Raw genomic sequence first — 52,759 nt, 5'->3', positions numbered from 1 at the left:
GGCGCCGCGGGCCAGGCGAGACTTTACGGACACGACCTGGGGTGTGGGGCCCAGGTCGTGTCCACGGCGTCCTCCCGGCCACCGGGTGACGCCCGGCCGGGGGCGCACACCGCGCACACCTCCGCCGGTCACCGGCGGCCGGGCGTGCCGGAGCCGGGAGCCCGGGGAGCTCGGGAGCGTACGCCTCCGGTGGCCCCCGCACCGCCGCACGGGCACCGCCTGCCGCCCATCCCTTCGCATGCTGGAGGTACGGTCCATGGCACGCCGACTGCGCCCGGTGCGGCTCGACTTCCTCGACTCCGCGCCCCTGCGTCTCGTCTTCGACACGGAAGTGGCCGCGCCGCCCTCGGCGGTGTACCGGGCGCTCGCCGAGGACGTCGCCGACAGCCCTTCCTGGTTCACCGCCATCGCGGCCGCCCGCTCCACCGCCGGGGGCGCCGGCCGGGAGATACGGCTGCGCGGTGGTGTGGTCTTCCAGGAGCGGGTCATGGCGACGGACCCCGGGGAACGCTACGCGTACCGGGTGGAGGAGACCAACGCCCCCGGCGTGCGGGCGCTGGTCGAGGAGTGGCTGCTCGCCCCGGCACGGGACCGGCACCCGGGTCCGGTGGACGCTGGCGGCCGAGGGTCCCGCCCCGTTCCGGCTGGTGATGCGGCTGGCGAGGTCCGGGGTGGGGCACTCCTTCCGGGCCGCGATGCGCAACCTCGACGGCAGAGTGGCGTCGCCCCCGGCGCAGTGACGTTCCGCCCGGCGCCCACCCCGGTGCAGTGACGTTCCGCCCGGCGCCCACCCCGGCGCAGTGACGCTCCACCCGGCGCGCTTCCCAGTGCAGTGACGTTCCGTCAGGCGGCGGCGGTGCCGGGCCGGGCGAGCCGGTCCGGCCACACGCCGCTGCCGAGGAACTCGTCGATGGCGGCGCTGTAGGGCGCGATGTCGAGGCCCTGTTCGGCGAGCCAGGCGTCGGAGTAGTACTTGTCGAGGTAGCGGTCGCCCGGGTCGCAGATCAGGGTGACCACGCTGCCGGTCCGGCCCTCCGCCACCATCTCGGCGACGATCTTCAGCGCGCTCCACAGACCGGTGCCGGTCGAACCGCCGGCCTTGCGCCCGATGGCGTTCTCCAGGGCGCGTACGGCGGCGATGCTCGCGGCGTCGGGCACCTTCATCATCCGGTCGATGGCGCCGGGCACGAAGCTCGGCTCCATCCGGGGCCGTCCGATGCCCTCGATGCGCGAGCCGCAGTCGCTGGCGGCGTCCGCGTTGCCGGTGGTCCAGCCCTCGAAGAAGCAGGAGTTCTCCGGGTCCGGGACGCACACCCGGGTGTCGTACATCATGTAGTGGACGTAGCGGGCGATGGTCGCGGAGGTGCCGCCCGTGCCGGCCGTGGCGACGATCCAGGCGGGTACCGGATGGCGCTCCAGCCGCAGCTGCTGGTAGATCGACTCGGCGATGTTGTTGTTCCCGCGCCAGTCGGTGGCCCGCTCCGCGTAGGTGAACTGGTCCATGTAGTGGCCGCCGGTGGCGGCGGCGAGGGCGGCCGACTCCTCGTACATCTTGCGCGAGTCGTCCACGAAGTGGCACCGGCCGCCGTGGAATTCGATGAGCCGGATCTTCTCCGGGCTGGTGGTGCGGGGCATGACGGCGATGAACGGCACGCCGATGAGGCTCGCGAAGTAGGCCTCGGAGACGGCGGTGGAGCCGCTGGACGCCTCGATGACGGGCTTGCCGGGGCGGATCCAGCCGTTGCACAGCCCGTAGAGGAAGAGGGAGCGGGCCAGGCGGTGCTTGAGGCTGCCGGTCGGATGCGTCGACTCGTCCTTGAGGTAGAGGTCGATGCCCCACTGCTCGGGGAGCGGGAAGCGCAGCAGGTGCGTGTCGGCGGAGCGGTTGGCGTCGGCCTGGACCTTGCGCACGGCCTCCTTGAGCCACTGCCGGTACGCGGCGTCGCTGTGGTCCACGTCGATGGTGGTGGCCGGCCCGGTGGGCTCGGCCGGTTCTGCTGTTTCCCTGGTACTCACGCGCCGCTCCTCGTCCTTCTTCCCCCTGCTGTCCCTCCTCGCACATTACCCCCCTCACCTGCGCAAACGATGACTTTGATGTCCCATAGGGAACGCTTGCAGAGGGGTCGGGGGGCGCGCACGGCAGCGGGGCGGCACAGAGCGCGGCACGCGGCGCACGGGGCGCATCGAGCGGCGCTGTACGGGACAGAGGGGGCGCATCCGCCCACGCGCCCTGGCATTGTGGCGGGCACTTGTGCAGACTGACCGGCATAAACCTGCGCGAAGGGGGCTGGGTGCGTCATGGCCGAGGCTGATTTCAGTGCCACCGGCGTACGGATCGAACGGTGGCCGCGCTCGCTGACCCGGGCGGGCGAGGTTCTGATCAAGGACGGCAGGCTGGCGCTCCTCACCAGCTACGGCCGGGTGATCGACACCGCTCCGGTACGGGCGGTCAGGGCGAGCAGGCCCTGGTTCGCGGGACGCGACGACGCCATGGTGGCGACGCTCAACGGCACGCGGTACCGGCTGACCATGGGACAGCGCGCCCCCGAACCGGACGAGGCCGCCGGGTCGGCCGTCGCCGGCCGCCTCATGGAGGCGGTGCGTCGCGCGGGTGGCGACAGCAGCTGAACAGAAGTGACGGCGGGGACCTGAGGGCAGCCGGACGCCGCGAGTTGCGAAGCGGTCACCCCTGGTCCACGCTGGACTGACATCACTACCCAGGGTGCACCGGCGGTGACGCTGCGATCCAGCCCGCCGGACCGCTAGCCAGCCAACTACTGGATCCGATCTCCGTCTTCTTCCGGACCTCATTTCGGGGAGTCGCAGCCGTGATCAGCCAGGCAAGCAGGCAGTGCACGGTAGAGCTCCAAGCCCTGCCGTCGCGGATCGGTCAGGTCCGCAGAATCGTTTCAGCGCAACTGCGCTACTGGAATCTCGATTGTCTGATCGAGAAGGCCGCGCTCGGTGTCACCGAGCTCCTGACGAACGTCCACCAGCACGCCCAGCCGGACAAGGTGTGCACCGTCGAGATCGAGCTGCTGCTCGACCGGCTGACGGTCTCGGTCACCGACCACGACCCTCGCCTCCCCGCGGTCAACACGTCCGATCCCATGGCCACTTCGGGCCGGGGGCTGGCCCTGATAGAGGCCTTCAGCGAAAGCTGGGGCGCCCGGCCTCAGGGCGACACGGGGAAGGTCGTGTGGTTCACCCTCCCGGCACCCTCGTCCACACCCCTGCCGATACCGCCTCTTCCCGTGTACGGCGCCGCCACCACCGGCCCGTTCACCGGCACGGTCCCCTTCGGGGACGCCGCCGACGCGGCGGACGCGGTCCGCGAACGGGCCGTCGCCCGGCCGGCCGTCGCCGGCTGACGGAGCGGGGGCCACGGCGGGTCCACCGTCGCGGGCCACCGGGACGCCGTTCACCGCCCCTCGGTGCGCCGGCATGTGTCCGTCGCGATGCCCGCCGGGGCGGGCGGTGCGTGGACGCAGCGGGACGGCCGGACGGGCCGGTGCGCACGTCCCCGCTCCGTCCGTGCCGCACGGCCGGTCGCTCGTCGAGGGCGATGGCGGCGCGGCCGACCGAGGCCTGCCGACCCGTCGCAGCGACGGCTCCGGTCTTCATACGCGGAGCGAACAGCGGGCGCAGTACCCTCGTCGGCGACGGAGGGGAGTCATGGACGAGGACCTGGAGAGCGTGGTCGTCCACTGGCGGCCGGGCTGCCCGTACTGCATGAAGCTGCGTCTCCAACTGCGCTTCACCGGACTGCGGTACACCGAGGTGAACATCTGGAAGGACCCCGAGGCCGCGGCTTACGTCCGCTCGGTGGCGGACGGCAACGAGACGGTGCCGACCGTCCGGGTGGCGGGCACGGCGCTGGTCAACCCGTCGCTGCGACAACTGCTGGCGGCGGTGCGGACGCACGCCCCGCACGCCCTGTGAGCGCTCCGCCCTCATGACGTGCGCCCGGCGGTCCCGGGCCGGTCCGGCAGGACTACGCGGCCGGGCGGCCCAGGGCTCCGAGAGGGTCGTCCAGCACCGGCTGCCAGGCCAGTTCGGCGGCGCCCGCGAGGCTGTTGTGCTCCAGGGTGCAGCCCAGGATCGGTACGCCGCCGCTGCGGCCCCACAGGCTGCGGTCGGCGACGACCGCACGGAGCCGTTCCGGGTCGGCGGCGAGCAGTTCGCGGTGCAGGCCGCCGAGGATGATGCGGTCGGGGTTGAGGATGTTGACCAGCCCGGCGAGCCCCAGGCCCAGCCGGTCGACGAGTTCCTGGGTGGCGGCCCGCACTCCCGGGTCGTCGGCATGGTCGCGCAGCAGGTCACGGCTCTGCTGGAGCAGGGAGACCTCGGGCCCGGGTTCCCGTCCGGCGGCCGTGAGGAAGGCGAGCGGGTCGGCCTCGACGTCGAGGCAGCCGCGGCCGCCGCAGTAGCACGGGCGGCCCTCGGGGTTCACCGTGAGGTGGCCGACCTCGAGGGCGAGACCGGAGCTGCCGGTGTGGAGGCGCCCGTCGAGGACGAGCGCTCCGCCGACCCCGCGGTGTCCGGTGGCGACACAGAGCAGGTGCTGGGCGCCGCGGCCGGCGCCGTGCCGGTGCTCGGCCAGGGCGGCGAGGTTGACGTCGTTGCCGGTGAAGGCGGGGCCCTCGATGCCGGCGTCGCGCACCAGGTCGGCGAAGATGTCGCGGACGGGCGCTCCGGCGGGCCAGGCGAGGTGGAGCGGGTTGAGCGCGGTGCCCTCGGGCTCGGCGACGGCGGACGGCACGGCGAGACCGGCGCCCACGCAGCGGCGCCCGCTGTCGCGCAGCAGCCCGGCACCCGACGCGACGACGGCCCGAAGGACCTGGGCGGGGTCGGCGGAGACGGTCACGCAGCCCGGTGCCGTGGCGACGACGCGGCCGCCGAGCCCGACGAGGGCGGCGCGGTATCCGTCGGCGTGGATCTGGGCGGCGAGTGCCACCGGACCCTTCTCGTCGACGGTGAGCCGGTGCGAGGGCCGCCCCTGGGAACCCGCGGCGGCGCCCGGGCGGGAGTCCACGCGGATGAGGCCGAGTGCCTCCAGTTCGGCGGCGACGGCGCCGGCGGTGGCGCGGGTGACACCGAGCTCGGCGGTGAGCACCGCGCGCGTGGGGGCGCGTCCGGTGTGCACCAGTTCCAGCGCGGGGCCGAGCGCGCTACGGCCTCTGTCCAGCCGTGATCGGGTCGTGGTCGCCTTGCCGTTCATGGGGGCGAGTCTCCCATGATCCCGCGGCCCGGCCGCCCGGCGGTGCTGTTTGTCCCGGTCGTGGACGGGTACTGCGGGCGGCAGGGTCGCCGGGGCCGGGCAAGGGCCCCGGCGGCGGACACGACCGCGGCGGAGGGAGGTCTCCGGACGGGTGGCCGAACGGTCGTCGGACGGCCGGCGGACGACCGCGGACGGGCCGCGGGCGAATCGCGGGCGGACGGCGCGCCGACGGCGCGCGAGCGGCGCACGGCGCACGGTGGCCGAAGGGCGGCCTCAGTTGGTGATCGCCGGTCGGTCCGACCGCGCCGGAGGCCCGCGCGAGGTTCCGGGAGGTTTCATGGCACACCGCGACAGCGACCACGGGGCGACCGTCCGGGCCCTGCTCGACGCGCGGGGCCGTACGTACGCGGAGGAGGCCGGGATCCGTCTGAAGGACACCCCCCAGCCGCTGTACCAGCTCCTGGTCCTCGCCCATCTGCTGAGCGCCCGGATCCGGGCCGACATCGCCGTGTCGGCGGCCCGCGCCCTGTTCGGCGCGGGGATGCGGGACGCCCGGCGGATGCGCGACGCCACCTGGCAGCAGCGGGTGGACGCGCTCGGCGAGGGCGGCTACCGGCGCTACGACGAGAGGACGTCGACGCAGCTGGGCGAGGCGGCCGGACTCGTGCTCGACGCGTACGGCGGCGACCTGCGCCGTCTGCGCGACAAGGCCGGCGGGGACGTCGGCGAGGTGCGCGCCCTGCTCCAGGAGGCGCCGGGTATCGGCCCGGCGGGGGCGGACATCTTCCTGCGCGAGGTGCAGGGCGTCTGGCCGCCGCTGTCGCCGTACCTGGACCGCAAGACCCTGGACGGGGCCCGCCGGCTGGGCCTGCCGGCCGACCCGGAGGCACTCGCCGGCCTGGTCGGGAAGGAGGAGCTGCCCGCGCTGGCCGCCGCGCTGGTGCGCGCCGCGCTGGACGAGCACGTCGTCGACGAAGTCCACGAGACAGTCAAGACACAGGGAGGAACCGGATGACCACCGACCACGGCGGACTTCCGCTGCCCGACTACGACCAGCTGCCCGTCGGCACGCTGGAGCACCGCATCCGGGCGCTGAGCGTCCCGGAGCTGGACCAGTTGCTGCACTACGAGCATGAGCACGCGGACCGTGCCATGGTCGTCCAGGTCCTGACGGCCCGAAAGCGGCAACTGGACGCGGGAGCCCCCCTGTCCGGCGGCAACCCGGCCGCCTTCAAGCCGGAGACGGCCGGTCACGCGCAGGGCGGCTCCCCGGTCTCCCCCGCCACGTCGCCGGAGCCCATGAGCCCGCCGCCGCACGGCACCCCGGACCAGCTCGGCAAGCCGAAGGGCAACCGCACCGGCTGACCGCGGACGCCCGCGCGTCCACAGGCCGCAGACCGCCTGGTGCAGACCGCCTGCCGCAGACCGCCGGCCGGTCCGGCCGCCACCGGGGAGCACCTCGCCCCCGGCGCGGCCGGCCGGTCGGCGGCCGGCGCTTCGGCCTCGTGGCGGAGCACCGGCGCCGAGCCCCGCACAGAGCGCGGCCGGAGCGCCCCTGACGGAGAGCCCGGGGCGTGCGGTCAGGAGAGCACGGACGACCGAGCCGGTCGACGCCCCTCACCAGCGCGGTTGGTGACGGGTCGCGCAGCCCCTATCCTGAGTTTGTGCCGCTACTAAACAAACTCGCGCCGGGCACCTCGGGAGCCCCCGGCGGGGACACCGCCACCCGCTCCCTGACCCGCCTCCGTACCGCCCTGACCCTGTTCTTCGCGCTCGACGGCTTCCTGTTCGCAGGCTGGGTGGTCCGCATCCCGGCCATCAAGCAGCAGACCGGCGCCTCCACCGGCGACCTCGGGCTCGCGCTCCTGGGCGTCTCCGCCGGGGCCGTCGTGACGATGACGCTCACGGGGCGGTTGTGCCGGCGCTTCGGCAGCCACCCGGTGACGGTGGCCTCGGCGGTACTGCTCAGCCTGAGCATCGCCCTTCCCGCGCTGACCCACTCGGCGGGCACGCTGGGCCTCGTCCTGCTGGTCTTCGGCACCGCGTACGGCGGCATCAACGTGGCCATGAACAGCGCCGCGGTCGACCTGGTGGCCGCGCTGCGCCGCCCGGTGATGCCCACGTTCCACGCCGCGTTCAGCCTCGGCGGGATGCTCGGCGCCGGGCTCGGCGGCCTGGTCGCGGGCGGCCTCTCCCCCGCGGCCCACCTCGCCGGCCTCACGCTCGCGGGCCTCGCCCTGACGGCGGCCGCCGGTCCCGTGCTCCTGCGCTCCCCCTCCCCCGCCGCTCCGGAAGCCGTCGGAGTCCAAAAGCCGGCGCCGGGCCGGCCGGACGGCAGGTCGCGCCGGCTCGTCACCGTCTTCGGGGTGATCGCGCTGTGCACGGCGTACGGGGAAGGCGCCCTGGCCGACTGGGGGGCGCTCCACCTGGAGCAGGACCTGCACGCCCACCCGGGGCTCGCGGCCGCCGGCTACTCGCTGTTCGCGCTCGCCATGACCGCGGGGCGCCTCTCCGGTACGGCGCTGCTGGAGCGGCTCGGCCAGACGCGGACGCTGGTGGCGGGCGGCGCGACCGCGGCCGCCGGGATGCTGCTGGGCGCGCTGGCGCCCACGGTGTGGCTGGCGCTGGCCGGGTTCGCCGTGACCGGGCTGGGCCTGGCGAACATCTTCCCCGTCGCCGTCGCCAGGGCGGGCGCCGTGGCCGGAGCCGGCGGGGTGGCCGCCGCTTCCACCCTCGGCTACGGCGGGATGCTGATCGGTCCGCCCACGATCGGCTTCCTCGCCGACTGGTCCTCGCTGCCGGTCGCGCTGACGACCGTGGCGGTCCTGGCCGCGGGCGCGGCTCTGATCGGGTACGCGGTGCGCAACGCGCCGGTGCCGCAGCCGGCCGGGCAGGCCGTGCCGGCCGCGCGGAACGTACGGACCGGGCAGCACGTGCGGACGGAGCCCGCGGCCCGGGTGTGAGCCGCCCGGCCGGTCGCCGGCGCGGGCGGGATGGCCGCTTCGGCCGTACCGGTCGCGGGGGCGCGCTGGCAGAATCGCGACATGGAGATCACCGAGCACATCAAGTACCTGGCCACGGACGGCCAGTTGCTCGCCGACGCGGCCGAGCTGACGGGTCCCGGCGCGCCGGTCCCGGCCTGCCCCGGCTGGCAGGTGCGCGACCTGCTGCGGCACACGGGGGCGGTGCACCGCTGGGCGACCGCCTTCGTGGCGGAGGGGTACGCCTCGTTCCGCCCGTTCCCGGACGAACCCGACCTCGACGGCGTGGAACTGCTCGACTGGTTCCGCGAGGGCCACGGCCGGCTGGTCGCCGCCCTGACCGAAGCCTCCGACGCCCTCGAGTGCTGGACGTTCCTGCCCGCCCCCTCGGCCCGCGCGTTCTGGGCGCGCCGCCAGGCGCACGAGACCGCCGTGCACCGGGTCGACGCGCAGGCGGCGCTCGGGACGGACGTGACGGAACCGGGTCCGGAGTTCGCCGCGGACGGGATCGACGAGTTGCTGCGCGGCTTCCACGCCCGGGAGAAGAGCCGGGTGCGCACGCCCGAGCCGGCCGTCCTGCGGGTGCGGACGACGGACACGGGCGACGTGTGGACCGTACGGCTGTCGGACCGCGTCCCGCACACCGAGCGGACGGCCGAGGGCCCGGCGGACTGCGAGTTGAGCGGTCCGGCCGCGCAGTTGTACCTGACGCTGTGGAACCGGCCGCCGGCCGGGGACGGGGCGACGGCCGTCACCGCCTCCGGGGACCAGCGGCTCGCGCGCCTGTGGCGGGAGACCTCCGCCATCGTCTAGGCGGGCGGCGCACACACCGGGCCCGCCCACGCCCGGTCACGACGGACGGGGACGGATCACGGCCCGGCCGGAGCGGTTCGAGCCCTGCCGGGACGGCTCGGGCCCGGCCGGAACGGTTCGAACCCGCCGGAGCGGATCAGGCCCGGTCGGCGAGCATGCGGCCGAGCACGGCACGCTGGAGCGGCTGCGCCTCCGCGTGCCGTGCCCGGCCCGCGTCCGTGAGGGCGACCCGTACACCGCGCCGGTCCTCGCTGCACATGCCGCGGGACACCAGCCCGTCCTTCTCCAGCCGCGCGATCAGCCGGGACAGGGCGCTCTGGCTGAGGTGCACGCAGGAGGCGAGCTCCTGTACGCGAAAGGCACTGCCGCCGTCCTCCGCCGCCCCCTCGGCGAGCACGTCGAGGACCTCGAAGTCGCTCGCGCCGAGCCCGAACCGGTGCAGCTCGCGGTCGAGTTCGCACATCGTGCGGGCGTGCACGGAGAGCACTCCGCGCCACTGTTCCACCAGCGCCTGCTCGGACTTCGTCACCGCCATGGGACCACGTTAGCAGGGAAGACACCGATTGTTGCACGAGAATTAAATGCATTTGCATTCAATGCATGTGCATGTACTGTGCTGCGCATGACCTCTCCGCTCAACGTCCCCTCCCCTGCCTCCAGTTCGGCCGCGGACGAACGCTGGAGCCCCCGCCTGTGGGGCACGCTGCTGGTGCTGTGCGCCGCCATGTTCCTCGACGCGCTCGACGTCTCCATGGTCGGCGTCGCCCTGCCGTCCATCGCCACCGACCTCGGCCTGTCCACCGCCACCCTGCAGTGGATCGTCAGCGGCTACATCCTCGGCTACGGCGGCCTCCTGCTGCTCGGCGGCCGCGCGGCCGACCTGCTGGGCCGCCGCCGCGTCTTCCTGATCGCCCTCGCCGTCTTCGCCCTCGCCTCCCTGCTCGGCGGGCTCGTCGACTCCGGCCCGCTGCTGATCGCGAGCCGCTTCATCAAGGGCCTGAGCGCCGCCTTCACCGCGCCCGCCGGCCTGTCGATCATCACGACCACGTTCAAGGAGGGCCCGCAGCGCAACCGGGCGCTGTCCATCTACACCACCTGCGCCGCCACCGGTTTCTCCATGGGCCTCGTGCTGTCCGGACTGCTCACCGAACTGAGCTGGCGCTGGACCATGCTGCTGCCCGCGCCCATCGCGCTCGTCGCCCTGGTCGCCGGCCTGCGGATGATCCCGCACAGCGACCGCGAGGACACCCGCGGCGGCTACGACGTCCCGGGCGCCGTCACCGGGACCGCCGCGATGCTGCTGCTGGTGTTCACCGTGGTCCAGGCGCCCGAGGCGGGCTGGACGTCGGCCCGCACGCTGCTGTCGTTCCTCGCCACCGCGATCCTGCTGGCCGCCTTCGTGACCATCGAACGGCGCAGCGCCAACCCGCTCCTGCGACTCGGCGTGCTCCGCTCCGGTACGCAGCTGCGCGCCCAGCTCGGCGCCGCCGCGTTCTTCGGCTCGTACGTCGCCTTCCAGTTCATCGCCACGCAGTACATGCAGTCACTGCTCGGCTGGAGCGCCCTGCAGACCGCGCTCGCGTTCCTGCCGGCCGGTGTCCTCGTGGCGCTCTCCTCCACCAAAATCGGAGACGTGGTGGACCGGTTCGGTACGCCCCGCGTGATCGCCACGGGTTTCACCTTCCTGGTCGTCGCCTACGCGATCTTCCTCCAGGTCGACCTGACCCCGCGCTACGCGGCCGTCATCCTGCCGTCCATGCTCCTGCTCGGCGCGGCCTGCGCCCTCACCTTCCCCTCCCTCAACATCCAGGCCACCAACGGTGTCGGGGACGACGAGCAGGGCATGGTCTCCGGGCTGCTCAACACCTCGATCCAGGTCGGCGGCGCCGTGTTCCTCGCCGTCGTGACCGCCGTGATCACGGCGGGCGGCCACGAGGGCACCGCCGCCTCCCCGCAGGCGGTGCTGGACAGCTTCCGGCCCGGACTCGCCGTGGTGACCGCCATCGCGCTCGCCGGGCTGCTCATCACCCTGACCGGGCTGCGCGCCGACCGTCGCGCGCGAGCACCCCTGCCGTCGGTGGTGGTCGCGAAGTCGCCCGGGACGCGGGCCGAGGAGGCCGAGCCCGTCGGCGTACGGGACTGACCCGCGGATCACGTGGCGCGCGGCCGGTGGGCGATTCCTTGCCCCCGGCCGCGCGGCTTGTGAGACTCGGCCCATGGGAAAACGGACGCAGGCCCAACGGGACGCCATGACGGTTGAGATCGGGTACGCCCTCGTGACGGCGGCGTTCCTCGCAGCCGGGCTGTTCGCCCTGTGCGCCGCGCCCGTGCTGCTCCTGGATCTGGCGGGCCCCACGGCGCGGGGCGTGCTGGCGGTGGCCGCGACGGCGGCCGGCCTGGGGTTCGTGACGCGCGTGGTGCGGGTGTTGTGGCGCTTCGGGAACGGGGCCCGTGCCGTACGCCCCGACGCCCCTTTCCCGCCGGGCGGTTCCGGCCCGCGGTGACGGTGGACGGTTCGGCGAGCTCCATCGGTGCTGGGTACGTTCGCGTCTCCGCCGACGCCCTGGAGCGGGAACGCGGCCACTCCCGCGCGGGTCGCCTGCCTCTCACAACTCTCTGTGTCACACCCCAGTGGCAGACTGGCGGCACGACGAAGCGCCGGAAGGGCAGTGCGATGCGGCAGGGCCACCCGTCGATCGCCACTGCTCGGGGGTGACTGGTACCACGGGGGGAGATGCGCGGCTGTGATCTTCGACAGTCTTGACGTGTCGTACGGCGAGTTGTGGGGTTCCGAGCAGGGGATGACCCATCCGGACCCGGTGTCGCGCGCGGTCGCGGCACGCAGACATGCCGCCGGGACGGACTACGCGGTTCTGCTGTCCGCGCGGGAGCGGCCGCTTGCCCTGATCGAATACTGGCCGCGCGGGATGTGGCGCATGTACCTGTTCGACGACCGGTCATGGCGCATGCAGATGATCGACCTCAAGCCGCACGGCACGGGGATGCTGTTGGCCCACCGGAGCACGCGATGGCAGTTCGCCGGCGAGCAGGAACACGCGTCCGGGAAGTGGGATGTTCAGGAGACCACGACCGTCTCGGCCGACGGGCAGGTGGAGGTCAGGTCCGAGTTCGCCCGGTCGAGGGGAGCGTCGCCGGAGCCACTGCACGCTCGAACATCCGGCCCGTCGAGCGTCCCCGTGCGGCGGTTCCCGGCGCCCGTCGAGAACTTCCTCTGCCCCGTACCGGAATTCGGTGACTGGCAGGTGTTCGCGCCGTTCCTCGCCCAGCAGGGCCACGAGCCCGCCACGACCGTGGTCCTGAGAGACGTGTCGGTGGACGAAGGATCAGGACCGTTGCGCGCCACCGGGATCGAGCGACTGTTCACTCCGGGTGCGTGCGACACTCCGGAGGGACCGGCCGTCGTCGAAACCGTCGACGCCGGCCTGCTGCGGATCACCTCAGGGCAGCTGGCGGTCTCGGACCCCGGCTGCATGGACAGGACCCCGCGGGCCATCGCTGTGCCACCGGGCGAGTTCCCGGTCACGCTGTCGCTCTTGCGCACGACGCACGGGACCGGTGTCGCCGCCGCCAGGGTGACGTTCCTGGACAGCCCGCCCCGCGAGTGGGACATGGCCCTCCGGCCCGACGAGGACCCGGGGCTGCTCGGCGAGGGCCAGTTCTACGGGGTCGGCGTGGACACCGGCACAGCGGCTTTCATGGATGCGACTCGGACGGTGATGGAAGACCAGCTGGACGAGGACGTGTTCATACCCCTCGACAGCGCTGTCAGCGTCGAACTGCCCGGCACGGGGACCGAACCGAACGTCATCGCCTTCCGTGCCGGCCAAGGCGACGGGTCGTACCCCGTGTGGATCGGCCGCACCGATGACGGACAGGTCGGTTGCGTCGTCGTCGACTTCCAGCTCCATTCCGCCGACGGGGGAGAGTAAGGAGCCGGTGTACCGCTTCTCCCGGTCCGCATCGTCCGGCACGAGGGGACCGTGACCAGCGCCGCTACCCGCCCGGCCGATGTTCCCCGCGGCCGTGTCCGGTCCGGGAGCCGGGGCCGGCGGTGAGGAAGTCGAGCACCGGCGGTGTGGCGATGGCGGCGAACTCCTCGAAGTAGGCGTGGCGGGCGCCCGGCACGAGGTGCAGCCGGGCGTCCGGGATGCGCCCCGCGAGCAGGGGGGCGTTGGCCGTGGGATTGAAGAGGTCGTCGGTGCCGTGGACGACCAGTGTCGGCGCGGTGATGCGGGGCAGCGCGTCCCAGGCGTCGTGCCGGGCACTGGCCCGCAGGTGGCGGCGCCTGGCGTGGGCGGGCATCGTCGGGTCGCCGAGCGTGCGGAACGTACGCCCCGGGTGGGCCGCCGGCCAGGCGGGCGTGTACATCAGCTCCAGCAGGGCGCGGCGCGCCGCCTCGGGGTCCGCCTGGGCGAGGGCCCTGCGGACGTCCGGGCCCCGTTCGACGCCGTGCGGGGCGCCGGGCGACGTGCAGCCGAGGACGAGGCGGTCCACGCGCGCGGGGTGGTCGGCGGCGATCCACTGGGCGACACGGCCGCCCATGGAGGTGCCGTACACGTGGGCCCGCCCGATGCCGGCGTGGTCCAGCACGGCGAGCGCGTCGCGGGCGAACCCGGGGGTGCTGTACGTGTCGGTGTCCGGCCGGTCGCTGCGCCCCGTGCCCCGGTGGTCCATGACGACGGTGCTGAACCGTGCCGCGAACTCCGCCCGCACGCAGTCCCACCACCGGTGGTCGTTCGACTGGCCGCTCAGCAGGAGCAGCGGGTCGCCGCCGCCATGGACCTCGTAGTAGAGGGCGGTGCCGTCGGCCGCGTACGCGTACGGCATCAGCGCAGCAGCCCGAGGTCGCGTCCGAGCCGGTCGGCGGCGTGCGTGAAGAACGCCTCGGGGTCCTCGACAACCCGGTGGAAGTGGCCGAACACCTCGAACGACACCAGCCCGAACAGCTGGCACCAGGCTCCGACGAACGCGAGGACGAGCGCCGGGGGAAGGTCCGGGGCCAGCTCGGCGGCGAGGCGCTCCCCCTCGGCGCGCAGGTCCGCCGCGAGCGGCGGGGGCGCGACACCGTCGGTGCGGTGGGCCTCCCGGAGGACGGCGAGCAGGACGTGAGCCGCACGGGAGGCCGGGGCCACGGTGGCCTGCGGCGCGGAGTAGCCGGGCACGGGCGAACCGTAGATCAGGGCGTACTCGTGGGGATGGGCCTTCGCCCATTCGCGCACGGCACGACAGACGACGACCCACCGCCCCCGGGGTGTGACCTGGGGGCCGCCGGGGTCGGAGGCGCCTGCGGTCGGCGGGGCGCCTGGGGTGGCCGAGGCGCCAGGGACCGCCGGGCCGGGGGAAGCCGCTGACGCTCCGGCGCCCGGTGTGGTGCGGGTGGCCGTTGACGCTCCGGTGCCAGATGTGACGGGTGCCGCCGCCGGGGCGCCGGCGGGAAACGCGGCGCCCGTGGCGCGCAGTGCGGCTTCGGCGGCCGCACCGAGGGCGTCGTAGGCGTCGACGATCAACGCGGTCAGGAGGTCGTCGCGGCTCGGGAAGTAGCGGTAGAGGGCCGAGGAGACCATGCCCAGTTCGCGGGCGACCGCCCGCAGCGACAGTTTCGCGGCGCCTTCGGCCGCGAGTTGTCTGCGGGCCTCGTCCTTGATGGCAGCGGTGACTTCGTCCCGGGCCCTCGCACGGGCTCCTCGCACGGTGGTCATGACGAGCAGTGTGCCACTTTCAGATCAACGCACTAAACCGAGAGCACTGCTCTTGCTTCGGATCACCGCTTCCGTGCACACTGCTCTAAAGCGAGAGCAGTGCTCACACAAGGAAGGCGCGCGATATGTCCGTGACCGGAGAGTCCCCCAACGCCACGCCCCCGCACTCCCCGCACGTCATCAGGCCCGGCTGGTTCACCATCCATGTCGTCAACCGGGCCGTCGCCTGGCTGACCCGGCGCGGGATCAGTGTCATGGGCTCCCGGGTGCTGGCCGTACGCGGCCGCAAGAGCGGTGAGTGGCGGCGTACGCCGGTCAACGTACTCACCGTCGATGGCCGCCACTACCTCGTCGCCCCCCGCGGCCACGTCCAGTGGACGCACAACATGCGCGCGGCGGGCGGCGGCGAACTGCACCTGGGCGGGCACGTGCAGACGTTCACCGCCGTGGAGCTGGCCGACGACGACAAGCCCGAGGTGCTGCGCGCCTACCTCAGGCGCTGGAAGTCCGAGGTGGGCGTGTTCTTCCCGGGAGTGGGGCCGGACTCACCGGACGCGGATCTGCGGGCCATCGCCCCGAAGCACCCGGTGTTCCGCATCACGCACACGCCCACGCCCACCTGAGCCGACGGAGACCCGACCGAGACCCGCCGCCCGCCGCCCGCCGCCGTCCCGGCCGCCCGCCCCAGCCACCGCCACCCCGCCACCCCGTCCACCGCCCGCGGCCGCACCGCCCGCGCCCGCCGGTGCCACGTGCCTGCCGGCAGCAGGGGCGGCGGCGGCAACGGCCGCGCTACTGGCGGCGGTCCAGGGCGTCCAGGGCGCGGCGCGCGACGGCGGAGCCGCGCACCAGGCCGCCCAGGGTGGTGACGCCCCGGGTGATGTCGGCGAACGCCCGCCAGGCCGGGCGGAACCCGGTGATCGTCGCGTGCAGCAGACCCGGCCGCTTCTCGAAGAGGGCGAGCATCCGGCGCCCGACCGCCATCTCGACGCCCAGCCCGGCCTTGATGGCGAACGCGTAGTTCAGCGCCTGGCGCCGCGCGTCCACCGCGTCGTTCGCCTCGGCGATCCGTACCGCCCACTCCCCCGCCAGCCGCCCGGACCGCAACGCGAAGGAGATGCCCTCGCGGGTCCACGGCTCCAGCAGGCCCGCCGCGTCACCGCAGACCAGCACCCGCCCGCGGGACAGCGGCGAATCGTCGCTCCGGCACCGCGTGAGGTGCCCCGACGAGATCGCGGGTTCGAAGCCGGCGAGCCCGAGCCGGGCGATGAAGTCCTCCAGGTACCGCTTGGTGGCCGACCCCTCGCCCCGGGCCGAGATCACGCCCACGGTGAGCGTGTCGCCCTTGGGGAACACCCAGCCGTAGCTGCCGGGCATCGGCCCCCAGTCGATGAGCACCCGCCCCGCCCAGTCCTCCGCGACCGTCGGCGGGACGGGGATCTCCGCCTCCAGACCGAGGTCGACCTGGTCCAGCTTCACCCCGACGTGCGCGCCTATGCGGCTGGCGCTGCCGTCCGCCCCGACGACCGCCCGCGCGAGCACGACCTCGCCGTCGGCCAGCACGACCGCGACGGTCCGCCGGTCCGGCACCGTCGTGCCGTGCTGCTCGACCCGCGACACCGTCGCACCGGTGCGCAGTTCGGCGCCCGCCTTCTGTGCCTGCTCGACCAGACCCGCGTCGAACTCGGGCCGGTTGATCAGCCCGAACAGCATCCGCTTCGAGCGCCGCGTACGGGCGAAACGGCCGTTCAGGGAGAACGTGACCGCGTGCACCCGGTCGCGCAACGGCAGCTCGAACCCCGGTGGCAGGGCGTCCCGCGACGGACCGATGATGCCTCCGCCGCACGTCTTGTAGCGCGGCAGTTCCGCCTTCTCCAGCAGGAGCACCCGACGGCCCGCGACGGCCGCCGCGTACGCCGCGGAGGCTCCCGCCGGCCCTGCGCCGACCACGACGACATCCCACACCGGCGCGGAGTTTGCGTTCCCGGCGTCTGCGTTCTCGCTGCTCACGATGTGCTTCTGCTCCTGATCCCGACTGATCCCGACCCATGGCCCATGCCTGTGATCGCATCCTACGGCGCGGGTCCCCGCCACCCGCTGTGGGAGGATCGGACGCGCGTTCGCCGTGCAACAACACGCAACGCCAGTCTCAACGTCGCACCCACCAGGAGCGTGCCCATGACCGCCCAGCCGAGTCGGCCGATCGCCCCGATCGCCCCGATCGCCGAGACCGTCGCCTCGTTGATGCCCCGCGCCAAGGCGGAGCTCACCGAACTGGTGGCGTTCCGGTCGGTGGCGGACCCGGCGCAGTTCCCGCCGAGCGAGTGCCGTGCCGCGGCGGACTGGGTGGCGGACGCGCTGCGGGCGGAGGACTTCCAGGACGTGTCGGTGTTCGACACCCCGGACGGTTCGCAGTCGGTGTACGGGTACCTGCCCGGTCCGCAGGGCGCGCCGACGGTGCTGCTCTACGCCCACTACGACGTGCAGCCGCCGCTCGACCTCGCCGGCTGGGACACCCCGCCGTTCGAGCTGACCGAGCGGGAGGACGGGCGGTGGTACGGACGCGGGGCCGCCGACTGCAAGGGCGGCTTCGTCATGCACCTGCTGGCGCTGCGGGCGCTGAAGGCGAACGGCGGGATCCCGGTCGGGGTGAAGGTCATCGCGGAGGGTTCGGAGGAGCAGGGCACGGGTGGTCTGGAGCGGTACGCCGAGGCGCACCCCGAGCTGCTGGCCGCGGACGCGATCGTGATCGGCGACGCCGGGAACTTCCGGGCGGGTCTGCCGACCGTCACGGCGACGCTGCGCGGAATGACGATGGTGCGCGTCACCGTCGACACCCTCCAGGGCAACCTGCACTCGGGGCTGTTCGGCGGGGCGGCGCCGGACGCGCTGGCCGCGCTCATCCGCGTGCTGGACTCGCTGCGGGCGGAGGACGGGTCGACGACGGTGGACGGACTGGACGCCGAGGGGGCCTGGCAGGGGCTCCAGTACCCGGAGGAGGACTTCCGCAAGGACGCCAAGGTCCTCGACGGGGTGGGGCTGATCGGCCACGGCTCGGTCGGCGACCGGCTGTGGGCGCGGCCGGCCGTCACCGTCATGGGCATCGACTGCCCGCCGGTGGTGGGCGCCACTCCGTCGGTGCACTCCACCGCGCGGGCTCAGGTCAGCCTGCGGGTGCCGCCCGGCCAGGATGCCGCCGAGGCGACGAAGCTGCTGACCGCGCACCTGGAGGCGCGCACTCCGTGGGGCGCGCGGGTGTCGGTGGAGCAGGTCGGGCAGGGCCAGCCGTTCCGGGCGGACGTCACGAGCCCGGCGTACACCTCGATGGCCGACGCGCTGGGGGCCGCGTACCCCGGGCAGGAGATGCAGGTCGCGGGCATGGGCGGGTCGATCCCGCTGTGCAACACGCTGGCGGCGCTCTACCCGGAGGCGGAGATCCTGCTGATCGGGCTGAGCGAGCCGGAGGCGCAGATCCACGCGGTGAACGAGAGCGTGTCGCCGGACGAGCTGGAGCGCATGTCGGTCGCGGAGGCGCTGTTCCTGCTGAACTACGCGGCCGCCGGGCGGGATTGAGCCCGGAGCGGATCTGCGCACAGCAGAGCGGGCGGCGGCGGACGGGCGCGGGTGCGTACGTTCGCCGCATGACCATGACCATGGACGTGGATGTCATCGAGGTACGGCCCCGGCTGCTGATGCTGCGCTTCCCGATCGGGCAGGCGTACGTGTGGGTGGACGGGGACGACGACCTGACGCTGGTCGACGCCGGCTGGGCGGGTGCGGCGCCGGGCATCGAAGCGGCGGTACGGAGGCGGGGCCTGCGCCCCGAGGGGCTGCGCCGGATCGTGCTGACGCACTGCCACCGCGACCATGTGGGCGCGGCGGAGGAGCTGGCCGCGCGGTACGGGGCCGAGGTGGTGGCGCACGCGTCGGACGCGCCGGTCGTCCGGGGCGAGGCGCCGGTCCCGGAGCCGGTCCTGCTGGACTGGGAGGTGCCGCTGTACGAGCACGGGCTCACGGTCCCGGTGGCGCCGCCGACACGGGTGGACCGCGAGGTCGCGGACGGGGACGAGCTCGGTTTCGGCGGCGGGGCGCGGGTGGTGCACACACCGGGCCACACGGAGGGTTCGATCGCGGTGCACCTGCCGCGCCACGGTGTGCTCTTCACGGGTGACACGGTGGCGTCGGTGGGGCGGGTGGCGCTGGGGGTGTTCCACGTGGACCGCGGGCGCGCCGGGGAGTCGATGCGGCGGCTGGCCGGACTGGCGCCGGACACGGTGTGTTTCGGCCACGGGGACCCGCTGACCGAGAACGCCGCCGCGGTGCTGCGGACGGCGGCGAACCGCGATACCGCCGCCGCCCGTCCGTAGAACGCCGACCGGGTCGGCGGGCGTGCGGGGCCGGCGGGCCCCGGGCGCCGGCCACCGGCGAGCACCGACCGGTGAGCCCACCGGCCCCGGGGCCGGTGGGCGGGACGGGGCAGGAGTGCGGGGCGATCAGCGGCCGGAGACCCCGGCCAGTGGGCGGGACGACCGGGCGAGGCACCGGCCCGTGGGCCGGGACCGGTCAAGTCCTGTGCCGCGGACTCCACGGCGCGCACGTACACGCAGGGGACGACGGCACCGATGGGGTGGTGCGGAGGCGTCCGGCTGATGGCGGAGTCGGTCCTCCGGGTCGGCCGGTGCCTCCGACGCAGCGAGGACGCCGAGCGTCGCTTCGATCCAGCACCCGGGGCGCCGGGCGATCGGCGGCCATGAGGCGGTGGCCGGGGGCGGGGCAGGCTCACACGGGCCGCCGGTGCCGCCCGTGTTCACGCCGCCCCGTCCGCGGGCGTCAGCCGACCGGGACGCCGGCCTCCAGGTTGAGCACGGTGCCGCGCTCGCGGGCGCGCAGCGCCCAGCGGAGGCGCTCGTAGCGGAGCGGGGGCAGCAGCCCCGAGGCCTCGTCCTCGGTGACGAACCGCCAGCCGCGCAGCTCGGCGCCCGGCAGCAGGACGCTCCGCGCCTGGGCGGCGGTGAGCCGTCCGCCGTCGAAGAGGAGCCGCAGGCCGCCGTAGCCGGGCGGGCGCGGCGGCTCCCAGTCGACGAGCAGCAGTTTGGGCACCGCCTCCAGTTCGAGCCCGATCTCCTCGGCGACCTCGCGCATCCCGGCACGGGCGGGCGGCTCCCCGCGTTCGACGACCCCGCCGGGGAACTCCCAGCCGGGCTTGTACGTCGGGTCGACCAGCAGCACGCGGTCCTGCTCGTCGAAGAGGAGGACGCCGGCGGCGAGGGTCTCGCCGGTTGGCTCCGGGGTCTGGACGATGCCGCACGCACCGGCCGCCCCGCCGAGCACCGCGTCGGCGACGGCCCGCGCGGTCTCGGTGGGAGTGAGGCGGGTGTTGTCCACGGCGTGGGCGTCGGCGGACAGCCAGCCGGCGAGCGCCGCGCGGTAGGGCTCGATGTGGTCGTACGCCCACTGCCGGACCCGGTCGTTGCCCTCCGGGTCGCCGTCGAGTTCCTCGCGGCCGGCGATACGGGTGCGCAGTATCGTTTCGTCCGGTGTCAGCACCACGTGGTGGACGGCGATCCTGCGGGCGGCGAGCCCGCCGAAGATCTCGTCGCGGTACTCCTGGCGCAGCAGCGTCATCGGCACCACCAGTACGCCGCCGACCTCCGCGAGCATCGCCGCGGCAGCGTCCACGACCATGCGCCGCCACATCGGCAGGTCCTGGTAGTCGGTCACCTCGGCGAGCCTCTTCTGCGGCAGCAGGTACCGCAGCGCGCCGCCGATGATCTCGGGGTCGTAGACGGTGCTGTTAGGGATCAGGTCGATCAGTTCGCGCGCGGCACTGGTCTTGCCGGCGCCGAACGCACCGTTGATCCAGACGATCACGGTTCCCCCTCCTCCATAGCCCCCAGTGGCTTGCCCGCAACACCCTGCCACGGAAACCCGCCCGGGCACGCGGGTGTCCGATCGGGCACACAACTGTGGCCGGGCTGTTGCGCTTCCGAAGCGTCCGACGGGGAACCAGGAACGTCTCACGGTACGAAGAGATGCCTGCTCGGGCCGTAACACTCCCGAACGGGTGTCGTTGGAGCAGGTGATGGACAGGGGGTGCGCGATGGCACGCACGGTGTTGGAGAGGTTCCCGGCGGGAGGTCCGCGGGGCTCGTGGCCGGCCGAGGAGTTCGCCCAGGCCCGCCGCGACGAGGGCATGGCGGCGGAGGTCGTCATGGACATCGAGGCGGACGCGTTTCTGGTGATCATGCCGCAGCCCCGCGCGTCGCAGGCCGGTTCGCAGCGGGCGGACGTGCGACGGGCGGGCGGGGCCGAGCCGCTTGTCGAGGCCACCGCGCACTGACGCCCGATCCGCCGAACCGGTGACGGCGGGTCGGACGGTGCGGGAGCGAGGCCGATCGGCCGGTGGGTGGCGGCGGCCCGACCGGCCCGCGACCTGACGGCAGCCGATCGGCCGGTGAACGCGACGGCCCGTCAGTGGCTGAAGGCGGCGGCCGATCGGCCCCCGACCCCGACCTGACGGCAGCCGATCGGCCGGTGGCGTGGTGGCGGCCGGGCGGGCCGCGACGTAACGGCGGCGGCGCGTCAGCCCGTGTACGTGGCGGCGGTGCCGCGCCGTTCCGGGGCCGCGGCGGCCGCCGCGCCGAGGAGGCCGGCGTCACCGCCGGTCAGCGCCGGGGCGACGGTGAGGCGCCGCACGAAGGAGAGCGTGGCGTAGTCGCGCAACGACCTGCGCAGCGGGGCGAACAGGACGTCTCCCGCGCCCGCCACTCCCCCGCCGATCACGGCGATGTCGATCTCGACCAGCGTGGCCGTGGCGGCGATCCCTGCCGCGAGCGCGCGGGCGGCGCGTTCGAAGGACGCGGTGGCGACGGGGTCCCCGGCGCGGGCCGACGCCGCCACGGCGGCGGCCGTGGTGTCGCCGCCGGGGCCGGGCCGCCAGCCGTTCTCCAGGGCGCGGCGGGCGATGTGCGGGCCGCTGGCGATCCGCTCGACGCAGCCCCGCGAGCCGCAGGGGCAGGGGTCGCCGTCCAGGTCGACGCTGATGTGACCGATGTGGCCGGCGTTGCCGGTCGGGCCGGTGTGCAGGCGGCCGCCCAGTACCAGTCCGCCGCCGACGCCGGTGGAGACCACCATGCACAGGGCGTTGTCGTGGCCGCGGGCGGCGCCCTGCCAGTGCTCGGCGGCCGTCATCGCGACGCCGTCGCCCACCAGTTCCACCGGCAGGCCGCCGGTGACGCGGCGCACCCGCTCGACGAGCGGGAAGTCGCGCCAGCCGGGGATGTTGACGGGGCTGACCGTGCCCGCCGAGGCGTCCACCGGGCCCGCGCTGCCGACGCCGACGGCCGTGACGCCGCCCCAGAGCGGGGACGACCGCAGCTCGGCGAGGACCGCAGCGACGGCACCCATCACCGTCTCGGCGTCCTCCCCCGCCGGGGTCGGCCGCCGGGCGCGAAGGCATATGCCGCCACTGCCGTCCACCAGCGCGCCGGCGATCTTGGTACCGCCGATGTCCAGGGCGGCGACGAGGTCGGAGTGCATCGGTGTCGGATCCCCCGTTGAGAGCGTGTGCGTGCGTGAGCGTGCCGGAGCAGCGTGGCACGAAGCGGTGCCTGTGCGGGTACGACCGGACGGACCTGCGCTTTTCGGGCAACGTTCAAGAGCGGTTCAAGAACGCTCCACCTCAGTCTCTCCCGCGATGACAACGTTGTCCAGGGCCTATGCTCGACGCCACACCCCCATCCGCCCCCCGCACACCCGCACGCCGACGACGAACGACAGGACAGCACCCGTGGCAGAGACCACCCGCCGCCCCGCCCACCGCTACGGCAACCGGCCCACCATGAAGGACGTGGCCGCCCGCGCGGGCGTGGGGCTCAAGACCGTTTCCCGTGTGGTCAACGGCGAGGCGGGCGTGACCGCGGACACGGAGCGCCGCGTGCAGGAGGCCATCGAGGCGCTCGGTTTCCGCCGCAACGACAGCGCTCGGGTGCTGCGCAAGGGCCGCACCGCCTCCGTCGGCCTGGTCCTCGAGGACCTCGCGGACCCGTTCTACGGCCCGCTGAGCCGAGCCGTGGAGGAGGTCGCCCGGGCGCACGGCGCGCTCCTCATCAACGGCTCCAGCGCCGAGGACCCGGACCGGGAGCAGGAATTGGCGCTCGCCCTGTGCGCGCGCCGGGTCGACGGGCTGATCGTCATCCCGGCCGGTGCGGACCACCGCTACCTCGAACCGGAGATGCGGGCGGGCATCGCGACCGTGTTCGTGGACCGCCCGGCCGGCAGGATCGACGCGGACGTGGTGCTGTCCGACAGCTTCGGCGGCGCCCGCGCGGGTGTGGCGCACCTCATCGCGCACGGTCACCGCCGGATCGGGTTCATCGGTGACCAGCCGCGCATCCACACCGCCGTGGAGCGGCTGCGGGGTTACCGGGCGGCGATGGAGGACGCGGAACTGGCGGTGGACGACGCATGGGTGTCGCTGGGTTCGACGGAGCCGCAGCGGGTGCGGGAGGCGCTGACCGCGATGCTGTCGGGCCCGAACCCGGTGACGGCGGTCTTCGCGGGCAACAACCGGGTGACCGTGACGGCGGTGCGGGAACTGGCCGGGCGCGAAGGGCCGGTGGCGTTCGTCGGCTTCGACGACATCGAGCTGGCCGACCTGCTGGGCATCACCGTCATCGCCCAGGACGCCGCCGCGCTGGGGCGCACGGCGGCGGAGCGGCTGTTCCGGCGGCTGGACGGGGTCGACGACGCACCGGCGCGCACCGTTCTGGACACCGTGCTGATCCCGCGCGGCTCGGGCGAGATCCCGCCCGCGCAGGCAGTGTCCGCACCGGGTCGGCGTCCGCGCTGAGGGCCCCGCGGGCCGGGCGGGGGGTCGCGGACACGGCCTGGCCCCACCGGGGTCTGCCGCCGCGCGGGACGTCGGCACCTCGCCCGTGTGACCGCGCCGTACGCCTCCGTCCCGGCCGGGGAGCGGGTCAGCAGACGGGGAGGCCGGGAACCGGCCGGTCGTTGTCACCGCCCTTGATGTAGACGTCGCTGACGTACACCCCGGTGTTGCCGCTGTCGTCGTCGGTCCGGGCCCACCAGACGTTGGTCCACTCTCCGTGGGTCTCGCGGCGGCCCAGGTCGGACTGGCAGTAGAAGTAGTTGGTGCCGGCGTTGAGGATGCCGGCCTCGCTGCCGTCGGCCCGGTAGGACGTCGCGGTGCGCCACACCTGGCAGTTGTACTTCCCGCCGCCGGCCGGGTGGCAGACGGGCTCCGGGGCGGGGGCGCCCCCGCCGCCGGTGGTGGTCGTGGAGCCGGAGCCCGTCGTGCCGGACGTACCGCCGGTCGAGCCGCCGTCCGCGTCCCCGCCCGTCCCGGCGGACGTGCCGCCGTCGGTGCCGCCACCGGTGGCCGGCGACGGGGCGGACGCGGAGGCGGAGGCGCGCGGCCGGTCGGTCTTCCCGGAGGGCTCGGCGTCCGCCGGGGCGGAGGCGGACGGCGCGGCTCCGGGCGAGGTGCCGGCCGCGGACGGGGCGGCGCCCGGGTCGAGCGGGCGGCCCGGGTCGGGAGTGCCGCCGGAACCGGCCCGGCCGCCGGCCAGTTCCTGACCGGCGGCGGGCCGCTTGCCGTTGTCCATGAAGGCGTACGTGACGCCGCCGCCGGCCAGCAGGACGGCCGCCGTCGCCGCCGCGACCAGGACCTTGCCGCGGTTCCCGCGCCCGCGGGGCGCCCCGGGGGCCGCACGGTGCCCGCCGCCGTCCCCTGGGTGCGCGGCGGCGGCGTACGGGGCGGGCTGCGGGGCGGCGGGCTGCGCCGGGGGCACCGTCGGCGCCGGTCCGAAGCCCTGCGGCTGGTGCGGCAGGACGGTGCGCTCGGTCGGGACGTACGTCGGGGCGGTCTCCACGGGCCCCGGTTCCTGTCCCTGCGCGATCGCGGTGAGCAGCCGCGCCGCCGTCGCCGCGTCCGGCCGCCGCGCCGGGTCCTTGTGCATCAGCTCCTGCAGGACGGGGCCGAGCGGGCCCGCCCGCCGCGCCTCGGGCAGCGGATCGGCGACGATCGCGGTGAGCGTCGACCACGTCGACGTACGCCGGAAGGGCGAGGCGCCCTCGACCGCCGCGTACAGGGTGGCACCGAGCGCCCAGACGTCGGACGCGGGGCCCGGGTCCTGGCCCTGGGCCCGCTCCGGGGCGAGGTAGTCGAGCGAGCCGACGATCTCGCCGCTGCGTGTCAGGTGGGTGGTGGAGCCGTCGCCCGGGTCCTCCATGGCGGCGATGCCGAAGTCGGTGAGGACGACCCGGCCTCCGCGGTCCAGCAGGACGTTGCCGGGCTTCACGTCCCGGTGCAGCACCCCGGCCTCATGGGCCGCGCCGAGCGCTTCGAGCACCTTGGCGCCGATCCCGGCGGTCTCGCGCGGGTCCAGGACGCCCCGCTCCGCAAGCACGTCGTCGAGGGACGGTCCGTCCACGAACTCCATGACGATGACCGGGCGGCCCTGGTGGTCGGCGACGTCGTGGACGGCGATCACGCCGGGGTGACGCACCCGCGCGGCGGCCCGGGCCTCGCGCTGCATCCGCAGCCGAAGGTCGGCCAGCTCGTGGCCGGAGGAGTCGGTGTACGTGCGGAGCTCCTTGACCGCGACCTCGCGGCCCAGGACCTCGTCGACGGCGCGCCAGACGACGCCCATGCCGCCGCGCCCGAGCTGCCGGACCACCCGGTAGCGTCCGGCGATCAGTTCGTTCTCCCCCGAAGACACCGCTGCCCCGTTCCTCTGTACGTCGGTCAGTACGGCGTACAGAGTACGGGGCGGCTGTGACAGGCCCGGGGGCTACGGGGCGGTGGCGGTCAGGTCGCCCCGCCGCGGCGCGGCGAAGCCGTCTAGGTCGGCGCGGGTCAGTCCGGTGAGGCGGGCGACCTCGTCGGTGTCGAGGGCGCCGCAGTCGATGCCGCGCAGCAGGTAGGAGCTGAGGGCCTTGGCGGTGGCGGGCTCGTCCATGACGTCGCCGCCGGCCTGGTTGGCGTAGGCGGACAGGCGCGCGGCGGCCTGCCGGAAGCCCTCGCGGTAGAAGGCGAAGACGGCGGCGTACCGGGTCGGCAGGTGGCCGGGGTGCATGTCCCAGCCCTGGTAGTAGGCGCGGGCCAGGGCGCGGCGGGTGAGGCCGTAGTGGAGCCGCCAGGCGTCGTGGACCTGTTCGGTGGGGCCGACCGGGAGGACGTTGGTGGAGCCGTCGGAGACGCGTACGCCGGTGCCGGCGGCGGCCACCTGCATGATCGCCTTCGCGTGGTCGGCGGCGGGGTGGTCGCTGGCCTGGTGGGCGGCGGAGACGCCGAGGCAGGCGCTGTAGTCGAAGGTGCCGTAGTGCAGGCCGGTGGCGCGGCCCTCGGCGGCGCCGATCATGCGGGCGACGGTGGCGGTGCCGTCGGCGGCGAGGATGGCCTGGCTGGTCTCGATCTGGATCTCGAAGCCGAGGCGTCCGGCTTCGAGGCCGTGGGCCTTCTCGAAGGCCTCCAGCAGCCGTACGAAGGCGCCGACCTGCTCGGGGTAGGTGACCTTGGGCAGGGTGAGGACGAGGCCCTCGGGGAGGCCTCCGTGCTCCATGAGGCCGCTGAGGAAGACGTCGGTGGTGCGGATGCCCCGGTCGCGTACGGCGGCCTCCATGCACTTCATGCGGATGCCCATGCAGGGGGCGGCCGTGCCGTTGGCGTAGGCCTCGGAGATCAGGCGGGCGGCGCGGGCGGCGTCGGTGTCCTCGTCCTTGCCGCCGTAGCCGTCCTCGAAGTCGACGCGGAGGTCCTCGACGGGCTCGCGCTCCAGTTTCGCCCGTACGCGCGCGTGGACGTCGTCGGCGAGCGCCTCGGGCAGGCCGAGGGCGGCGGCGAGGGAGGCGGCGTCGGGGGCATGCTCGTCGAGCATGGCGAGGGCCTGGTCGCCCCAGGAGCGGATGGTTCCGGCGTCGAAGGCCTCACCGGGCACGTAGACGGTGTGGACCGGCTGGCGGGTGCCGGGGTCGCCCGGGTAGCGGCGGGCGAGCTCCTCGTCGACCGAGACGAGGGAGGCGCTGATGCCCTCGCTGACCGCGCCGGCGAGGCTCGTTGCCACCTTCTCCTGCTGACCCATTCCCACACCCTCCAGTTTCCGCTACACGGAATCAACAATCCGTATAGTGAAGTTAATGGGTGTCAAGGACCTGCGTCAATGGTCCCGCCGACGACGCGGGGCCGCGCGGTGGAGTGCACCGCGCGGCCCCGGAGGCGGAGAATGCCGCAGGTCAGCCCTTGCGGGCCTTGATCTCGTCGGTCAGCTGCGGGACGACCTGGAAGAGGTCGCCGACCACGCCGTAGTCGACCAGGTCGAAGATCGGGGCCTCGGCGTCCTTGTTGATGGCCACGATGGTCTTCGAGGTCTGCATGCCGGCGCGGTGCTGGATCGCGCCGGAGATGCCGGAGGCGATGTACAGCTGCGGGGAGACCGACTTGCCGGTCTGGCCTACCTGGTTGGTGTGCGGGTACCAGCCGGCGTCGACGGCGGCGCGGGAGGCGCCGACGGCGGCACCGAGCGAGTCGGCGAGCGCCTCGATGACCGAGAAGTTCTCGGCGCCGTTGACGCCGCGGCCGCCGGAGACCACGATCGCGGCCTCGGTCAGCTCGGGGCGGCCGGTCGACTCGCGCGGGGTGCGGGAGACGACCTTGGTGCCGGTGGCCTTCTCGGAGAAGGAGACGGACAGGGCCTCGACGGCGCCCGCGGCCGGGGCGGCCTCCACGGGGGCCGAGTTCGGCTTGACCGTGATGACCGGCGTGCCCTTGGAGACGCGGGACTTGGTGGTGAAGGAGGCGGCGAACGCGGACTGCGTGGCCACCGGGCCCTCGTCGCCGGCCTCGAGGTCGACGGCGTCGGTGATGATGCCGGAGCCGATGCGGACGGCGAGGCGGGCGGCGATCTCCTTGCCCTCGGCGGAGGACGGGACGAGCACGGCGGCCGGGGAGACGGCCTCGTGCGCGGCCTGGAGGGCGTCCACCTTCGGGACGACGAGGTAGTCGGCGAACTCGGGGGCGTCGGCGGTGAGGACCTTCACCGCGCCGTGCTCGGCGAGCGTGGCGGCGGTGGCCTCGGCGCCGGCACCGAGGGCGACGGCGACCGGCTCGCCAATGCGGCGGGCCAGCGTCAGCAGCTCCAGCGTGGGCTTGCGGACGGCGCCGTCCACGTGGTCGACGTAGACGAGAACTTCAGCCATGGGACTTCAATCTCCTGCGATGCGAAGAGTCTGGGGGCGGTGAGTGGCTCGCGCGAGCCTTAGATGAACTTCTGGCTCGCGAGGAACTCGGCCAGCTGCTTGCCGCCCTCGCCCTCGTCCTTGACGATCGTGCCGGCCGTACGGGCCGGACGCTCGGCCGCCGAGTCGACCTGGGTCCAGGAGCCCTCGAGACCGACCTCGTCGGCGTCGATGTCCAGGTCGTCGAGCTCCAGGGTCTCCACCGGCTTCTTCTTGGCCGCCATGATGCCCTTGAAGGACGGGTAGCGGGCCTCGCCCGACTGGTCCGTCACGGACACGACGGCCGGCAGGGACGCCTCCAGCTGCTCGGACGCGGTGTCGCCGTCACGGCGGCCCTTGACGGTGCCGTCCTCGACCGAGACCTCGGAGAGGAGGGTGACCTGCGGGACGCCCAGGCGCTCGGCGAGGATCGCCGGCAGGACGCCCATGGTGCCGTCGGTGGACGCCATGCCGCAGATGACCAGGTCGTAACCGGTCTTCTCGACGGCCTTGGCGAGCACCAGCGAGGTGGCCATGACGTCGGAGCCGTGCAGGTCGTCGTCCTCGACGTGGACGGCCTTGTCGGCACCCATGGAGAGCGCCTTGCGGAGCGCGTCCTTGGCGTCCTCGGGGCCGACGGTGAGCACGGTGATCTCCGCGTCGTCCGCCTCTTCGGCGATCTGGAGCGCCTGCTCCACCGCGTACTCGTCCAGCTCCGACAGCAGGCCGTCGACGTCGTCGCGGTCGACGGTCAGGTCATCGGCGAAGTGCCGGTCGCCGGTGGCGTCGGGCACGTACTTCACACAGACAACGATCCTCAAGCTCACGCCGGCTCTCCTACACATCGTCATAACTGGGCTGCCTTGTTGCACGCAGCATAGGCGCCTGATGGGACGGTTTCCGCTCGGGGCGGTGGACGCCCCTCCCGAAATATTACTCGTCAGTACATCGATTGCTTTCCCGGTAAGCAAGCGCTTTGAACTGTGACCTTGCCAACGCTCCGTAACCGGGATCTCTCAGTCGCGCAGAGCGTTGAAGCGCCCCTCGTGGTAGAGCAGCGGGCGGCCCGCGCCGTCGGGGTCACCGGCGACGACCTCGGCCACCACCAGGCGGTGGTCACCGGCCGGGACGCGGGCGACGACCCGGCACACCAGCCAGGCCAGCACGCCGTCGAGCACCGGCACCCCCTCCGGTCCCGTGTGCCAGCGCGTCGGCGCACCGAAGCGGTCGGCCCCGCTGCGCGCGAAGGTGGCGGCCAGCTCCCGCTGATGGTCGCCCAGGACGTGGACGCCGATGTGCTCGGCCTCCGCCAGGACCGGCCAACTGGAGGAGGAGGTGCCTACGCCGAACGAGATCATCGGGGGTTCGGCGGAGACGGAGGTGAGCGAGGTGGCGGTGAAACCGACGGGCCGCTCCCCGCGCGCGGTGATCACCGCCACTCCCGCCGCGTGGCGCCGGAAGACGGAGCGGAGCAGCTCGGGCGTGGCGGGGTGGGCGGGCCGGGACGTACGGGGGGCGGCGAGGTCGGGCGAGACCGTCATGGAGGGGTCCTTCGGCGAGGGGCGCGGGGTGGTGGTCCGTGGCTGCTCAGACACCCGGACAGCGCGCGCTCGCGTTGCGGGCCAGGTCGATGTGGACCCGCCCGTGGAGAAGGAGTTCCTGTGGCACGGCGCCAGCCTGACGATGGATGGCATGCACAGTCAAGCGCGGGCCACGATGTGCGACGTGCGTCACGGCACGCCGGGGGCGACGGCGCCCGGACCGGCGCCCATCACGGTGCGGGGCGGCTCGCGGGGCAGGTCACAGGGCACGTCCGAGCGCGGCGATGACGTCGGCCCTGCGGGGCTGCCCGGCGGCCATGCGGACGACGCGGCCCTTCCGGTCGAGCACCAGCACCGTGGGCGTCCGCGCGACGTCCAGCTCGCGCACGAGGTCCAGGTGGTCCTCGGCGTCGATCTCGATGTGCGCCACCCCGTCGACCATCGCGGCGACCTCCGCCAGCGTGCGGCGGGTCGCGCGGCAGGGCTGGCAGAAGGCGGTGGAGAACTGCACCAGAGTCGCCCGCTCCCCCAGCTCGGCGCCCAGCTCGTCCGCGCCGAGCACCCGGCCCGTCCCCTGCTCCCGCACCTCGGTCTCCCGTCCCCGCTCCAGTGGCACGGTCCGTAGAGCGTCCCCGGAGGGCCGCATGATTCCCGACGCGCGCATGAAATGCTCAGGAATGGACATGACGTGACGAGAATCTCGCTGTACGGAGTCGCCAGGACTGGCCTGAACGGCGCACATGGTGCACGATCGGCCCAATGCCGATACCTACGGCTGCGTAACTTCCGCCGGGAGAATCCTCCCCGGGCACTGAAGAAGGGGTCTTCTCCCGATGGCAGAACTCGTCTATCGGCCGGTCATCGGCGCCGCTCTCACCATGTTCAAGGCGCTCGACCTGAAGATCGACACCCAGGGTTCGGAGAACATCCCGCGCACCGGCGGGGCCGTGCTCGTCAGCAACCACATCAGCTATCTGGACTTCATCTTCTCCGGCCTGGCGGCCCTCCCGCAGAAGCGCCTGGTGCGCTTCATGGCCAAGGACGCGGTGTTCCGGCACAAGATCTCCGGGCCGCTGATGCGGGGCATGAAGCACATCCCGGTGGACCGCAACCAGGGCGAGGCGGCCTACCGGCACGCCCTGGAGTCGCTGCGCTCCGGTGAGATCATCGGGGTGTTCCCCGAGGCGACCATCTCGCAGTCGTTCACGCTCAAGAGCTTCAAGTCCGGCGCGGCCCGCCTGGCCCAGGAGGCCGGTGTCCCGCTGATCCCGATGGCCCTGTGGGGCACCCAGCGGCTGTGGACCAAGGGGCGGCCGCGCAACTTCAAGCGGAGCCACATCCCCGTGACGATCCGGGTGGGCGAGCCGGTGGAGGCGCCGACCGACCAGTACGCGGGCGCGATCACCCGGCGGCTGCGCGAGCGGGTGCAGGAGCTGCTGGAGGCGGCGCAGCGGTCGTACCCGGTCCGCCCGAAGGACGCGAGCGACACCTGGTGGATCCCCACGCACCTCGGTGGCACGGCGCCGACCCCGGCGGAGGTCCGCGAGGCGGGCTGAGCGGCCCGTACGCACAACCCCGACCGCACCGGACGCCCCGCGGCCGGTAGGGCCCCGCGCCCGCCCGCTCAGGCCCCGGCCGGCGGAAGGGCGGTGGGCAGCGTCCGTTCCAGATGGGGCCGGTCCCGGGCGGCCCGCAGAGCGCGCAGGACCGCCGGATGGGGTGCCGCGTACAGCACCGGGTGGTCCGCCTCCCCGGCCTCCGGGCGCACCCGGAACGCCAGTTGTTCGCGGTCGGTGCGGAACTGCGCGTCCACGCCCGGGCGGTTGCCGCGCGGATCCTGGCGTACCCAGCCGGCGCCGCCCGGCAGCCTGACGGCGACCAGGCCGTGGACCACGCCGAGGACCTGGTAGCACAGCGCGGTCGGGATGGACCGGGCGCGCAGGAGCGCGGCGAGGGCGTGGGACTTGGCGTAGCAGATGCCGGTGCGCTGCTCCAGCACGTCCGAGGCGCGCCAGGTGACGCGCGGGTCACCGGCGTCCATCGAGTGCGGGATGGTGTCGCGTACGTACGCGAACGCGGCCCTGGCGTACGCGTACGCGTCGGTGTGCTCGCCCGCGAGGCGGTCCACGACCTCACGCACGCGCGGGTGCTCGTGATCGACGGCCTCGTCGGCCGCCAGGTATGCAGAGAGGTCGGGGACCTGCTGGATCAGCTCCATGACCGCCGACCATAGGTGTGCGGCCGACCGGAGTCCAATGGATTTCCGGTCGGCCGCATACTTATGCCGTCTCTCAGGCGTGTGCCATCTCTTCCTTGAGCGCGAGGACGAACGCGTCGACGTCGTCCTCCGTCGTGTCGAAGGAGCACATCCACCGCACGTCGCCGGCGGCCTCGTTCCAGAAGTAGAAGCGGAAGCGCTCCTGGAGCCGCCGGGTGACGTGGTGCGGGAGCCGCGCGAAGACGGCGTTCGCCTGCACCGGGTGGAGGATCTCCACCCCGTCCACGGCGCGCACGCCCTCGGCGAGGCGCTGGGCCATCGCGTTGGAGTGCCGGGCGTTGCGCAGCCACAGGTCCTTGGCGAGCAGCGCCTCGAACTGCACCGACACGAACCGCATCTTGGAGGCGAGCTGCATCGACATCTTGCGCAGGTGCTTCATGTGGCTGACGGCGTCGGGGTTGAGGACGACCACGCACTCGCCCGCGAGCATGCCGTTCTTCGTCCCGCCGAACGACAGGACGTCCACGCCGACCGCGTTGGTGAACGCCCGCATCGGGACGTCCAGCGAGGCGGCCGCGTTGGCTATCCGGGCGCCGTCGAGGTGCACCTTCATGCCGAGCCCGTGCGCGTGCTCGACGATGGCGCGTATCTCGTCCACCGTGTAGACGGTGCCCAGTTCGGTGTTCTGGGTGATGGAGACGGCCTGCGGCATGGCGCGGTGCTCGTCGTCCCAGCCGAACGCCTGCCGGTCGATGAGCTCCGGGGTCAGCTTGCCGTCCGGGGTGGGGACGGTCAGCAGCTTCAGCCCCGCCATGCGCTCGGGAGCGCCGCCCTCGTCCACGTTGATGTGCGCGGACTCGGCGCAGATCACCGCGCCCCAGCGGTCGGTGAGCGCCTGGAGGGCCGTGACGTTGGCGCCGGTGCCGTTGAACACCGGGAACGCCTCGGCGGTCGGGCCGAAGTGGCTGTGCACCACCCGCTGGAGGTGCTCGGTGTACACGTCCTCGCCGTAGGCGACCTGGTGGCCGCCGTTGGCGAGGGCGAGGGCAGCGAGGATCTCCGGGTGGACACCGGCGTAGTTGTCGCTGGCGAAGCCCCGTACGGTCGGGTCGTGACGCCGCCGGGCATCGGTCCTGGCGGGGCCGGGGGTCACGGCTTGGGGGTCAGCCACAGGCGCTGTCCATTCACTTCCTGAGCGGGCTTGTCCCAGACGGCGGCGATCTCGTCGGCGAGATCCTTGACGTCGGTGAAGCCCGCGAACTTCGCGTTCGGGCGCTCGGCGCGCATGGCGTCGTGCACCAGAGCCTTGACGACCAGGATCGTAGCGGCGGCCTTGGGGCCCTCCTCGCCGCCCGCCTTGCGGAAGGCGTCGCCCAGGGCGAGCGTCCACGCCTCGGCCGCGGCCTTGGAGGCGGAGTAGGCGGCGTTGCCGGCGGTGGGCTTGCTGGCCCCGGCGGCGCTGACGAGGACGTACCTGCCGCGGGCGCTGCGCAGCAGCCCGTCGTGGAAGGCGAGCGAGGTGTGCTGGACCGTGCGGATCAGCAGCTTCTCCAGCAGGGTCCAGTCGGCCAGGTCCGTCTCGGCGAAGGTGGCGCTGCCGCGCCAGCCGCCGACCAGGTGGACCAGGCCGTCCACCCGGCCGAACTCCTTCTCGGTCTTGTCGGCCCACTCGCGGGCGGCGCCCAGGTCGAGCAGGTCCACGGTGTCGCCGACGACGGTCGCGCCGCCGTGCGCGTACCGGGCGGCGTCGACCGCCTCGGCGAGGCGCGCGGGATCCGCGTCGGAGGCGACCACGGTCGCGCCGGCCTCCGCGAGCCGCAGCAGGGCGGCCCGGCCGGCCGCTCCCGCCGCTCCGGCCACCGCGACGACCGCGCCCTCGAGCGGGCCGCCGTTTCCGTTGCCCTTGCCGTTCATGGTCGTCGTCTCCTCCGTACGAGAGCTCACGCGGCGACCCTCTCGGCCTTCTCGGCGGTGATGCCCTTGGTGGAGGCGATCACGTTCTTCAGCTTCTTGGAAAGGGCCTCATAGAACATGCTCAGCGGAAACTCGTCCGGAAGCACGTCGTCGACGAGCTTGCGCGGCGGCAGGCTCAGGTCGAGGGCGTCGGGACCCTTGGCCCAGCGGGAACCGGGGTGCGGGGCGAGGTAGGTCGACACCAGGTCGTAGGCGGCGAACCAGTGGACCAGCTTCGGGCGGTCGATGCCGTCGCGGTACAGCTGCTCTATCTCGCCGCAGAGCTGGTTGGTGACCTCCGGGGCGCGGTCCCAGTCGATCTTCAGAGTGTTGTCCGTCCAGCGCAGCACGTCGTGCTTGTGCAGGTACGCGAAGAGCAGCTGGCCGCCGAGGCCGTCGTAGTTCCGGTTGCGGTCGCCGGTGACCGGGAAGCGGAACATCCGGTCGAAGAGCACCGCGTACTGGACGTCGCGGCCGTGCGGGTTGCCCTCGGCCTCCAGCTTCACGGCCTCCTTGAAGGCGGTGAGGTCGCAGCGCAGCTCCTCCAGGCCGTACATCCAGAACGGCTGGCGCTGCTTGATCATGAAGGGGTCGAACGGCAGGTCGCCGTGGCTGTGGGTGCGGTCGTGGACCATGTCCCACAGGACGAAGGCCTTCTCGCAGCGCTTCTGGTCGCCGAGCATCTCGCGGATGTCCTCGGGCAGGTCGAGGCCGAGTATCTCCACGGCGGCCTCGGTGACACGGCGGAAGCGGGCGGCCTCGCGGTCGCAGAAGATGCCGCCCCAGCTGAAGCGCTCGGGGGCCTCGCGCACGGCGATGGTCTCCGGGAAGAGCACGGCGGAGTTGGTGTCGTAGCCCGCGGTGAAGTCCTCGAACGTGATGCCGCAGAAGAGCGGGTTGTCGTAGCGGGTGGCCTCCAGCTCGGCGAGCCACTCCGGCCAGACCATGCGCAGCACGACGGCTTCCAGGTTGCGGTCCGGGTTGCCGTTCTGCGTGTACATCGGGAAGAGCACCAGGTGCTGGAGCCCGTCGGTCCGGTCGGCGGCCGGCTGGAAGGCCAGCAGCGAGTCCAGGAAGTCCGGCACGGCGAAGCCGTCGTCCGCCCACTTGCGCAGGTCGGCGACGAGCGCCCGGTGGTACGCGGTGTCGTGCGGGAGCAGCGGGGAGAGCTGCTCGACGGCGGTGACGACCCGGTCGAGGGCGGCGTCGACGCTCGCGCGGGAGGGCGCGCCCTCCGCCTCGAAGTCGATGGAACCGTCCGCGGACTGCCAGGGGCGGATCTGTTCCACGGCATTCTTGAGCTCGGGCCACGCAGGGTGCTCGACCACCCTGACCTCGGCGGACACGTCCCCGCCCGCAACATCCTGCACAAGAATTTCCGTCATCACACTTCCTCCACGGGAGAACCTCGCGTCCAGGCACCGTATCCATGGATGGTTCTCCGCCACAAGGGGAGCAGGAAGAAATTATCCTGCCGACCCCCCTCCGGCACCGCTGTTTTTCCTGTCCGGAGTGGGTGATGCAGCGGCATCCACGGAGACCCTGCGGGCGGGCGCGGCCGCCGCGCACCGGCGCACGAGAGCCCCGGCGACGCGCCCACGCACGGGTGAAGAGGATCGCGGCGCGCCGGGCCCGACCGGCAGGACGGACGGGTCCCTCCTTCCCCTCCCCGCAGGTCCCACGCCAGGAGAGTCCCGCCCCTCCGGCCGGCGCGCGGCCGGCCGGTTCCCGCCCCGGGCGCAGCCGTACGCGGGCGCCGCCCGCGCGGGACGGGTTCCGTCCCGGGCGTGGATCGTTAGGCTGCGACGGTGCCGCGTGTGGCACGGCACCGCGCGGCACCGCCGTCGACGGAAGCGAGAAGATCTTGAGTTTCCTCACCATCGGTCATCGCGGAGTCATGGGTGTCGAACCGGAGAACACCCTGCGGTCCTTCGTCCGCGCGGAACGCGCGGGCATGGACGCCATCGAACTGGACCTGCACCTGAGCAAGGACGGCGCCCTGGTCGTGATGCACGACGCCGAGGTGGACCGGACGACCGACGGCACCGGGGCGGTCGCCGACAAGACCCTGGCCGAGCTGCGGGAGCTCGACGCCGGGCTGGGTGAGCGCGTCCCGGTCTTCGAGGAGGTCCTGGACGCCGTACGGACACCGGTGCAGGCGGAGATCAAGGACGTGGCGGCGGCCCGGGCGCTGGCCGAGGTGATGAACCGGCGGGCCCTGACCGGGCGGGTGGAGGTGTCGTCCTTCCACGACGAGGCGGTCGCCGAGATCGCCCGCCTGGTGCCGGGCGTGCGGACGGTGCTCATCGCGAGCCACTGGGGCGACGACATCGTGGCGCGGGCGCTCGCCGTGGGCGCCGGCACCCTGGCGCTGGACATCCGCCGGCTGACCCTGGAGACGACCGAGCGGGCCCGGGCGGCCGGCCTGGGGGTCATCGCCTGGGTGGTGAACACACCGCAGCACCTGCGGCTCGTACGCGCCCTGGAGCTGGACGGCGCGACGACCGACCACCCCGGGATCCGGCGCACCGGCCGCTTCACGGCCTGACGGCCCGCCGGGCCCCCGGCATCCCCCTTGCCGCCCGCCGAACCCGCCGGGCGGCAGGGCCGGGGCGGGTCGCCACTGTGCCGCCCGCCGCGCCGGGGACGCGGACGGCGTCCTCGGGGCGCGTAGGTGCCGATGCGTCCCGTCCGTCACAGGTGTAACCGGAATGCGCTCGGGAACCCGCGACCGTGGATCCAGCAGGTCTTCTCGCACAGCGTGTCCCGGCCATTCCCGGACACCGGAACGGACGCATATGAGCAGCGGTTTCATGGGTCCGGAGGGTTACGGCTCCGACCCGTTCAGCGAGTTTCTGGCCCGCTTCTTCGGGGGCGGGACGGGATCGTCCCCCACGGGCGGGCGGCCCATCCCCCGGTACATCGACATCGGCCGTCTGATGAGCGAGCCCGCGCGCCGGATGGTCGGCGACGCCGCCTCGTACGCGGCCGAGCACGGCAGCACCGACCTGGAGACCGAGCACCTGTTGCGGGCCGCCCTCGCCACCGAACCCACCCGCGACCTCGTCGCCCGCGCCGGCGCCGATCCGGACGCCCTGGCGGAGGAGATCGACCGGACGGCCGGCGAGGGCCCGCCGCAGTCCCGGATCGCCGTCACCCCCGCCGTCAAGCGGGCGCTGCTCGACGCCCACGACCTGGCCCGCCACACGGGCGCCTCGTACATCGGCCCCGAGCACGTGCTCGCCGCGCTCGCCTCCAACCCGGACTCGGCGGCGGGGCGCATCCTCAACGCCGCCAAGTTCGACCCCGGCTCCGTCCAGGGCCCCGGCCCGGGACGCGGCGGGCCGGGCCCGTGGGTGGGCGAGGCCGAACCGCGGCCCGCCCCGCAGCGCGGCACCCCGACGCTGGACAAGTACGGCCGCGACCTGACCGACATGGCCAAGTCCGGCCGGATCGACCCCGTGATCGGCCGCGACCTGGAGATCGAGCAGACCGTCGAGGTGCTCTCCCGGCGCGGCAAGAACAACCCCGTACTGATCGGTGACGCGGGCGTCGGCAAGACCGCCATCGTGGAGGGGCTGGCGCAGCGCATCGCCGAGCACGACGTGCCGGACACGCTGCGCGACCGCCGGGTCGTCGCCCTGGACCTGTCCGGCGTCGTCGCCGGCACCCGCTACCGGGGCGACTTCGAGGAGCGGCTGAACGCCATCATCGAGGAGATCCGCTCCCACTCCGACGAACTGGTCGTCTTCATCGACGAACTGCACACGGTCGTCGGCGCGGGCGCGGGCAGCGGGGGCGGCGACAGCGGCTCCATGGACGCGGGCAACATGCTCAAGCCCGCGCTCGCCCGCGGCGAGCTGCACGTCATCGGTGCCACGACCATGGAGGAGTACCGCCGCTACATCGAGAAGGACGCGGCGCTCGCCCGCCGGTTCCAGCCGATCCTGGTGCCCGAGCCGAGTCCGGAGGACGCGCTGGAGATCCTGCGCGGGCTCCAGGACCGCTACGAGGCCCACCACCAGGTCCGGTACGCCGACGGGGCCCTCCTCGCCGCCGTGGAGCTGTCCGACCGGTACCTCACCGAACGGTTCCTGCCCGACAAGGCCATCGACCTGATCGACCAGGCGGGCGCCCGGGTACGGCTGCGGACGCACACCAACACCGACGTGCGGGCGCTGGAGCGGCAGGCCGAGCAGCTGGCGCGGGACAAGGACCAGGCGGTGGCGGCCGAGCAGTACGAGAAGGCGATGGAGCTGCGCGACCGCATCCAGGACGTCACCGAGCGCATCAAGGCCGGGCGCGTGGCGCGGCCGGCCGGCGACGGCGTCGTCGCCGAGGTGACGGCGGAGGACATCGCCGAGGTGGTGAGCCGGCAGACCGGCATTCCGGTCAGCAGCCTCACCCAGGAGGAGAAGGAACGGCTGCTGGGCCTGGAGGACCACCTGCGCCGGCGGGTCGTCGGGCAGGACGAGGCGGTCACCGCCGTCTCGCAGGCCGTGCTGCGCTCCCGCGCCGGTCTCGCCGACCCCCGGCGCCCGATCGGCAGCTTCCTCTTCCTCGGCCCGACAGGCGTGGGCAAGACGGAGCTGGCCAGGGCGCTCGCGGACGCGCTGTTCGGCAGCGAGGACCGCATGGTCCGCCTGGACATGAGCGAGTTCCAGGAGCGGCACACCGTCAGCCGGCTGGTCGGCGCCCCGCCCGGGTACGTGGGGCACGAGGAGGCGGGCCAGCTCACCGAGGCGGTGCGCCGCCACCCGTACTCGCTGCTGCTGCTGGACGAGGTCGAGAAGGCCCACCCGGACGTGTTCAACGTCCTGCTCCAGGTGCTGGACGACGGGCGGCTCACCGACTCGCAGGGCCGCACGGTCGACTTCAAGAACACCGTCATCGTGATGACCAGCAACCTCGGCTCCGAGGCGATCGGCACCGGCCGCGGCGTGGTCGGCTTCGGCGCCGCCGACTCGGGGTCGGAGGACGACGCGATGCGGGAGCGGGCGCTGAGGCCGCTGCGCGAGCACTTCCGCCCCGAGTTCCTCAACCGCATCGACGAGATCGTCCTCTTCCGGCGCCTCGACGAGGACCAGTTGCGGCGCATCACCGATCTGCTGCTGGAGGAGACCCGGCGCCGGATGCGGGCACAGCACCTCACGGTCGAGTTCGACCCGGCCGCCGTCGACTGGATCGCGCGCCGCGGCCACCAGCCCGAGTACGGGGCGCGCCCGCTGCGGCGCACGATCCAGCGCGAGGTCGACAACCACCTGTCGCGCCTGCTGCTGGACGGACGGCTCCCGGAGGGCTCCCGGGTGCGGGTGACGGCCGGGGACGGCCGGCTGGCCTTCCACACCGAGGAGCCGGGCGGCGGCGCGGAGCCGCCGGAGCAGCCCGGCCGGCCGGGCTCGCTGGGCAAGCCGGGCGCCATGGACCGGCCGCCCGGGAGCCGCATGGCCGATCCGGCGCCGCCGACGGGCGACGCGGACGGGCCGGCGCCCGCCGCCTAGGGAGCGTCCGGGAGGCCCGGCGCGATCTCCTTCACCAGGAGCTCGAACTCCAGGTCGTCGCGCCGCGGCAGGCCGAAGCGCTCGTCGCCGTACGGGAACGGCGTCATCCGTCCCGTACGGCGGTAGCCCCGGCGCTCGTACCAGGCGATCAGCTCGTCCCGGACCGAGATCACCGTCATGTGCATCTCGCGCGCGCCCCACTCGGCCGCGGCGAGCCGCTCCGCCTCCGCGATGACGCGCCGCCCCAGGCCGCCGCCCTGGAGGCCGGGCCGCACGGCGAACATCCCGAAGTAGGCGGCGTCACCGCGGTGTTCCAGCTGGCAGCAGGCGACGAGCTCGCCGCCGTGCTCGACCACGAGGAGGCGGGAGCCGGGCGCGGCGATGACGTCGCGGACGCCCTCCGGATCGGTGCGCTGCCCCTCCAGGATGTCCGCCTCGGTCGTCCAGCCCGCGCGGCTGGAGTCGCCCCGGTACGCCGACTCGATCAGGGCGACCAGCGCGGGCACGTCGGCCTCGTCGGCGTCCCGGTAGGTCAGTGCGTCCGCGGTCCTGGGCGGTGCGGTGTCCATGGCTGTTCTCCCTCGTGCCTGCGGTCCCGGGCGGAGCCTAACGCGCCCCGCCCACGCTCCCCCTGTACGCCCCTGCGCTCGCGTGCACCCTCACGGGTCCGGGCATCGTCCCAGGAGCCGTCTCGTCGAGGGGGAGGTACGTCGTGCACGGACCTGCGATGTCCGGCTGGCTGCTGGTGGCACTGTGCCTGGTGGCGGGTGCCTACTGCCTGGCGCGGACGAGGAGCGGTACGGGGGCCGAGCGCCGGGCGGCGCTGGACGAGGCCCTGATGGGCTTCGGCATGGCCGTCATGGCGGTGCCCGCGGCGGTGCTCGCGCCGCCGGGGTGGGCCTGGGCGGTGTACGCGGTGGTGTTCGGCGCCGCGTCGCTGCGCGCGCTGTGGGCGGCCCTGGGCGGCGCGGGGCACCACCTGCACCACCTGGTGGGGTCGCTGGCCATGGTGTACATGGCGGTCGCGATGTCCGGAGGCGCCGCCGGGGCGCACGGGGCGCACACGGCGGCGGGCGCCACGGCCGGCGGTACGCCCCTGGTGACGGGCGCCCTCCTCGCGTACTACACGGTGTACGTGCTGGTGACCGGCCTGCGGCTGGTGCCCGCGGGGCCGGCGGGGCCGGTCGTGCCGGTGGCCGGCACCGGCGGTGGGACCGGTGGCGGCCGGTGGGCGGGGCCGGAGGTCGCCCTGGCGTGCCGGGTGTCGATGGGCCTGGCCATGCTGGCGATGCTGGTCACCGTGTGAGCGGTGCGGAATCCGCGGCGCCGCGCCGCGGATTCCGTGGTGTGCGTCACTTGACGTGCCAGGCCATACCGGTGGGTAGTCCGCCGCTCCTATGGTGAGGGCATGCTGGTCTCCCTCGCGCTGCTCGGGCTCGGCCTTGTCACCGCCGTGGCGGCTCCGCGTCTGCTGGCGCGGGTCGAATGGCCGGAGCGCGAGCCGGTCGTGGCGCTGTGGGTGTGGCAGTGCGTGGTGGCCGCGGTCCTGCTCTGCTTCGCGCTGTCGATGACCTTCAGCGCGGCGGCCGCCTGGCAGGCGGTGCGCGGGCACGTCTTCGCGCCCGCTCCGCGCGCGGTGGTCGAGGCGTACCAACTGGGCGCCCACGGGCCGTGGTCCGCCGTGCTCGCGGTGCTGCTGGCGTGCGGCGGCCTGTGGACCGGGGCGATGCTCACCCGGGAGGTGCGCCGTGCCCGGGCGCGGCACCGGCGCAGGCGGGCCGAACTCCTCGTGCGCTCACCGCTGTTGCCGGGCGAGGACCCGGGGGCGGACCCTCTGGTGCTGCTGGAGGGCGAGCGGCCGGACGCCTGGTGGCTGCCCGGCGCGGCGCCGCGGCTGGTGGTCACCACGGCCGCGCTGCGCCGGCTGAAGGGCCATCAGCTCGACGCGGTCCTCGCCCACGAGCAGGGTCACGCGCGCGCCCGGCACGACTGGTTGCTGCACTGCTCGGCGGCGCTGGCGACCGGGTTCCCGCAGATCCCGGTCTTCGCGGCGTTCCGGGACGAGATGCACCGGCTCGTGGAGCTGGCCGCGGACGACGTGGCGTCCAGGCGGTACGGGCGGCTGACGATCGCGCTCGCCCTGGTGGAACTGAACGAGGACCGCGGGGTGTTCGGCCCGTGTCCCGCCGCCGACGCCCAGCTGCCGCACCGGGTGCACCGTCTGCTGACCGCCGAGCCCCGCCTCACGGCCGGGCGGCGCCTGCGCCTGACGGCCGCGGCGGCGCTGGTGCCGGTGGTGCCGCTCCTGGTGGCCTTCGTACCGGCGCTGCGGACGCTCGGGTAGCCGGCGGGCGAGCAGCCGGGTGACCGGGCCGGCCGGTGGCCGGGCGGCGAGCAGCCGGGTGACCGGAAGCCCGGCCGGAGCAGGACCGGGGTTCCGGGACGGCCGGCCGCGGGGCGTAGGGACATGGGGCGGCGAAGGCCGGGGAGGATCACCCCATGCACTCCCCCACACAACCCCCCACACGATCCCCCGCCCACTCCCGTCACGCCTCGGTGGTGGCCCTCTGGTCCGGTGTCCTCTCGGCCGTGCTCCTGGGGCTGGTCGCGGCCGAGTGGGGCCCCCTGATCTCGTTCGACCGGATGGTGGCGGACGCGCTGCACGACTCGGCCGTCCGCAGCCCGGCGATCGCCGGGACCAACCGGATCCTCAGCGACTGGGTGTGGGATCCGTGGACGATGCGCGTCCTGGTGGCGGTGGGCGTGGTGTGGCTGTGGTGGCATGGCGAGCGGCTGCTGGCGGTGTGGACGGGCGTGGTGAGCGCGCTCGGTTCCGCGGTGCAGCAGGTGCTGAAGGCGGCGGTGGGCCGGGACCGGCCGTGGTGGCCGGATCCGGTGGATACGGCGCACTTCGCGGCCTTCCCGTCGGGCCACGCGATGACGGCGGCGGTCACCTGCGGGCTGGCCCTGTGGCTGCTGTCCCGTTTCGGCGTGGGCCGGGGCCCGCGGACCGCCGTGCTCGTCGTCGGCGCCGTCTCGGTGCTCGGGGTCGGCCTCACCCGGGTGTATCTGGGCGTGCACTGGGCCTCGGACGTACTGGGGGGCTGGCTGCTGGGAGTGTGCCTGGTGGCACTCGCCGTGCTCGCGTACGAGCGGAGGCTCGCACGGGCGGAGAACCGCGGGGACCTGGCGCACCAGGACTGAGCCGGGGCCGCAAGGCGTCCGCGGGGCCGGACACGGCGTCCGGTTTCCGAGCGGTTCCGCCCCCGGGGACGTACGCGCAGGCCCGCCGGACCGGACGATCCCCCGCGTCGCCCGGTCCGGCCGACATGCCCTGAGTATATTGGCTGTGAGCCAGTCAACGCAGGAGTTAAGCATGTCCCCGCGCAGCGCATCGGTCAACGAAGAGTTGCGGCGGCGTTCGCGGGAGCGTCTGCTGCAGGCGACCGTGGAGCTGGTCGCCGAACGCGGGTACGAGGCGACGACGCTGGCCGACATCGCGGACCGGGCCGGTTCGGCGCGCGGGCTGGTCTCGTACTACTTCCCGGGCAAGCGGCAGCTGCTCCAGTCGGCGGTGCACCGGCTGATGCACCTGACCCTGGAGGCCGCGCTGGAGCGGGAGCCGCGCAGCGAGGACGGGCGGGAGCGGCTGGCGCGGGCCATCGACGCCATCCTGGGGCTGGCGGTGGAGCAGCCGCTGCTGATGCGTACGCACATGGCCGGCATCCTCCAGGCGGAGGGGTTCGTGCAGGGTCCGGAGCAGCAGCGGCTGGCGTTCCTGCTGCGGGACACGGTGGACCGGTACGGGTCGCGCGACGTGGACGCGGACTATCCGCTGCTGCGGGCGCTGCTGATGGGGGCGGTCTTCGCCGTCCTGCTGCCCGGGGTGCCGATGGCGCCCGCCCGGCTGCGGGCGGAGCTGTTCCAGCGGTACGGGCTGGACTGGGAGCTCGGTGTGCCACCGGGCGGGCAGCCGCCCGGTGGCACGGCCGTCGGCCCGGGTCAGTCGTCGCCGAAGTCGTCGTCGAAGTCCTCGAAGTAGTCCGGCTGCGTCTGCACGTTCAGCTCGTGCATGCGCACCCGCTTCGCCGGGTCGGTGCGGCGGTCGTCGAGTCTCAGCACGTCGAGACCCTTGATCTCGTCGTTCGAGTAGATGTGGCCGTTGTAGTAGTACGCCGACCAGGAGCCGCCGGTCACCAGCTTCTCGGTGCTGAGCGGACCGCGCTCGAAGTAGGCGATCTCCCTGGGCCTGGACGAGTCGGTGAACTCCCACACCGAGACGCCGCCCTGGTACCAGGCCTGGACCATGAGGTCCCTGCCCTTGACCGGGATGAGCGAGCCGTTGTGGGCGACGCAGTTCTCGGTGTCCGCCTGGTATCGGTCGATCTTGAAGTAGCTGCGGAAGACGAGCTTGCGCTTGTCGCCCTTGCCGACGATGTCGTAGATGCCGTCGGCGCCGCGGTTCGGGCCGGTGCGCTCGTTGCAGGTGGCACCCACGCCGCCGCCCAGCTCATCGGTGAAGACGACCTTGTCGGCCTTCTGGTTGAAGGTGGCGGAGTGCCAGAAGGCGAAGTTGACGTTGTCCTGGACCTGGTCGATGACCTTGGGGTTCTCCGGGTCCTTGATGGAGAACAGGATGCCGTCGCCCATGCAGGCCCCGGCCGCCAGGTCCTTGGAGGGCAGCACGGTGATGTCGTGGCAGCCGGTGGTCTTGGAGACGCCCGGGTTGGTGGGCGCGCCGGGGTTGCCGCCGCCGTCGGGGCCCTCCCCGGGGAAGAGGACGGGGAAGTTGACGACGGCCGCCTTCTCCGGGGCCTTGCGCGGCACCTTGATGACCGAGATTCCGTCGTGCGGCGGCCGGCAGTCGGGGAAGGCGGCGTTGGGCGAGTACGAGGAGACGTAGACGTACACGTTCCTGCGCTCGGGGACCAGGGTGTGGGTGTGCGAACCGCAGGCGGTCTCGACGGCGGCGACGTACTTGGGGTTGCGCTTGTCCGTGATGTCGAAGATCTTCATGCCCTCCCAGGAGGACTTCTCGGTCGCGGGCTGCGTGGTGCTGGTGCAGGAGTTGTCGCTGCGCGAGGAGTCGGTGGAGAGGAAGAGCAGGTTCCCGGAGACGGATATGTCGTTCTGGGAGCCCGGGCAGAGGACCTGGGCGACGGTCTTCGGGGCCGACGGCGTGCTGATGTCGAAGATCCGGAAGCCGTCGTAGTTGCCGGCGAAGGCGTACTTGCCCTGGAAGGCCAGGTCCGAGTTGATGCCGGTGAAGCCCTCGCGCGGGACGTTGGCGAGGTGGGTGATGTTGGCGCTGTGGACGACCTGGTCGACGGCGGGGATCTCGCCGGAACCGATGGCCGCGCGGGCTTCCGCCCGGTCCTGTGCGGAGACCGTGCCCGGTGGGGCGGGAGCGTCTCCGGGGTCGGGCACGGCGGCCGCGGGGCCGGCTGTCAGGAGTGCCGCGAGCAGTCCGGCAGCGGCGGTGGCCACGCCAAGACGTCTGCGTCGCACGTGAGTGGTGCGCAACGGGGTCACTGCGTCGTCCTCCCTTGTTTCCGTTCGAAGCTGAACGGGTCCTGGACCCCGGCAGTATCTTCCTTAGCATGCACATCTCAACAGATGGCAACAGAGACTTCATACGGGTGTTCGCGTACGGCGACGGTTCCGGCCATGTCACACGTCCCTGGAGGTCCGGGTGTTGAAGCGCAGCGCAAGTGTGGCGGCGGCGGCCGTCCTGACCGCCGTACTCGCCCTGACGGGCTGCGAGCCGGACCCCGCGGAGACGGAGGACGGACCCCGGGCCGGGGCGGCGCGCGGGAGCGGCGGCCCGTCCGTCCTGGCCCCCGGGAAGCCGGGCGAACCCGCGCGGACGCTCTCCCCGGAGGAGGCGCGCAGGGCCGTACCGCCCGACACGCCCAACGGGTCGGACTTCACCTACGTCCAGATGATGATCGTCCATCACGGTCAGGCGCTGGAGATGACCGCGCTCGCCGCGGAACGCGCGGCCTCCACCGGGGTGAAGCAGGTGGCGGCCCGCATAGCGGCGGCCCAGCAGCCGGAGATCGGGGCGATGAAGGGGTGGCTGGCGAACAACGGCGGGCCGCGGCCGCACACCGGTCATGACCACGGCACGATGCCCGGGATGGCCACCGGGGCACAGCTGGCGCAGTTGCGGGGCGCGCGGGGAGCGGCCTTCGATGAAATGTTCCTGAAACTGATGATCACCCACCACCAGGGTGCGGTCACCATGGCGGGCGAGGTGCTGTCGCAGGGGAACAACGTCCAGGTGGAGGAGATGGCCAATGACGTGATCGCCCAGCAGACGGCCGAGATCGACCGGATGCGGTCCATGTGACGGACCACCGCCGGCCGGCCGGCGGCGGTGATGGTCCCGGGGGCCCGGCGCCGCCGGCCGGGTGGCCGGGAGGCGGTATGGACCCTAAGATCATCATTTGGGGCCGTATACACACATGCGCGATCCTGCGCATCCGGCACCGTGAACACGGGTCCCGGCGCCTCCCGCGCGGAGCCCGGCGGTGCCATGCTGGGAGTCCCTGCGGGAAGGAGCGCAGCCGTGCTTCGTGTCGCCGTCGTCGGTTCCGGGCCCAGCGGGGTCTACACCGCCCAGTCCCTCGTCGAGCAGACCGCGGTGCCGGACGTGCGCGTGCACGTCCTGGACCGGCTGCCGTGCCCGTACGGCCTCGTCCGCTACGGGGTCGCCCCGGACCACGAGAAGATCAAGTCCCTGCAGAACAACCTCCGCACGGTGCTGGAGCACGAGCGGATCGGCTTCGTGGGCAACGTCGAGGTGGGCGGTCACGGGGTGACGCCCGCGCGGCTGCTGGAGCTGTACCACGCCGTCGTCTACTGCGTCGGCGCGGCGCGGGACCGGCACCTCGGGGTACCCGGCGAGGACCTGCCCGGCAGTTGTTCGGCGACCGACTTCGTCTCCTGGTACAGCGCCCATCCGGACGCCACGCCGGACGCCTTCGTCCTGGGCGCCCGGTCGGCCGTGGTGATCGGTGTGGGCAACGTGGCCGTGGACGTGGCACGGATCCTGGCGCGCGGGCCCGGGGAGCTGCACCCCACCGACGTGCCGGAGGCCGCGCTCGGCGCGCTGGCCGCCAGCCGGGTGCGGGAGGTGCACATGGTGGGGCGGCGGGGTCCTTCGCAGGCCAAGTTCACCACCAAGGAGCTGCGCGAGCTCGGGGCGATGCCGCAGGCCCGCGTCGAGGTGGAGCCGGCCGACCTGGCGCTCGACCCGGCGTACGCCGATCCGGCGGGGCTCCCCGCAGTCAGCCGGCGCAACGTGGAGGTGGTGCGCGCCTGGGCGGAGGCCACCGGCCCGGAGCCCCGGGAGCGGGTCATCCGGCTGCGGTTCTTCCTGCGGCCGGTGGAGGTGCTGGAGCGGGGCGGACGTGCGGCCGGGGTGCGTTTCGAGCGCACGGTTCCGGACGGTGCGGGCGGTGTGCGCGGGACGGGGGCGTACGAGGACATCGAGGCGCAGCTGGTGCTGCGGGCGGTCGGCTACCGGGGGGTGCCGCTGGAGGGCCTGCCGTTCGACGCGTCGCGGGGGACGGTGCCGCACGCGGCGGGGCGGGTGCTGCGGGACGGGGTGCCGTCGGCGGGCGAGTACGTCGCCGGGTGGATCAAGCGCGGCCCGACCGGCGTGATCGGCACCAATCGGCCGTGCGCCAAGGAGACGGCCGGCTCGCTCCTCGCGGACGCCCCGGCGCTGGCCCGGCGCACCGTGGCGGCCGATCCGCTCGCCACGCTGCGCGCGTGGGGCCACCGGCCGGTGGAATGGCCCGGCTGGCTCTCCATCGAGCAGGCGGAGGCGGCCCTCGGCCACACCCTGGGGCGCGGCTCGGTCAAGATCCCCGACTGGTCCGGCCTTCTCGCGGCCGCCGGCCAGGACTGAGCGTCCGCGCCGCTCCCCCCGGGCGCCCCGTCAGGGGGTTCCCAGACGGGCGGCCTGCTGTCCGGCGGCGGACAGCACCGTGTCGAGGAGGCCGGGGAACAGCGCGTCCAGGTCGGCACGGCGGATGCCGTTCATCTTGGCCGTGCCGCGGTACGTCTGGCGGATGACGCCGCTCTCGCGGAGCACCCGGAAGTGGTGCGTGGTGGTCGACTTGGTGACCGGCAGTTCGATGGACGAGCAGGACACCTCCGCGCCCGCGGCGGCCAGTTCCCGGACGACGCGCAGCCGCATGGGGTCGGACAGGGCGTGGAGCACGCCTTCGAGACGGATCTCGTCGCGCGCGGGGTGCGCGAGCTCGCGCGGGCTGATCGCGGTGGTCACGGCGGCTCCAGTTCCTCGGTTGCCTCCATCGTACGATCCTCCTCGTAGTTTGACAGTCGCCGTACTACGAAGGTTATCGTACGAGTGGCACACCGGCCCCCTCCGAATGGAGTCCACCATGAGCGCGCTGTTCGAGCCCCGCACCCTCCGGTCGCTGACCGTCCCCAACCGCGTCTGGATGGCACCCATGTGCCAGTACAGCGCGGAGGCGACCGGCCCGAACGCCGGTGTGGCGCACGACTGGCACTTCGCCCACTACGCGGCCCGCGCCGCCGGCGGCACCGGACTGATCCTGCTGGAGGCGACCGCGGTGGCCCCCGAGGGCCGCATCAGCCCCTACGACCTCGGCATCTGGAACGACACCCAGGCCGAGGCGCTGCGCCGGATCAGCGACTTCCTGAAGAGCCAGGGCACCGTGCCCGGCATCCAGATCGGCCACGCCGGGCGCAAGGCGTCGACGGACCGGCCCTGGCGGGGCGGCGCCCCCGTGGGCGCCGACGAGCACGGCTGGCAGCCGGTCGCCCCGAGCCCCGTGCCGTTCGCGGACGGCCACCCGGTGCCCGACGAGCTGACCGTGGAACAGATCCGGGAGATCGTGGGCCTGTTCGCGGCGGCGGCGCGGCGCGCGCTGGCGGCGGGCTTCGAGGTCGTCGAGATCCACGGCGCGCACGGCTACCTCATCGGCCAGTTCCTCTCCCCGCACAGCAACCACCGCACGGACGCCTACGGCGGCTCGTTCGACAACCGGACGCGCTTCGCCCTGGAGGTCGTCGACGCAGTGCGGGAGGTGTGGCCCGAGGAGCTTCCGCTGTTCTTCCGCATCTCGGCCACCGACTGGCTGGAGGACCGGGCCGGCTGGACGGCCGACGACACCGTGCGCCTCGCCGCCCTGCTCCAGGAGCACGGCGTCGACCTGCTCGACGTGTCGTCCGGCGGCAACGCGCCGGACGCCCGCATCCCGGTCGGCCCGGGCTACCAAGTGCCCTTCGCCGCCCGGGTGAAGGAGGAGACCGGTCTGCCGGTCGCCGCCGTCGGACTCATCACCGAGGCGCGCCAGGCCGAGAAGATCGTCACCAACGGTGAGGCCGACGCGGTGCTGCTCGGCCGCGAGCTGCTGCGCAACCCCTCCTGGGCGCGGCACGCGGCGCGGGAGCTGGGGGGCGCGGTGCACGTGCCCGACCAGTACCACCGCTCCGTCTGACCTGGGGAAACGCCGCCTTCGGGCGCCACTGTCAGTGGGTGGGTGCAGACTGGCCCGTATCCGCGACAAAGGCGTCCAGGAGGTGTCGGCGATGACCGACGTGCTACTGACCGTAGGGACTCGCAAGGGACTGTTCATCGGCCGCAGGCACGGCGGCCGGTGGGAGTTCGAGGGCCCGCACTTCAATGCCCAGGCCGTGTACGCGATCGGCATCGACATGCGCGGGACCTCGCCCCGGCTGCTCGCCGGCGGGGACAGCACCCACTGGGGCCCGTCGGTGTTCCACTCCGACGACCTGGGCTCCACGTGGACCGAGCCGGTGCGGCCGGCGGTGAAGTTCCCCAAGGACACGGGCGCTTCACTGGAGCGGGTGTGGCAGCTGCACCCGGCCGGCCCCGCGGCGCCCGGCGTGGTCTACGCGGGCACCGAGCCCGCCGCCCTGTTCCGCTCGGAGGACGGCGGCGAGAGCTTCGAGCTGGTGCGTCCGCTGTGGGAGCACCCGACCCGGTCGCAGTGGGTGCCGGGCGGGGGCGGCGAAGGGCTCCACACGGTCGTGACCGACCCCAGGGACCCGGACGCGGTGACGGTCGCGGTGTCGACGGCCGGGGTGTTCCGCACCCGGGACGGCGGCGGGACCTGGTCACCGTCCAACCGCGGGGTGTCCGCGGTCTTCCTGCCCGACCCGAACCCGGCCTTCGGGCAGTGCGTGCACAAGATCGCGCAGGACGCGGGCGACCCGGACCGGCTCTACCTGCAGAACCACTGGGGGGTGTACCGCAGCGACGACGCGGGCGCGGAGTGGACGGACATCGGCGAGGGCCTGCCCTCGGACTTCGGCTTCGCGACGGTCGCCCACCCGCACCGCGCCGACGTGGCGTACGTCTTCCCGATCACGGCCGACTCCGACCGGGTGCCCGCCCAGCGGCGGTGCCGGGTCTACCGCACGAGCGACGCGGGCGGCGGCTGGGAGGCCCTCACGGCCGGCCTGCCCGAAGGCGACCACTACGGCACGGTGCTGCGCGACGCTATGTGCACGGACGACGCGGACCCGGCCGGGGTCTACTTCGGCAATCGCAACGGCGAGTTGTACGCCAGCGCCGACGACGGCGACAGCTGGCGGCTGCTCGCCTCCCACCTGCCGGACGTGCTGTGCGTGCGGGCGGCGGTGATCGGGTGAGGGACGTCCCCGTTGCGCCAGTAGAGTGACGGCCGTGGCAGCACGACCCTTGAAAGAAATCGTCGAGCCGGGGTGGGCCGAGGCCCTCGCACCCGTGGCCGAACGCATCGCCGGAATGGGTGACTTCCTCCGTACGGAGATCGCCGCCGGACGCACCTATCTGCCCTCCGGGCCGAATGTGCTGCGGGCGTTCCAGCAACCGTTCCACGAGGTGCGGGTCCTCATCGTCGGCCAGGACCCGTATCCGACCCCGGGGCACGCGGTGGGGCTGAGCTTCTCCGTCGCCCCGGAGGTCCGGCCGTTGCCGGGCAGTCTGGAGAACATCTTCCGGGAGATGAACGCGGACCTGGGGCTGCCCCGGCCCTCCAACGGGGACCTCACGCCCTGGACCCGGCAGGGGGTGCTGCTGCTCAACAGGGCGCTGACGACGGCGCCCCGCAAGCCGGCCGCACACCGCGGCAAGGGCTGGGAAGAGGTGACCGAACAGGCCATCAAGGCACTGGTGGCGCGCGGCAAGCCGCTGGTCTCCGTGCTGTGGGGCCGGGACGCCCGCAACCTCCGCCCCCTGCTCGGCGACCTGCCCGCCATCGAGTCGGCCCACCCGTCCCCCATGTCGGCGGACCGGGGCTTCTTCGGGTCCCGGCCGTTCAGCCGGACGAACGAACTGCTCGTCCGGCAGGGCGCGGAGCCGATCGACTGGCGGCTCCCGTGATCCGTCCCCGGAGCGGCGGGTGAGCGCCGGCACCTGGGTGCTGGGGGTCGACTCCGGCGGCTCCGGGCTGCGGATCGCGCTCGGCACGCCCACGCCCGGGAGCGGGCCGGGTGCGGGCGCCCCGCCGGGGCCCGCACCCGGCGCTTATGCCGGGAGCGACCGCGGAACCGCGGCGCGCGGCCGGGGTACCGGCGGCGTGCGCGTCGTCGAGAGCGCGGCGTTCGCGGAGCCGGTGCGCACCGGTGCGGGCGGGATCGACGCGCAGCACCTGCTGGAGCGGCTCGTCCCGGCGGCCGAGGGCCTGCTGGAGCGGGCCGGTGCCGGCCCGCTCGCGGCGGTGGCGATCGGCGCGGCGGGCATGGCGACGCTCGGGGACGAACTGCGCGCCGTCCTGCCGCGGGCGCTGCGCCGTTCGCTGGGGGTGACCTCGCTGGCGCTGGCCGCCGACGCCGTGACCGCCTACGCCGGGGCGCTCGGTCAGCGGCCCGGGGCGGTCGTCGCCGCGGGCACCGGACTGATCGCGCTCGGCACCGACCTGTCCGGCTGGCGCCGCGCGGACGGCTGGGGGCACCTGCTGGGCGACTGCGGCAGCGGGGCGTGGATCGGCCGCGCCGGGCTGGAGGCCGCCCTGCGGGCCCACGACGGCCGGCGCGGCGGGTCGGCGCCCCTGCTGGCGCGCGTCCGGGCCGTGTTCGGCCCCCCGGCGGCCCTCCCCGGCCTGCTCTACCCGCGCCCCGACCGGCCCGCCGTACTCGCCTCGTTCGCGCCCGAGGTGGCCCGCTGCGCCACGGAGGGCGACCCGGTGGCGGCCGGCATCCTGGCGGGGGCGGCCCGGCACGTCGCTGAGGCCGCGGCCGCCGTCTGCCCGGGCGGCCAGGACCGCGAAGTCGCACTGACGGGCGGGCTGTTCCGGATGGGCGACCCGCTCCTCGTGCCGGTGCGCGCCGAACTGGCGGAGCACGTACCGCACGCACGCGTGGTGCCCGCCGCCGGAGACCCGCTCGACGGCGCGCTGGCCGTCGCGGCGGCCCTCGCGGAGGACGAACTCCGGCTGCCCCGCGAGCCGGGCATGCTGGAGACAACCACCCTCCGTCCGACGACTCGGACATAGCAGGACAGAGGGCGCCTGACCGCCCCCTCCCCAAGCGTCGGAGCAGGTAAAGCCAGTAGCATGCGGCGCCATGAGCTCCCCCACTGGGCCCGCTTCCGGCCTGCCTGTACGAATGCCGCGACCCCGACAGTCCGGGCGGCACCGTCGCCCCGAACCCGTGGCGGCCCCCGAGGGCGCGCCCGCGCTCGTTCTCGCCGTTCCCGGCACTCCTTCCGCCGCTGTCCGCAGCCTGGCCGAAGAGGTCGTGAGCATCGCTCGTTCCGAGCTGCCCGGCCTGGAGGCCGCGATCGGCTTCCTGGACGGCGACGAGTCCGAGTACCCGAGGCTCTCGGCCGTACTGGCGCGGGCCGCGGCCCTGCGGGTCGAGCGGTACGAGCTGGCCAGGGCCGCCGGCCGCGAGGTTGCCGAGCCCCAGGGCCCGGCCGCCGTCGTGGTGCCGCTCCTGGCGGGCCCGGACAGCGCCCTGACCGACCGGATACGGCAGGCCGTCGCGGACAGCGGCGCGTCCGCCGAGCTGACCGACGTGCTGGGGCCGCACCCGCTGCTCGCGGAGGCACTGCACGTCCGCCTGTCGGAGGCCGGCCTCGCCCGCGCCGACCGGGCACGGCTGTTCACGGTCGCCACGGCGGCCGACGGCATCGTGCTGGCCACGGTCGGCGGCCAGGAGGCCGTGCAGGCGGCCGGGATCACCGGCATGCTGCTGGCCGCGCGCCTCGCCGTGCCGGTGATGGCGGCCGCGCTGGACCAGGAGGGCTCGGTGGCGGCGGTCGCCGAGCAGCTGCGCGGCTCCGGTTCGGCGCAGCTGGCGCTGGCTCCGTACCTGATCGGCCCGGAGCTGGCCGAAGGGCTGCTGGAGGACGCGGCGAAGGCGGCGGACTGCCCGGTGGCCGAGGCGCTGGGCGCCTACCCGGCGGTCGGCAAGCTGGTGCTGTCGCAGTACACCACGGCGCTGGGCATCGCCCCGCAGCCGCAGGGGACTCCGGTCCGCTGACGCAAGACGGAAGGGCCCGCGCCGGAAGCGAACGGTGCGGGCCCTCGTCATGTCCGGGTCCCGCCGCCGCGGGGCGGGGGCGGG

At 73.8% G+C, this 52,759-nt stretch carries 50 protein-coding genes and 1 pseudogene; 30 read left to right on the top strand and 21 right to left on the bottom strand.

Going from position 1 to position 52,759, the window contains the following annotated elements; genetic code table 11:
• Positions 1 to 256 precede the first annotated feature (256 nt).
• Positions 257 to 740, top strand: a pseudogene (locus A4V12_RS30080) (SRPBCC family protein).
• A 103-nt stretch (positions 741 to 843) separates the two neighbouring features.
• On the opposite strand, the gene A4V12_RS30075 reads toward A4V12_RS30080, so the two are convergent.
• Positions 844 to 2,016 carry a PLP-dependent cysteine synthase family protein gene (locus A4V12_RS30075; protein WP_064072624.1) on the bottom strand — a complete coding sequence of 391 codons (1,173 nt, stop codon included), beginning with the start codon at positions 2,014 to 2,016 and terminating at the stop codon, positions 844 to 846.
• 282 nt (positions 2,017 to 2,298) lie between these two features.
• On the opposite strand from A4V12_RS30075, the gene A4V12_RS30070 reads away from it, so the two are divergent.
• The 3 genes from A4V12_RS30070 to A4V12_RS30060 all read left to right on the top strand — a co-directional run bounded on the left by A4V12_RS30070 (position 2,299) and on the right by A4V12_RS30060 (position 3,942).
• Entirely contained in the window at positions 2,299 to 2,628 is a 330-nt protein-coding gene (locus A4V12_RS30070; RefSeq protein ID WP_064072623.1) for a hypothetical protein, read from the top strand.
• A 200-nt stretch (positions 2,629 to 2,828) separates the two neighbouring features.
• Positions 2,829 to 3,371 carry an ATP-binding protein gene (locus tag A4V12_RS30065; protein ID WP_079137467.1) on the top strand — a complete coding sequence of 181 codons (543 nt, stop codon included), beginning with the start codon at positions 2,829 to 2,831 and terminating at the stop codon, positions 3,369 to 3,371.
• Between the two features lie 304 nt (positions 3,372 to 3,675).
• Complete coding sequence (locus A4V12_RS30060; RefSeq protein ID WP_064072622.1) at positions 3,676 to 3,942, top strand: mycoredoxin; 267 nt, start codon at positions 3,676 to 3,678, stop codon at positions 3,940 to 3,942.
• 52 nt (positions 3,943 to 3,994) lie between these two features.
• On the opposite strand, the gene A4V12_RS30055 is transcribed toward A4V12_RS30060, so the two are convergent.
• A complete protein-coding gene (locus tag A4V12_RS30055; protein ID WP_064072621.1) occupies positions 3,995 to 5,221 on the bottom strand; it encodes an ROK family protein in 1,227 nt (408 codons plus the stop codon).
• Positions 5,222 to 5,558: 337 nt separating this feature from the next.
• On the opposite strand from A4V12_RS30055, the gene A4V12_RS30050 reads away from it, so the two are divergent.
• The 4 genes from A4V12_RS30050 (at position 5,559) to A4V12_RS30035 (ending at position 9,015) form a co-directional block, all read left to right on the top strand.
• A complete protein-coding gene (locus tag A4V12_RS30050) occupies positions 5,559 to 6,236 on the top strand; it encodes a hypothetical protein (protein WP_064072620.1) in 678 nt (225 codons plus the stop codon).
• Entirely contained in the window at positions 6,233 to 6,586 is a 354-nt protein-coding gene (locus A4V12_RS30045; protein ID WP_064072619.1) for a hypothetical protein, read from the top strand. Before A4V12_RS30050 ends, A4V12_RS30045 begins: the two co-directional genes overlap by 4 nt.
• A 299-nt stretch (positions 6,587 to 6,885) precedes the next feature.
• A complete protein-coding gene (locus A4V12_RS30040) occupies positions 6,886 to 8,184 on the top strand; it encodes an MFS transporter (RefSeq protein ID WP_079137466.1) in 1,299 nt (432 codons plus the stop codon).
• An 81-nt stretch (positions 8,185 to 8,265) separates the two neighbouring features.
• Positions 8,266 to 9,015, top strand: coding sequence for a maleylpyruvate isomerase family mycothiol-dependent enzyme (locus A4V12_RS30035; protein ID WP_064072630.1), 750 nt, complete (start codon positions 8,266 to 8,268; stop codon positions 9,013 to 9,015).
• A gap of 136 nt (positions 9,016 to 9,151) precedes the next feature.
• On the opposite strand, the gene A4V12_RS30030 is transcribed toward A4V12_RS30035, so the two are convergent.
• Positions 9,152 to 9,550 (bottom strand): MarR family transcriptional regulator, encoded by a 399-nt coding sequence (locus tag A4V12_RS30030; protein ID WP_064072618.1) that lies wholly within the window; start codon positions 9,548 to 9,550, stop codon positions 9,152 to 9,154.
• Positions 9,551 to 9,637: 87 nt separating this feature from the next.
• Here A4V12_RS30030 and A4V12_RS30025 point away from each other — a divergent pair, with 87 nt between their 5' ends.
• From A4V12_RS30025 to A4V12_RS30015, 3 genes are all read left to right on the top strand, one after another.
• Complete coding sequence (locus A4V12_RS30025) at positions 9,638 to 11,158, top strand: MFS transporter (protein WP_064072629.1); 1,521 nt, start codon at positions 9,638 to 9,640, stop codon at positions 11,156 to 11,158.
• Between the two features lie 73 nt (positions 11,159 to 11,231).
• The gene (locus tag A4V12_RS30020) at positions 11,232 to 11,519 is read left to right on the top strand and encodes a DUF6332 family protein (protein ID WP_064072617.1); all 288 of its coding nucleotides are present in this window, start codon (positions 11,232 to 11,234) and stop codon (positions 11,517 to 11,519) included.
• Between the two features lie 240 nt (positions 11,520 to 11,759).
• The gene (locus A4V12_RS30015) at positions 11,760 to 12,965 is read left to right on the top strand and encodes a DUF4241 domain-containing protein (protein ID WP_064072616.1); all 1,206 of its coding nucleotides are present in this window, start codon (positions 11,760 to 11,762) and stop codon (positions 12,963 to 12,965) included.
• A gap of 64 nt (positions 12,966 to 13,029) precedes the next feature.
• On the opposite strand, the gene A4V12_RS30010 is transcribed toward A4V12_RS30015, so the two are convergent.
• Both A4V12_RS30010 and A4V12_RS30005 read right to left on the bottom strand, forming a co-directional pair.
• Entirely contained in the window at positions 13,030 to 13,863 is an 834-nt protein-coding gene (locus A4V12_RS30010; RefSeq protein ID WP_064072615.1) for an alpha/beta fold hydrolase, read from the bottom strand.
• Positions 13,863 to 14,735: a TetR/AcrR family transcriptional regulator gene (locus A4V12_RS30005; protein WP_064072614.1), complete on the bottom strand. Its 873-nt coding sequence runs from the start codon at positions 14,733 to 14,735 to the stop codon at positions 13,863 to 13,865. Before A4V12_RS30005 ends, A4V12_RS30010 begins: the two co-directional genes overlap by 1 nt.
• A 125-nt stretch (positions 14,736 to 14,860) precedes the next feature.
• Here A4V12_RS30005 and A4V12_RS30000 point away from each other — a divergent pair, with 125 nt between their 5' ends.
• Positions 14,861 to 15,358 carry a nitroreductase family deazaflavin-dependent oxidoreductase gene (locus tag A4V12_RS30000; RefSeq protein ID WP_064072613.1) on the top strand — a complete coding sequence of 166 codons (498 nt, stop codon included), beginning with the start codon at positions 14,861 to 14,863 and terminating at the stop codon, positions 15,356 to 15,358.
• A gap of 169 nt (positions 15,359 to 15,527) precedes the next feature.
• Here the strand turns inward: A4V12_RS30000 and A4V12_RS29995 are convergent, their stop codons facing one another.
• Complete coding sequence (locus A4V12_RS29995; protein WP_064072612.1) at positions 15,528 to 16,745, bottom strand: geranylgeranyl reductase family protein; 1,218 nt, start codon at positions 16,743 to 16,745, stop codon at positions 15,528 to 15,530.
• Between the two features lie 168 nt (positions 16,746 to 16,913).
• Between A4V12_RS29995 and A4V12_RS29990 the strand changes: the two genes are divergently transcribed.
• A complete protein-coding gene (locus A4V12_RS29990) occupies positions 16,914 to 18,308 on the top strand; it encodes a dipeptidase (RefSeq protein WP_064072611.1) in 1,395 nt (464 codons plus the stop codon).
• 68 nt (positions 18,309 to 18,376) lie between these two features.
• Positions 18,377 to 19,102 (top strand): MBL fold metallo-hydrolase, encoded by a 726-nt coding sequence (locus A4V12_RS29985; RefSeq protein ID WP_079137465.1) that lies wholly within the window; start codon positions 18,377 to 18,379, stop codon positions 19,100 to 19,102.
• A 463-nt stretch (positions 19,103 to 19,565) separates the two neighbouring features.
• On the opposite strand, the gene A4V12_RS29980 is transcribed toward A4V12_RS29985, so the two are convergent.
• Positions 19,566 to 20,606, bottom strand: coding sequence for an NUDIX hydrolase (locus A4V12_RS29980; protein WP_064072610.1), 1,041 nt, complete (start codon positions 20,604 to 20,606; stop codon positions 19,566 to 19,568).
• 229 nt (positions 20,607 to 20,835) lie between these two features.
• Here A4V12_RS29980 and A4V12_RS38180 point away from each other — a divergent pair, with 229 nt between their 5' ends.
• Positions 20,836 to 21,075 (top strand): hypothetical protein, encoded by a 240-nt coding sequence (locus A4V12_RS38180; RefSeq protein WP_199831422.1) that lies wholly within the window; start codon positions 20,836 to 20,838, stop codon positions 21,073 to 21,075.
• Positions 21,076 to 21,317: 242 nt separating this feature from the next.
• On the opposite strand, the gene A4V12_RS29970 is transcribed toward A4V12_RS38180, so the two are convergent.
• Positions 21,318 to 22,274 carry an ROK family protein gene (locus A4V12_RS29970; protein WP_064072608.1) on the bottom strand — a complete coding sequence of 319 codons (957 nt, stop codon included), beginning with the start codon at positions 22,272 to 22,274 and terminating at the stop codon, positions 21,318 to 21,320.
• A 250-nt stretch (positions 22,275 to 22,524) separates the two neighbouring features.
• Here A4V12_RS29970 and A4V12_RS29965 point away from each other — a divergent pair, with 250 nt between their 5' ends.
• Positions 22,525 to 23,586: a LacI family DNA-binding transcriptional regulator gene (locus A4V12_RS29965; RefSeq protein ID WP_064072607.1), complete on the top strand. Its 1,062-nt coding sequence runs from the start codon at positions 22,525 to 22,527 to the stop codon at positions 23,584 to 23,586.
• Positions 23,587 to 23,713: 127 nt separating this feature from the next.
• Here A4V12_RS29965 and A4V12_RS29960 read toward each other — a convergent pair whose 3' ends face one another.
• From A4V12_RS29960 to A4V12_RS29935, 6 genes are all read right to left on the bottom strand, one after another.
• Positions 23,714 to 25,477 carry a serine/threonine-protein kinase gene (locus tag A4V12_RS29960; RefSeq protein WP_064072606.1) on the bottom strand — a complete coding sequence of 588 codons (1,764 nt, stop codon included), beginning with the start codon at positions 25,475 to 25,477 and terminating at the stop codon, positions 23,714 to 23,716.
• Between the two features lie 72 nt (positions 25,478 to 25,549).
• Positions 25,550 to 26,839, bottom strand: a complete 1,290-nt coding sequence (locus A4V12_RS29955; protein ID WP_064072605.1) for a DUF6986 family protein — start codon at positions 26,837 to 26,839, stop codon at positions 25,550 to 25,552.
• A gap of 151 nt (positions 26,840 to 26,990) precedes the next feature.
• Positions 26,991 to 27,953 carry an electron transfer flavoprotein subunit alpha/FixB family protein gene (locus tag A4V12_RS29950; RefSeq protein WP_064072604.1) on the bottom strand — a complete coding sequence of 321 codons (963 nt, stop codon included), beginning with the start codon at positions 27,951 to 27,953 and terminating at the stop codon, positions 26,991 to 26,993.
• Positions 27,954 to 28,012: 59 nt separating this feature from the next.
• Positions 28,013 to 28,798, bottom strand: a complete 786-nt coding sequence (locus A4V12_RS29945; RefSeq protein WP_064072603.1) for an electron transfer flavoprotein subunit beta/FixA family protein — start codon at positions 28,796 to 28,798, stop codon at positions 28,013 to 28,015.
• 189 nt (positions 28,799 to 28,987) lie between these two features.
• Positions 28,988 to 29,512 (bottom strand): flavin reductase family protein, encoded by a 525-nt coding sequence (locus tag A4V12_RS29940; RefSeq protein WP_064072602.1) that lies wholly within the window; start codon positions 29,510 to 29,512, stop codon positions 28,988 to 28,990.
• Positions 29,513 to 29,771: 259 nt separating this feature from the next.
• On the bottom strand, positions 29,772 to 30,158 hold the full coding sequence (locus A4V12_RS29935) for a TlpA family protein disulfide reductase (RefSeq protein ID WP_064072627.1): 387 nt from the start codon (positions 30,156 to 30,158) through the stop codon (positions 29,772 to 29,774).
• A gap of 187 nt (positions 30,159 to 30,345) precedes the next feature.
• On the opposite strand from A4V12_RS29935, the gene A4V12_RS29930 reads away from it, so the two are divergent.
• Positions 30,346 to 31,068 carry a lysophospholipid acyltransferase family protein gene (locus tag A4V12_RS29930; RefSeq protein ID WP_064072601.1) on the top strand — a complete coding sequence of 241 codons (723 nt, stop codon included), beginning with the start codon at positions 30,346 to 30,348 and terminating at the stop codon, positions 31,066 to 31,068.
• 68 nt (positions 31,069 to 31,136) lie between these two features.
• Here A4V12_RS29930 and A4V12_RS29925 read toward each other — a convergent pair whose 3' ends face one another.
• From A4V12_RS29925 to A4V12_RS29910, 4 genes are all read right to left on the bottom strand, one after another.
• Entirely contained in the window at positions 31,137 to 31,730 is a 594-nt protein-coding gene (locus A4V12_RS29925; RefSeq protein ID WP_064072600.1) for a transglutaminase-like domain-containing protein, read from the bottom strand.
• Between the two features lie 73 nt (positions 31,731 to 31,803).
• Positions 31,804 to 32,901: a threonine aldolase family protein gene (locus tag A4V12_RS29920; protein WP_064072599.1), complete on the bottom strand. Its 1,098-nt coding sequence runs from the start codon at positions 32,899 to 32,901 to the stop codon at positions 31,804 to 31,806.
• Positions 32,880 to 33,644 carry an SDR family NAD(P)-dependent oxidoreductase gene (locus A4V12_RS29915; RefSeq protein WP_064072598.1) on the bottom strand — a complete coding sequence of 255 codons (765 nt, stop codon included), beginning with the start codon at positions 33,642 to 33,644 and terminating at the stop codon, positions 32,880 to 32,882. Before A4V12_RS29915 ends, A4V12_RS29920 begins: the two co-directional genes overlap by 22 nt.
• Before the next feature lie 26 nt (positions 33,645 to 33,670).
• Positions 33,671 to 35,068, bottom strand: coding sequence for a DUF6421 family protein (locus A4V12_RS29910; RefSeq protein WP_064072597.1), 1,398 nt, complete (start codon positions 35,066 to 35,068; stop codon positions 33,671 to 33,673).
• A 479-nt stretch (positions 35,069 to 35,547) separates the two neighbouring features.
• On the opposite strand from A4V12_RS29910, the gene A4V12_RS29905 reads away from it, so the two are divergent.
• Together A4V12_RS29905 and A4V12_RS29900 are read left to right on the top strand one after the other, a co-directional pair.
• Positions 35,548 to 36,231 carry a glycerophosphodiester phosphodiesterase family protein gene (locus A4V12_RS29905; protein WP_064072596.1) on the top strand — a complete coding sequence of 228 codons (684 nt, stop codon included), beginning with the start codon at positions 35,548 to 35,550 and terminating at the stop codon, positions 36,229 to 36,231.
• 250 nt (positions 36,232 to 36,481) lie between these two features.
• Positions 36,482 to 39,184 (top strand): ATP-dependent Clp protease ATP-binding subunit, encoded by a 2,703-nt coding sequence (locus A4V12_RS29900; RefSeq protein ID WP_079137463.1) that lies wholly within the window; start codon positions 36,482 to 36,484, stop codon positions 39,182 to 39,184.
• On the opposite strand, the gene A4V12_RS29895 is transcribed toward A4V12_RS29900, so the two are convergent.
• Positions 39,181 to 39,753 (bottom strand): GNAT family N-acetyltransferase, encoded by a 573-nt coding sequence (locus A4V12_RS29895; RefSeq protein ID WP_064072595.1) that lies wholly within the window; start codon positions 39,751 to 39,753, stop codon positions 39,181 to 39,183. The two genes, A4V12_RS29900 and A4V12_RS29895, sit on opposite strands and share 4 nt — an antisense overlap.
• 143 nt (positions 39,754 to 39,896) lie before the next feature.
• Between A4V12_RS29895 and A4V12_RS29890 the strand changes: the two genes are divergently transcribed.
• The 4 genes from A4V12_RS29890 (at position 39,897) to A4V12_RS29875 (ending at position 43,226) form a co-directional block, all read left to right on the top strand.
• On the top strand, positions 39,897 to 40,490 hold the full coding sequence (locus tag A4V12_RS29890; RefSeq protein ID WP_064072594.1) for a DUF5134 domain-containing protein: 594 nt from the start codon (positions 39,897 to 39,899) through the stop codon (positions 40,488 to 40,490).
• A 102-nt stretch (positions 40,491 to 40,592) separates the two neighbouring features.
• Positions 40,593 to 41,528: a M56 family metallopeptidase gene (locus A4V12_RS29885; protein WP_064072593.1), complete on the top strand. Its 936-nt coding sequence runs from the start codon at positions 40,593 to 40,595 to the stop codon at positions 41,526 to 41,528.
• 155 nt (positions 41,529 to 41,683) lie between these two features.
• Entirely contained in the window at positions 41,684 to 42,388 is a 705-nt protein-coding gene (locus A4V12_RS29880) for a phosphatase PAP2 family protein (protein ID WP_064072592.1), read from the top strand.
• A 172-nt stretch (positions 42,389 to 42,560) separates the two neighbouring features.
• Complete coding sequence (locus tag A4V12_RS29875) at positions 42,561 to 43,226, top strand: TetR/AcrR family transcriptional regulator (protein WP_064072591.1); 666 nt, start codon at positions 42,561 to 42,563, stop codon at positions 43,224 to 43,226.
• Here the strand turns inward: A4V12_RS29875 and A4V12_RS29870 are convergent.
• Positions 43,187 to 44,716, bottom strand: coding sequence for an LVIVD repeat-containing protein (locus A4V12_RS29870; RefSeq protein ID WP_064072590.1), 1,530 nt, complete (start codon positions 44,714 to 44,716; stop codon positions 43,187 to 43,189). The genes A4V12_RS29875 and A4V12_RS29870 overlap by 40 nt on opposite strands.
• 160 nt (positions 44,717 to 44,876) lie before the next feature.
• On the opposite strand from A4V12_RS29870, the gene A4V12_RS29865 reads away from it, so the two are divergent.
• Together A4V12_RS29865 and A4V12_RS29860 are read left to right on the top strand one after the other, a co-directional pair.
• On the top strand, positions 44,877 to 45,536 hold the full coding sequence (locus A4V12_RS29865; protein WP_064072589.1) for a DUF305 domain-containing protein: 660 nt from the start codon (positions 44,877 to 44,879) through the stop codon (positions 45,534 to 45,536).
• A gap of 219 nt (positions 45,537 to 45,755) precedes the next feature.
• The gene (locus A4V12_RS29860) at positions 45,756 to 47,102 is read left to right on the top strand and encodes an FAD-dependent oxidoreductase (protein ID WP_064072588.1); all 1,347 of its coding nucleotides are present in this window, start codon (positions 45,756 to 45,758) and stop codon (positions 47,100 to 47,102) included.
• A 30-nt stretch (positions 47,103 to 47,132) separates the two neighbouring features.
• On the opposite strand, the gene A4V12_RS29855 is transcribed toward A4V12_RS29860, so the two are convergent.
• Positions 47,133 to 47,483 carry an ArsR/SmtB family transcription factor gene (locus tag A4V12_RS29855; RefSeq protein ID WP_064072587.1) on the bottom strand — a complete coding sequence of 117 codons (351 nt, stop codon included), beginning with the start codon at positions 47,481 to 47,483 and terminating at the stop codon, positions 47,133 to 47,135.
• A gap of 118 nt (positions 47,484 to 47,601) precedes the next feature.
• Here A4V12_RS29855 and A4V12_RS29850 point away from each other — a divergent pair, with 118 nt between their 5' ends.
• The 5 genes from A4V12_RS29850 to A4V12_RS29830 all read left to right on the top strand — a co-directional run bounded on the left by A4V12_RS29850 (position 47,602) and on the right by A4V12_RS29830 (position 52,675).
• Positions 47,602 to 48,684: an NADH:flavin oxidoreductase/NADH oxidase gene (locus A4V12_RS29850; protein WP_064072626.1), complete on the top strand. Its 1,083-nt coding sequence runs from the start codon at positions 47,602 to 47,604 to the stop codon at positions 48,682 to 48,684.
• Positions 48,685 to 48,775: 91 nt separating this feature from the next.
• Positions 48,776 to 49,861 carry a WD40/YVTN/BNR-like repeat-containing protein gene (locus tag A4V12_RS29845; protein ID WP_064072586.1) on the top strand — a complete coding sequence of 362 codons (1,086 nt, stop codon included), beginning with the start codon at positions 48,776 to 48,778 and terminating at the stop codon, positions 49,859 to 49,861.
• A gap of 34 nt (positions 49,862 to 49,895) precedes the next feature.
• Positions 49,896 to 50,573, top strand: a complete 678-nt coding sequence (locus tag A4V12_RS29840) for a uracil-DNA glycosylase (RefSeq protein ID WP_064072625.1) — start codon at positions 49,896 to 49,898, stop codon at positions 50,571 to 50,573.
• Between the two features lie 19 nt (positions 50,574 to 50,592).
• Positions 50,593 to 51,684 carry an N-acetylglucosamine kinase gene (locus tag A4V12_RS29835; protein WP_064072585.1) on the top strand — a complete coding sequence of 364 codons (1,092 nt, stop codon included), beginning with the start codon at positions 50,593 to 50,595 and terminating at the stop codon, positions 51,682 to 51,684.
• A gap of 70 nt (positions 51,685 to 51,754) precedes the next feature.
• Positions 51,755 to 52,675: a sirohydrochlorin chelatase gene (locus A4V12_RS29830; RefSeq protein WP_079137462.1), complete on the top strand. Its 921-nt coding sequence runs from the start codon at positions 51,755 to 51,757 to the stop codon at positions 52,673 to 52,675.
• Positions 52,676 to 52,759 lie beyond the last annotated feature (84 nt).

It is taken from the genome of Streptomyces noursei (assembly GCF_001646665.1).
Taxonomy (GTDB): Bacteria; Actinomycetota; Actinomycetes; order Streptomycetales; family Streptomycetaceae; genus Streptomyces; species Streptomyces lavendulocolor.
Note: the sequence above shows the minus strand (reverse complement) of the source record. Positions and strands in the feature narration are given on the sequence as shown.

Bases quoted from the DNA above. Each gene is read 5' to 3' on its own strand.
- A4V12_RS30070 (WP_064072623.1), top strand. From the start codon at position 2,299: ATGGCCGAGGCTGATTTCAGTGCCACCGGCGTACGGATCGAACGGTGG.
- A4V12_RS30060 (WP_064072622.1), top strand. From the start codon at position 3,676: ATGGACGAGGACCTGGAGAGCGTGGTCGTCCACTGGCGGCCGGGCTGC.
- A4V12_RS30055 (WP_064072621.1), bottom strand. From the start codon at position 5,221: ATGAACGGCAAGGCGACCACGACCCGATCACGGCTGGACAGAGGCCGT.
- A4V12_RS30050 (WP_064072620.1), top strand. From the start codon at position 5,559: ATGGCACACCGCGACAGCGACCACGGGGCGACCGTCCGGGCCCTGCTC.
- A4V12_RS30045 (WP_064072619.1), top strand. From the start codon at position 6,233: ATGACCACCGACCACGGCGGACTTCCGCTGCCCGACTACGACCAGCTG.
- A4V12_RS30035 (WP_064072630.1), top strand. From the start codon at position 8,266: ATGGAGATCACCGAGCACATCAAGTACCTGGCCACGGACGGCCAGTTG.
- A4V12_RS30030 (WP_064072618.1), bottom strand. From the start codon at position 9,550: ATGGCGGTGACGAAGTCCGAGCAGGCGCTGGTGGAACAGTGGCGCGGA.
- A4V12_RS30025 (WP_064072629.1), top strand. From the start codon at position 9,638: ATGACCTCTCCGCTCAACGTCCCCTCCCCTGCCTCCAGTTCGGCCGCG.
- A4V12_RS30020 (WP_064072617.1), top strand. From the start codon at position 11,232: ATGGGAAAACGGACGCAGGCCCAACGGGACGCCATGACGGTTGAGATC.
- A4V12_RS30010 (WP_064072615.1), bottom strand. From the start codon at position 13,863: ATGCCGTACGCGTACGCGGCCGACGGCACCGCCCTCTACTACGAGGTC.
- A4V12_RS30005 (WP_064072614.1), bottom strand. From the start codon at position 14,735: ATGACCACCGTGCGAGGAGCCCGTGCGAGGGCCCGGGACGAAGTCACC.
- A4V12_RS30000 (WP_064072613.1), top strand. From the start codon at position 14,861: ATGTCCGTGACCGGAGAGTCCCCCAACGCCACGCCCCCGCACTCCCCG.
- A4V12_RS29990 (WP_064072611.1), top strand. From the start codon at position 16,914: ATGACCGCCCAGCCGAGTCGGCCGATCGCCCCGATCGCCCCGATCGCC.
- A4V12_RS29985 (WP_079137465.1), top strand. From the start codon at position 18,377: ATGACCATGACCATGGACGTGGATGTCATCGAGGTACGGCCCCGGCTG.
- A4V12_RS38180 (WP_199831422.1), top strand. From the start codon at position 20,836: ATGGCACGCACGGTGTTGGAGAGGTTCCCGGCGGGAGGTCCGCGGGGC.
- A4V12_RS29970 (WP_064072608.1), bottom strand. From the start codon at position 22,274: ATGCACTCCGACCTCGTCGCCGCCCTGGACATCGGCGGTACCAAGATC.
- A4V12_RS29955 (WP_064072605.1), bottom strand. From the start codon at position 26,839: ATGGGTCAGCAGGAGAAGGTGGCAACGAGCCTCGCCGGCGCGGTCAGC.
- A4V12_RS29950 (WP_064072604.1), bottom strand. From the start codon at position 27,953: ATGGCTGAAGTTCTCGTCTACGTCGACCACGTGGACGGCGCCGTCCGC.
- A4V12_RS29940 (WP_064072602.1), bottom strand. From the start codon at position 29,512: ATGACGGTCTCGCCCGACCTCGCCGCCCCCCGTACGTCCCGGCCCGCC.
- A4V12_RS29935 (WP_064072627.1), bottom strand. From the start codon at position 30,158: ATGCGGCCCTCCGGGGACGCTCTACGGACCGTGCCACTGGAGCGGGGA.
- A4V12_RS29930 (WP_064072601.1), top strand. From the start codon at position 30,346: ATGGCAGAACTCGTCTATCGGCCGGTCATCGGCGCCGCTCTCACCATG.
- A4V12_RS29925 (WP_064072600.1), bottom strand. From the start codon at position 31,730: ATGGAGCTGATCCAGCAGGTCCCCGACCTCTCTGCATACCTGGCGGCC.
- A4V12_RS29915 (WP_064072598.1), bottom strand. From the start codon at position 33,644: ATGAACGGCAAGGGCAACGGAAACGGCGGCCCGCTCGAGGGCGCGGTC.
- A4V12_RS29910 (WP_064072597.1), bottom strand. From the start codon at position 35,068: ATGACGGAAATTCTTGTGCAGGATGTTGCGGGCGGGGACGTGTCCGCC.
- A4V12_RS29900 (WP_079137463.1), top strand. From the start codon at position 36,482: ATGAGCAGCGGTTTCATGGGTCCGGAGGGTTACGGCTCCGACCCGTTC.
- A4V12_RS29895 (WP_064072595.1), bottom strand. From the start codon at position 39,753: ATGGACACCGCACCGCCCAGGACCGCGGACGCACTGACCTACCGGGAC.
- A4V12_RS29885 (WP_064072593.1), top strand. From the start codon at position 40,593: ATGCTGGTCTCCCTCGCGCTGCTCGGGCTCGGCCTTGTCACCGCCGTG.
- A4V12_RS29880 (WP_064072592.1), top strand. From the start codon at position 41,684: ATGCACTCCCCCACACAACCCCCCACACGATCCCCCGCCCACTCCCGT.
- A4V12_RS29875 (WP_064072591.1), top strand. From the start codon at position 42,561: ATGTCCCCGCGCAGCGCATCGGTCAACGAAGAGTTGCGGCGGCGTTCG.
- A4V12_RS29850 (WP_064072626.1), top strand. From the start codon at position 47,602: ATGAGCGCGCTGTTCGAGCCCCGCACCCTCCGGTCGCTGACCGTCCCC.
- A4V12_RS29845 (WP_064072586.1), top strand. From the start codon at position 48,776: ATGACCGACGTGCTACTGACCGTAGGGACTCGCAAGGGACTGTTCATC.
- A4V12_RS29830 (WP_079137462.1), top strand. From the start codon at position 51,755: ATGAGCTCCCCCACTGGGCCCGCTTCCGGCCTGCCTGTACGAATGCCG.